44 protein-coding genes, 8 tRNA genes and 1 other RNA gene (1 of these 53 only partly in view) are annotated in these 57,283 nt (G+C 66.7%); 20 read left to right on the top strand and 33 right to left on the bottom strand.

Features of this window, described 5'->3' with window-relative positions; all coding sequences use genetic code 11:
• Positions 1-1,470, bottom strand: a 1,470-nt coding sequence (locus E1J61_RS22085) for a DNA polymerase III subunit gamma/tau (RefSeq protein WP_133096128.1), incomplete at its 3' end; no start/stop codon positions are given.
• Between the two features lie 120 nt (positions 1,471-1,590).
• Positions 1,591-4,074: an adenosylcobalamin-dependent ribonucleoside-diphosphate reductase gene (locus E1J61_RS22080; RefSeq protein ID WP_133096127.1), complete on the bottom strand. Its 2,484-nt coding sequence runs from the start codon at positions 4,072-4,074 to the stop codon at positions 1,591-1,593.
• A 218-nt stretch (positions 4,075-4,292) separates the two neighbouring features.
• Between E1J61_RS22080 and ffs the strand changes: the two genes are divergently transcribed.
• An RNA gene (ffs, locus tag E1J61_RS22075) (signal recognition particle sRNA small type) lies at positions 4,293-4,391 on the top strand.
• A gap of 213 nt (positions 4,392-4,604) precedes the next feature.
• On the opposite strand, the gene E1J61_RS22070 is transcribed toward ffs, so the two are convergent.
• The 3 genes from E1J61_RS22070 to E1J61_RS22060 form a co-directional block, all read right to left on the bottom strand.
• Entirely contained in the window at positions 4,605-8,225 is a 3,621-nt protein-coding gene (locus E1J61_RS22070; RefSeq protein ID WP_207951240.1) for an exodeoxyribonuclease V subunit beta, read from the bottom strand.
• Positions 8,225-11,128 (bottom strand): PD-(D/E)XK nuclease family protein, encoded by a 2,904-nt coding sequence (locus E1J61_RS22065; protein ID WP_133096126.1) that lies wholly within the window; start codon positions 11,126-11,128, stop codon positions 8,225-8,227. The genes E1J61_RS22070 and E1J61_RS22065 overlap by 1 nt, the downstream gene beginning before the upstream one ends.
• Before the next feature lie 174 nt (positions 11,129-11,302).
• On the bottom strand, positions 11,303-11,575 hold the full coding sequence (locus E1J61_RS22060; protein ID WP_116322035.1) for a hypothetical protein: 273 nt from the start codon (positions 11,573-11,575) through the stop codon (positions 11,303-11,305).
• A 458-nt stretch (positions 11,576-12,033) separates the two neighbouring features.
• On the opposite strand from E1J61_RS22060, the gene trxA reads away from it, so the two are divergent.
• From trxA to E1J61_RS22030, 6 genes are all read left to right on the top strand, one after another.
• Positions 12,034-12,360 (top strand): thioredoxin TrxA, encoded by a 327-nt coding sequence (gene trxA / locus E1J61_RS22055; RefSeq protein WP_029046118.1) that lies wholly within the window; start codon positions 12,034-12,036, stop codon positions 12,358-12,360.
• A 180-nt stretch (positions 12,361-12,540) separates the two neighbouring features.
• Positions 12,541-13,803, top strand: coding sequence for a transcription termination factor Rho (gene rho, locus E1J61_RS22050; protein WP_042886485.1), 1,263 nt, complete (start codon positions 12,541-12,543; stop codon positions 13,801-13,803).
• A 92-nt stretch (positions 13,804-13,895) separates the two neighbouring features.
• A complete protein-coding gene (locus E1J61_RS22045) occupies positions 13,896-14,747 on the top strand; it encodes a M90 family metallopeptidase (RefSeq protein ID WP_133096125.1) in 852 nt (283 codons plus the stop codon).
• Positions 14,748-14,951: 204 nt separating this feature from the next.
• The gene (locus tag E1J61_RS22040; RefSeq protein WP_133096124.1) at positions 14,952-15,212 is read left to right on the top strand and encodes a type B 50S ribosomal protein L31; all 261 of its coding nucleotides are present in this window, start codon (positions 14,952-14,954) and stop codon (positions 15,210-15,212) included.
• 263 nt (positions 15,213-15,475) lie between these two features.
• A complete protein-coding gene (locus tag E1J61_RS22035; RefSeq protein WP_133096123.1) occupies positions 15,476-17,263 on the top strand; it encodes a glycosyltransferase family 39 protein in 1,788 nt (595 codons plus the stop codon).
• Between the two features lie 113 nt (positions 17,264-17,376).
• Positions 17,377-18,732, top strand: a complete 1,356-nt coding sequence (locus E1J61_RS22030; protein WP_133096122.1) for an MATE family efflux transporter — start codon at positions 17,377-17,379, stop codon at positions 18,730-18,732.
• Positions 18,733-18,838: 106 nt separating this feature from the next.
• Here the strand turns inward: E1J61_RS22030 and E1J61_RS22025 are convergent.
• The 7 genes from E1J61_RS22025 to gltX form a co-directional block, all read right to left on the bottom strand.
• A tRNA-Asp gene (locus E1J61_RS22025) sits at positions 18,839-18,915 on the bottom strand.
• A 68-nt stretch (positions 18,916-18,983) separates the two neighbouring features.
• Positions 18,984-19,059 (bottom strand) — tRNA-Glu (locus E1J61_RS22020).
• Positions 19,060-19,165: 106 nt separating this feature from the next.
• A tRNA-Ala gene (locus E1J61_RS22015) sits at positions 19,166-19,241 on the bottom strand.
• Between the two features lie 186 nt (positions 19,242-19,427).
• A tRNA-Asp gene (locus E1J61_RS22010) sits at positions 19,428-19,504 on the bottom strand.
• Positions 19,505-19,572: 68 nt separating this feature from the next.
• Positions 19,573-19,648, bottom strand: a tRNA-Glu gene (locus tag E1J61_RS22005).
• 66 nt (positions 19,649-19,714) lie between these two features.
• Positions 19,715-19,790, bottom strand: a tRNA-Ala gene (locus tag E1J61_RS22000).
• 273 nt (positions 19,791-20,063) lie between these two features.
• Positions 20,064-21,470: a glutamate--tRNA ligase gene (gene gltX / locus E1J61_RS21995; protein WP_133096121.1), complete on the bottom strand. Its 1,407-nt coding sequence runs from the start codon at positions 21,468-21,470 to the stop codon at positions 20,064-20,066.
• Positions 21,471-21,715: 245 nt separating this feature from the next.
• Here gltX and E1J61_RS21990 point away from each other — a divergent pair, with 245 nt between their 5' ends.
• Positions 21,716-22,645 carry a patatin-like phospholipase family protein gene (locus E1J61_RS21990; protein WP_133096120.1) on the top strand — a complete coding sequence of 310 codons (930 nt, stop codon included), beginning with the start codon at positions 21,716-21,718 and terminating at the stop codon, positions 22,643-22,645.
• An 80-nt stretch (positions 22,646-22,725) separates the two neighbouring features.
• Here the strand turns inward: E1J61_RS21990 and E1J61_RS21985 are convergent, their stop codons facing one another.
• The 5 genes from E1J61_RS21985 to E1J61_RS21965 form a co-directional block, all read right to left on the bottom strand.
• Positions 22,726-23,406, bottom strand: a complete 681-nt coding sequence (locus E1J61_RS21985) for a C40 family peptidase (RefSeq protein ID WP_133096119.1) — start codon at positions 23,404-23,406, stop codon at positions 22,726-22,728.
• Between the two features lie 422 nt (positions 23,407-23,828).
• Positions 23,829-25,496 carry an ABC transporter ATP-binding protein gene (locus E1J61_RS21980; RefSeq protein WP_133096118.1) on the bottom strand — a complete coding sequence of 556 codons (1,668 nt, stop codon included), beginning with the start codon at positions 25,494-25,496 and terminating at the stop codon, positions 23,829-23,831.
• Entirely contained in the window at positions 25,493-26,629 is a 1,137-nt protein-coding gene (locus E1J61_RS21975; RefSeq protein ID WP_133096117.1) for an ABC transporter permease, read from the bottom strand. The genes E1J61_RS21980 and E1J61_RS21975 overlap by 4 nt, the downstream gene beginning before the upstream one ends.
• Entirely contained in the window at positions 26,626-27,675 is a 1,050-nt protein-coding gene (locus tag E1J61_RS21970) for a microcin C ABC transporter permease YejB (RefSeq protein ID WP_133096116.1), read from the bottom strand. The genes E1J61_RS21975 and E1J61_RS21970 overlap by 4 nt, the downstream gene beginning before the upstream one ends.
• Positions 27,676-27,715: 40 nt before the next feature.
• Complete coding sequence (locus tag E1J61_RS21965) at positions 27,716-29,614, bottom strand: extracellular solute-binding protein (RefSeq protein WP_133096115.1); 1,899 nt, start codon at positions 29,612-29,614, stop codon at positions 27,716-27,718.
• A gap of 211 nt (positions 29,615-29,825) precedes the next feature.
• Between E1J61_RS21965 and fabI the strand changes: the two genes are divergently transcribed.
• Positions 29,826-30,611: an enoyl-ACP reductase FabI gene (fabI, locus tag E1J61_RS21960; protein WP_133096114.1), complete on the top strand. Its 786-nt coding sequence runs from the start codon at positions 29,826-29,828 to the stop codon at positions 30,609-30,611.
• A gap of 106 nt (positions 30,612-30,717) precedes the next feature.
• Here the strand turns inward: fabI and E1J61_RS21955 are convergent, their stop codons facing one another.
• Positions 30,718-32,007, bottom strand: coding sequence for an MFS transporter (locus E1J61_RS21955; RefSeq protein ID WP_133096113.1), 1,290 nt, complete (start codon positions 32,005-32,007; stop codon positions 30,718-30,720).
• 170 nt (positions 32,008-32,177) lie between these two features.
• The gene (locus tag E1J61_RS37465; protein ID WP_165971515.1) at positions 32,178-32,339 is read right to left on the bottom strand and encodes a hypothetical protein; all 162 of its coding nucleotides are present in this window, start codon (positions 32,337-32,339) and stop codon (positions 32,178-32,180) included.
• A gap of 15 nt (positions 32,340-32,354) precedes the next feature.
• On the opposite strand from E1J61_RS37465, the gene E1J61_RS37460 reads away from it, so the two are divergent.
• Positions 32,355-32,513: a hypothetical protein gene (locus tag E1J61_RS37460; RefSeq protein ID WP_165971518.1), complete on the top strand. Its 159-nt coding sequence runs from the start codon at positions 32,355-32,357 to the stop codon at positions 32,511-32,513.
• 11 nt (positions 32,514-32,524) lie between these two features.
• Here E1J61_RS37460 and E1J61_RS21950 read toward each other — a convergent pair whose 3' ends face one another.
• Together E1J61_RS21950 and E1J61_RS21945 are read right to left on the bottom strand one after the other, a co-directional pair.
• Positions 32,525-32,992, bottom strand: coding sequence for a nucleoside deaminase (locus E1J61_RS21950; protein ID WP_195431970.1), 468 nt, complete (start codon positions 32,990-32,992; stop codon positions 32,525-32,527).
• Between the two features lie 188 nt (positions 32,993-33,180).
• Entirely contained in the window at positions 33,181-33,708 is a 528-nt protein-coding gene (locus E1J61_RS21945) for a cytochrome c (protein ID WP_133096134.1), read from the bottom strand.
• Between the two features lie 468 nt (positions 33,709-34,176).
• Between E1J61_RS21945 and E1J61_RS21940 the strand changes: the two genes are divergently transcribed.
• The 5 genes from E1J61_RS21940 to E1J61_RS21920 all read left to right on the top strand — a co-directional run bounded on the left by E1J61_RS21940 (position 34,177) and on the right by E1J61_RS21920 (position 41,016).
• On the top strand, positions 34,177-34,575 hold the full coding sequence (locus E1J61_RS21940; protein WP_133096112.1) for a copper resistance protein: 399 nt from the start codon (positions 34,177-34,179) through the stop codon (positions 34,573-34,575).
• 72 nt (positions 34,576-34,647) lie between these two features.
• A complete protein-coding gene (locus E1J61_RS21935; protein ID WP_133096111.1) occupies positions 34,648-35,964 on the top strand; it encodes a TolC family protein in 1,317 nt (438 codons plus the stop codon).
• Positions 35,961-37,511 (top strand): efflux RND transporter periplasmic adaptor subunit, encoded by a 1,551-nt coding sequence (locus tag E1J61_RS21930; RefSeq protein ID WP_133096110.1) that lies wholly within the window; start codon positions 35,961-35,963, stop codon positions 37,509-37,511. Before E1J61_RS21935 ends, E1J61_RS21930 begins: the two co-directional genes overlap by 4 nt.
• Positions 37,508-40,681, top strand: a complete 3,174-nt coding sequence (locus E1J61_RS21925) for an efflux RND transporter permease subunit (RefSeq protein ID WP_133096109.1) — start codon at positions 37,508-37,510, stop codon at positions 40,679-40,681. Before E1J61_RS21930 ends, E1J61_RS21925 begins: the two co-directional genes overlap by 4 nt.
• Positions 40,678-41,016: a copper-binding protein gene (locus E1J61_RS21920; RefSeq protein WP_133096108.1), complete on the top strand. Its 339-nt coding sequence runs from the start codon at positions 40,678-40,680 to the stop codon at positions 41,014-41,016. The genes E1J61_RS21925 and E1J61_RS21920 overlap by 4 nt, the downstream gene beginning before the upstream one ends.
• A gap of 97 nt (positions 41,017-41,113) precedes the next feature.
• Here the strand turns inward: E1J61_RS21920 and E1J61_RS21915 are convergent.
• Together E1J61_RS21915 and E1J61_RS21910 are read right to left on the bottom strand one after the other, a co-directional pair.
• Positions 41,114-41,190: transfer RNA gene (locus tag E1J61_RS21915), tRNA-Arg, on the bottom strand.
• 51 nt (positions 41,191-41,241) lie between these two features.
• Positions 41,242-42,489 carry a GGDEF domain-containing protein gene (locus tag E1J61_RS21910; protein ID WP_133096133.1) on the bottom strand — a complete coding sequence of 416 codons (1,248 nt, stop codon included), beginning with the start codon at positions 42,487-42,489 and terminating at the stop codon, positions 41,242-41,244.
• A gap of 410 nt (positions 42,490-42,899) precedes the next feature.
• On the opposite strand from E1J61_RS21910, the gene E1J61_RS21905 reads away from it, so the two are divergent.
• Positions 42,900-42,976: transfer RNA gene (locus E1J61_RS21905), tRNA-Pro, on the top strand.
• Between the two features lie 93 nt (positions 42,977-43,069).
• Here E1J61_RS21905 and E1J61_RS21900 read toward each other — a convergent pair.
• Both E1J61_RS21900 and E1J61_RS21895 read right to left on the bottom strand, forming a co-directional pair.
• Positions 43,070-43,828, bottom strand: a complete 759-nt coding sequence (locus E1J61_RS21900; protein ID WP_133096107.1) for an exonuclease domain-containing protein — start codon at positions 43,826-43,828, stop codon at positions 43,070-43,072.
• A gap of 163 nt (positions 43,829-43,991) precedes the next feature.
• Entirely contained in the window at positions 43,992-44,513 is a 522-nt protein-coding gene (locus E1J61_RS21895) for a hypothetical protein (protein ID WP_133096106.1), read from the bottom strand.
• A gap of 650 nt (positions 44,514-45,163) precedes the next feature.
• Between E1J61_RS21895 and infA the strand changes: the two genes are divergently transcribed.
• The 3 genes from infA (at position 45,164) to E1J61_RS21880 (ending at position 47,344) form a co-directional block, all read left to right on the top strand.
• Positions 45,164-45,385 carry a translation initiation factor IF-1 gene (infA, locus tag E1J61_RS21890; RefSeq protein WP_008641674.1) on the top strand — a complete coding sequence of 74 codons (222 nt, stop codon included), beginning with the start codon at positions 45,164-45,166 and terminating at the stop codon, positions 45,383-45,385.
• A 217-nt stretch (positions 45,386-45,602) separates the two neighbouring features.
• Positions 45,603-46,079, top strand: a complete 477-nt coding sequence (locus E1J61_RS21885; RefSeq protein WP_133096132.1) for a histidine phosphatase family protein — start codon at positions 45,603-45,605, stop codon at positions 46,077-46,079.
• Positions 46,080-46,504: 425 nt separating this feature from the next.
• Positions 46,505-47,344 (top strand): GNAT family N-acetyltransferase, encoded by an 840-nt coding sequence (locus tag E1J61_RS21880; protein WP_133096105.1) that lies wholly within the window; start codon positions 46,505-46,507, stop codon positions 47,342-47,344.
• A gap of 47 nt (positions 47,345-47,391) precedes the next feature.
• On the opposite strand, the gene ppx is transcribed toward E1J61_RS21880, so the two are convergent.
• Positions 47,392-48,924, bottom strand: coding sequence for an exopolyphosphatase (gene ppx, locus E1J61_RS21875; RefSeq protein WP_133096104.1), 1,533 nt, complete (start codon positions 48,922-48,924; stop codon positions 47,392-47,394).
• Between the two features lie 148 nt (positions 48,925-49,072).
• On the opposite strand from ppx, the gene ppk1 reads away from it, so the two are divergent.
• Positions 49,073-51,199: a polyphosphate kinase 1 gene (gene ppk1, locus E1J61_RS21870; protein ID WP_133096103.1), complete on the top strand. Its 2,127-nt coding sequence runs from the start codon at positions 49,073-49,075 to the stop codon at positions 51,197-51,199.
• An 83-nt stretch (positions 51,200-51,282) separates the two neighbouring features.
• Here the strand turns inward: ppk1 and phoR are convergent, their stop codons facing one another.
• From phoR to pstS, 7 genes are all read right to left on the bottom strand, one after another.
• Positions 51,283-52,647 carry a phosphate regulon sensor histidine kinase PhoR gene (phoR, locus tag E1J61_RS21865; RefSeq protein ID WP_133096102.1) on the bottom strand — a complete coding sequence of 455 codons (1,365 nt, stop codon included), beginning with the start codon at positions 52,645-52,647 and terminating at the stop codon, positions 51,283-51,285.
• 134 nt (positions 52,648-52,781) lie between these two features.
• A complete protein-coding gene (gene phoB, locus E1J61_RS21860) occupies positions 52,782-53,489 on the bottom strand; it encodes a phosphate regulon transcriptional regulator PhoB (RefSeq protein WP_133096101.1) in 708 nt (235 codons plus the stop codon).
• A 27-nt stretch (positions 53,490-53,516) separates the two neighbouring features.
• Complete coding sequence (gene phoU / locus E1J61_RS21855; protein WP_029046387.1) at positions 53,517-54,221, bottom strand: phosphate signaling complex protein PhoU; 705 nt, start codon at positions 54,219-54,221, stop codon at positions 53,517-53,519.
• A 55-nt stretch (positions 54,222-54,276) separates the two neighbouring features.
• The gene (pstB, locus tag E1J61_RS21850) at positions 54,277-55,065 is read right to left on the bottom strand and encodes a phosphate ABC transporter ATP-binding protein PstB (RefSeq protein WP_022535815.1); all 789 of its coding nucleotides are present in this window, start codon (positions 55,063-55,065) and stop codon (positions 54,277-54,279) included.
• Between the two features lie 66 nt (positions 55,066-55,131).
• Positions 55,132-56,037, bottom strand: a complete 906-nt coding sequence (gene pstA / locus E1J61_RS21845; RefSeq protein ID WP_133096100.1) for a phosphate ABC transporter permease PstA — start codon at positions 56,035-56,037, stop codon at positions 55,132-55,134.
• 5 nt (positions 56,038-56,042) lie between these two features.
• On the bottom strand, positions 56,043-57,011 hold the full coding sequence (pstC, locus tag E1J61_RS21840) for a phosphate ABC transporter permease PstC (RefSeq protein ID WP_133096099.1): 969 nt from the start codon (positions 57,009-57,011) through the stop codon (positions 56,043-56,045).
• 117 nt (positions 57,012-57,128) lie between these two features.
• Positions 57,129-57,283, bottom strand: the 3' portion of a protein-coding gene (pstS, locus tag E1J61_RS21835; protein WP_133096098.1) for a phosphate ABC transporter substrate-binding protein PstS. The gene runs 877 nt beyond the window's last position; the window shows 155 of its 1,032 coding nt (coding positions 878-1,032); its start codon lies beyond the right edge, outside the window; the stop codon is at positions 57,129-57,131.

Raw genomic sequence — 57,283 nt, 5'->3', positions numbered from 1 at the left:
GGCAGGCGGCGGGGCATTGCGCGCGCCACCGCGCGCGGATGCGGCACGGGCGGCCGCCAGCGCGGCACGGGCCGGCGACATGGCAGCATCCGGCGCTGGGCGCGCGGGTGCGGCGGGCGCAGCCGGTGCGGTGGTTGCAGCGGGCTCGGCCACCGGTTCGGATACGGGCGCCGGCGCCGCCGGCTTTGCCGCCACGGGCATCGGCGCCGCTACAGCGGAAGGTGCAGCGGAAGGTGCAGCCGGTGCTGCCGCCACGGCGGCATGCCGGGGCGTGGCCGGATCGGCCGCCAGCGCCGCACTGCGCGGCCGCGACGGCGCGGCGCCGCCGCCCTGCCCTTGCGCCACGGTCGGGGGCGTCGGCTCCGGCGACGCCGAGGGCCGGAACGCCAGCATGCGCAGCAGCGTCATGGTGAAGCCGGCGTACTCGTCCGGCGCCAGCGCCAGCTCATTGCGGCCGAGGTTGGCAATCTGGTAGAAGAGCTGCACTTCCTGCGCGTCGAACACGCCGGCGAGGCGGCGCACATCGTCCGCCTCCGGCCATTCCTCCTGCACCGAAGCCGGCACGGCCTGCGCCAGCGCCACCTTGTGCAGCAGCGAAGCCAGGTCCTGCAGCGCGCCGGCAAACGACAGGCTGCGGTCGGCCATGGCATCGGCGATGCCCAGCATGGCGGCGCCATCTTCGGCGGCGAGCGCATCGAGCAGCTGCACCAGGAAACCCTGGTCGATCGCGCCCAGCATGCCGCGCACTGCTTCCTCGGAGACCTGTCCCGCGCTGTAGGCGATGGCCTGGTCGGTCAGCGACAGCGCATCTCGCATCGAGCCGTGCGCGGCCTGCGCCAGCAGCCGCAGCGCGTTGCCGTCATGGGCAATGCCTTCCTGCGCCAGGATATGGTCCAGGTGCGAGACGATATGCCCCGGCGGCATCTGCTTGAGGTTGAACTGCAGGCAGCGCGACAGCACCGTGACCGGGATCTTCTGCGGATCGGTGGTGGCGAGGATGAACTTGACGTGCCCGGGCGGCTCTTCCAGCGTCTTCAGCATGGCGTTGAAGGCGTGGTTGGTGAGCATGTGCACTTCGTCGATCATGTAGACCTTGAAGCGCCCGGTCCCCGGCGCGTAGACCGCCTTGTCGAGCAGCTGCGCCATCTCGTCGACGCCGCGGTTGGAGGCGGCGTCCATCTCGATGTAGTCGACGAAGCGGCCGCTGTCGATCTCGGTGCAGGCCTTGCACACCCCGCATGGCTGGGCGGTGATGCCGCCGTTACCGTCAGCGCCGGTGCAATTCAGGGCCTTGGCCAGGATCCGCGAGAGCGTGGTCTTGCCGACCCCGCGCGTGCCGGTGAACAGGTAGGCGTGGTGCAGCCGCTGCTGTTCCAGCGCGTGCGTGAGCGCGCGGACCACGTGCTCCTGGCCGACCAGCGTGGTGAAATCCCTGGGGCGCCATTTGCGCGCTAGAACTTGATAACTCATGGCGGCGATTGTAGCAAATGGCGACCGCCCGCAACCCGCGGCGGGGCCGGAGTTTGCGGCCTGGAGCGCAGGCCTGCCAGCGGCGCCGCGCCGCTGGCGGGTTTCAGGCGCGGGACGGCCTCAGCCGCATTCGCCCACGTAGCCGCAATTTGCGCATTTCGCACAGCCGTCGACCTTGTGCAGGGCGTGCGCGCCACACTCCGGGCAAGGCTTGCCGGTGCCCACGCCGGGGGTGACCACGCCGGCGCCGGCCTGGACCGCGATCCCGGCCTCCGCGGCCGCCGCCCCGCCCGCCTCGCGCTGCGCCAGGCGGGCTGCCAGCGCCGCCACCGGCACCTGCCCGCCTTCCGCATCAAGGAAGCCACGCTTGATCAGGATGCGCTGCAGCGCGTAGCCGAGCGCCGCCACCTCCGAGTCATGGAAGCGCGGTACCTCGGTGCCGTCCTGCCGCACCAGCGAGCCATAGCGCACGGTGCCCTTGTCCCACACCACGTTGCGCATGTCGGCCAGCGCCTTGGCGACCGAGCCGCCCGAGCGCGCCACCATCGACAGCAGCCGCATGGTCGAGGTGATCCACTGCTGGCCCTCGCTGCGCTGCCCCGCCGGCATGAAGAACTCCACCGGCCGCTCGATGGCCACGGGCCTGCCGTCGGCGACGCCCGCCACGCGCATGAAATTGACGGTCAGGTAGACGGTCTTGTGGCCTTCGTAGGTCAGGTATTCGACCTTGGAGGTCACGCCCTCCAGGTCGCCGACCGGCCGGCTGTTGAACGGGCGCACCAGCGGGTTGTCGTCGGCCACCGCAGCAGGCGCTGCCGCCGGGGCGTCGACCGACAGCACCGCGCCAAGCACCGGATTGGGGCGATAGGTCGCCAGCCCCTTCAGCCCCGCCTGCCAGGCCTCCAGGTACAGGTGGCGGAAGGCCTCGTACGGATAGTCCTCCGGCACGTTGACGGTCTTGCTGATGCTGGTGTCGATATACGGCTGCACCGCTTCCAGCATGCGCATATGGTCCAGCGCCGACATCTGCAGCGCCGTGACAAAGCTGTCCGGCAGCTGCGCCATGTCGGCGCCCATGTGACGGTAGAGGCGCCAGGCGTGGTCCGCCACCTCGAACGAGCGGTAGCTGTTGTCCGGCATCCGCTTGCGGCGGTTGTAGGTCCAGGAGAAGGCCGGCTCGATGCCGTTGGAGGCATTGTCGGCAAAGGCAAGCGTGATCGTGCCGGTCGGCGCGATCGACAGCAGGTGCGAATTGCGCAGGCCGTTGCGCGCAATGGCATCGCGCACGGCCTGCGGCAGCCGGCTGGCGAAGCCGCTCTGCAGGTAGGCGTCGACATCCAGCAGCGGGAAGGCGCCCTTCAGCGCCGCCAGTTCGGTCGAGGCCAGGTAGGCCTCGTCGCGCATGCGCTCGGCAATGCGCGCCGCCAGTTGCCGCGCCGGCTCGGTGTCGTAGCGCAGGCCCAGCATCACCAGCGCGCTGCCCAGCCCCAGGAAACCCAGGCCGACGCGGCGCTTGGCGTGGGCCTCGGCCTGCTGCTCGGGCAACGGCCAGAAGGTCACGTCGAGCACGTTGTCGAGCATGCGCGTGGCCACGCGCACCACTTCGGCAAAGGCATCGAAGTCGAATTCAGCCTGCGGCGAGAACGGCTGGCGCACGAAACGCGTCAGGTTGATAGAACCCAGGCAGCAGCAGCCATACGGCGGCAGCGGCTGCTCGGCGCAGGGATTGGTGGCCTCGATGCGCTCGCAGTAATAGAGATTGTTGTCGGCATTGATGCGCGACAGGAACAGGATGCCAGGCTCGGCGTGGTCGTAGGTGGCCTGCATCACCTGATCCCACAGCTGCCGTGCCGGCAGGCGGCGGTACACCCACTGGTCGTCGTCGCGGCGATAGGCGCCGGCGGCGATCATGTCGGCGCCGGGCTCGGCTTCATGGATCAGCTCGACCTCGCCGTCGGCCTGCACCGCGCGCATGAATTCGTCGGTGACGCCGATCGAGATATTGAAGTTGGTGAGGTCGCCCTTGTCCTTGGCGTGGATGAAGCTCTCGATATCGGGATGGTCGCAGCGCAGCACGCCCATCTGCGCGCCGCGGCGCGCGCCGGCGGATTCCACCGTCGCGCACGAGGCATCGAATACCTTCATGAACGACACCGGCCCCGACGCGCGCGAATGCGTCGCGCGCACCAGCGCGCCCGCCGGCCGGATCGCCGAGAAGTCATAGCCGACGCCGCCGCCGCGGCGCATGGTTTCGGCCGCCTGCGCCACCGCGGCATAGATGCTGGGCCGGCCGTCGCGCGCTTCCGATACCGAGTCGCCCACCGGTTGCACGAAGCAGTTGATCAGCGTGGCCTGGATACCGGTGCCGGCGGCGGAATTGATGCGCCCGGCGGGCACGAAGCCGTTTTCCTGCGCCCACAGGAAGCGCGCGCTCCAGGCCTCGCGCTGGTCCTCCGGCTCGGCCTGGGCCAGCGCCAGCGCCACACGCTGCCTGACGTCGGCAATGCTGCCTTCTTCGCCTTTGGCGTATTTTTCGATCAGGACTTCGGTGGAGATTTCCTGCGGCGCCATGGCACCGTGAATGATCTGGTCGTTTGCGTTCATGTCTGGGCTCACCACGCTCCGAGGTTGGGTGAATCGGTGGATCCGGGACGCGCATCGCCGGCGCGCCGCGCCGCTGCAATGCGGCGGCCTGTCATGGTCGGGCCAGCGCGGCCTGCACTGCCTGCGCCAGATCAAGCCGGCGCCTTGCCGCATGCAATGACCCGTGGCGGACAAGGCAATTCGACGCGATGCCTCGGACTAGGTTACAATGCCGCTCGGACGGGCCTCCTCGCATGGTGGCGCGGTCAACCTGGTCAGGTCGGGAACGAAGCAGCCACAGCCGTTTTCCACCAGTGCCGAGGGTCAGGCTCGTCCACCTCCCCGCTATCCCTCCTGCTTCACCCTTCCACCGCTTCACCCCACGCTTACGCGAACAGCTTTCCGCATCGTTTCCGCATCGACATGCGCACGCCGCCTGCAGCGCCGTCCCTGTCACTTTAGTACAGCATGCCATCTGGCGCGCGCCGGACCCGGCGCACCCACGGGCCATTCTGCGCCGATTTGCGGAAGCTGTCCGGCGCGATCGCCACTCAGAATAGCGAACCCTGCTGCGTCAGCATCGGCGGCGCCAGCCGCTCGGCGGGAATCCACTGGCCGTCGGCAGTGGCCACGCCGGCCTCGATGCGCTTGCCCGGGAACAGCGGCGCGACCGCCGCCACGTAGCGCCCCAGCTGCGCGCGATAGGCGGCGTGCTCCTGCGGCAGCAGCCTCAGCTTGTAGTCGACGATGACGACGCGGTCGTCGAACTCGACCAGCCGGTCGATGCGCAGCAGCCGGCCGCGCGCGTCATACAGCTCGACTTCATTGCGCGCGCTGCCGGCCTCGTCCGACGACAGCAGTGGCGCCAGCGCCGGCGCGCCCAGCATCGCGCGCACCGCCGCGAGCGCTTCATCTACCTGCTCGCGCCACGCTTGCCGTGCCTCGACGGTATGCGCGCCGGTGAGCGGGAACCAGCGCAGCACCGTGTCGATGTCCGGAATGCCGGCAAAGGCTTCCGGATAGCGCGTCAGCCGCTCCAGCAGGGCGTGCACCAGTTCGCCGTGGCGGGCTGCCGCGGCGTTGAAGACGATGCCGTCGTCTGCCGACGGATCCTCCTCGGCCCGCGCGTCGTCCTCGAACGATGGCAGCGCCCCGGCGTCGCGGTAGCGCAGGCGGAAGTCGGTGAAGCGCACCGGCTCGCTCAGGCGTGCCAGTACTGGCGCCTCGCTGTCGCCCGCTTGTTCCGGTTGCCCGGGGTACGCGGGCAACATCTCGCCCACGCCCGCGCCCTGCAGCCGCACGTACCAGCTGCCGGCGATCTCCGCGTTGTTCTCACCGGCGGCGGCGCGACTGGCGCGGCCCTTCACGCCGCTAACCAGCAGGCCCTGCTGCGCCCGCGTCATGGCGACGTAGAGCAGGTTCCAGTTCTCCCGCTCGCCCAGCGCAGCCTCGGCCTCGAACATCGGCGCGCGCGCCAGGCCGCGTTCGCTGCGCTTGCCATACGCCGAGAAATGCCGCGGCACCGGCGACGACGGCGGCCAGTCGACCAGGATCCCGCCCTTGTCTGCGGCGGGATCGCTGTGGTTGGCATCGAGCAGCACCACGAACGGCGCCTCCAGGCCCTTGGCCGCATGCACGGTCAGGATGTGCACCGCGTCGAGGCCGGCAAAGGCGGCATCGTCCTCCGCCGGCTCGACGTCTTCGGCGTTGTCGCCCATGCCGCCTTCGTCGGGGCTCTCGCCCTCGTCGCCACGGCGGATCTCCTGCAGCTCGTCGATAAACTTGGGCAGGCTCGGGTAACGGCCGCCGTCCAGATCCAGCGACAGCTTCAGGAAGGCATCAAGATTGGCCAGCACCTGCTCGCGGATATCCTGCGGCGCGGCTTCGGCATAACGGCGCCTTACTTCGCCGCCGTGGAAGATCTGGTCGATCAGGTCGTGCACCGGCTGGTGCGGCGCGACGCGCAGCCACTGGCGCAGCCGCGGCACGCCTTCGCGCAATGCGTCCGAGACGTGCCCGGGCAGGCCGCTGGCTTCGATGCGCGCCCACCAGCCGCCCTCGCCTTCCAGCTGCGCCAGGGCCAGCAGGTCATCGTCGGTCGCGCCGACCAGCGGGCTCTTGAGCACATGGGCGAGATCGAGATCGGACTCCGGTGTCATCAGGAAGGCCAGCAAGGCCGACAGGTCCAGCGCTTCCAGCGTGGCCAGCAGGCCGCCGCGGCGCGGGCTCAGGCATGGGATGCCTCCCTCGCGCAGCGCGCGCTCGTAGTCGGCGAGATGGGTCTTGCGGCGCACCAGCAGGTGCATGTCGCTCCAGCGGGCGGGGCGCGTGGCGCCGTTCTCGTGGACCGGCACGGTGTCGCGCACATGGCGCAGCCACGCGGCCACACGCCGGCCTTCCTCCAGGCGCAGCGAATCGCCGGCCTGCCGGCGCGGCTGCAGCAGCGTGTCGCGGTGCATGGCGCCGTCGCCGGCCTGCGCTTCCGTCTCGCTCGCTTCGCTGTCGCCCGCCTTGCCTTCGGCTTTCTCTTCGGCCTCTACCAGCGGCAGCAGCCACACCGGACCGCCGCCTTCGGCCAGCGCCGAGGTCTGCGTCTCGTACAGCGGGTAGCGCCCTTCCGCGCGCGCCGCGTCGAACACGGCATTGACCCACTCCAGCACCTCGGCGCGATTGCGCCGGGTGCGGTTGGTGCGCAGCACCGTCGCCCCGAACGCGTCGCGCAGCATCTCGCCGGCAGCGCCGAACAGGCGCGCGTCGGCGCGGCGGAAGCGGTAGATCGACTGCTTGGGATCGCCCACAAGGAACACCGTCGGGCGCTCGCCCAGGCCTGCGTAACCAGCCAGCCAGCCTTGCAGGATGCGCCACTGCAGCGGGTTGGTGTCCTGGAATTCGTCGAGCAGCAGGTGACGGTAGCGCGCATCGAGCCGCACCTGCAGGTAGGTCGCGGTTTCTTCGTCGGACATCAGCTGCGCGGCCTGCCATTCGAGGTCGGCGAAGTCCATCGCGCGCTGTTCCTGCTTGTGCTGCTGGTAGCGCGTCAGCAGCGCGTCGCCGATGCAGAACAGCGCCTGGTTGATGGCGAGCACCGCGGCCTCGCAGCAGCGGGCGCTGATCTCGTCGAGCATCGCGCAGATGGAAGCATGCTGGTCGAGCAGCGTATCGACCATGCCCTCGCCTCCCGCGGCCTTGACGAGGGCGTTGGTCCGGCGCAGCGAGCGCGGCTCGCCCGTGGTGGTGAAGAACGCCGCGCGCAATTGTGCGAACACGCGTTCGGCGGCCTTGCCCGGCGCCGCGCCGGCTTCGCGCCAGGCAGTAATGGCCATCAGCGCGTCGGTGATGCGCGTGGCATGGGTCTGCTCGGTCTTGCCGCCGCCGCCCAGGCGCAGTGCCAGCGTCTCGCAGGCATCGCGCCAGCCTTCGTCGGCCAGCGCCTGCAGCAGCACGTCGCCCTGGGCGTCTTCACCAAGGCAGTCGGACAGCGCCTGCAGCGGGCTGCCGCCCTCCTGCATCGCCCACCATTCGCTGCGGGCGTGGAACATGGCGTCGAGCAGCGCGCGCGCCTGGAAGTCCCCCACGGTGTCGACCAGCGTTTCCCATGCGGCGCGCAGGTCTTCGTATTGCGGCGTGGCCAGCGCGCGCCAGACCGGCGCCCACGCTTCACGCTTCATGCGCAACGCATCTTCGCGCAGCGACGCGCCGGGCACGATGCCCGACGCCAGCGGCGCGCCGCGCAGCAGCGTACCGAACCAGCCGTGGAAGGTATCGATGGCCATGCGCCCGGGCGCGGCCAGCACCTGCGCGTGCAAGCGGCGCGCGCGCGGCAGCGCCTCACGGGCGGCCTCCGGGCTCAGGCCGCGCTGCACCAGCGCGGCGATGACGTCGTCGTCGGGATCGCGCGACAGTTGCGCCAGCACTTCCAGCAGGCGGTCGCGCATTTCTTCGGCGGCCTTGCGCGTGAAGGTGATCGCGAGGATCTCGTGCGGCGCGGCGCCGGCCAGCAGCAGGCGCACCAGGCGCGCCACCAGCAACCAGGTCTTGCCGCTGCCGGCGCAGGCCTCGACCACGACGGAGCGCGCAGGATCGCAGGCCGCGCGGGTGAACTCGGCCTCCGACACGGGATGGCCATCGCGCTGGTAAGGCTGGACCTGGGTATTGAGCGGATCGTGGACCATCAAGTTTTCAGCACCGGCACGGCGGTGGATTCCCAGAAGCCCTTGCGGCACAAGCCGCGGGCGGTGCAATACACGCAGGCCGAGGCATCGCCGAACGCGGGCAGCCGCGCGCCCTGGCGCAAGCGCATCACGTCATGGCGCATCTGCCGTTCGAGCCAGGTGACGGCGGCCTGGAAGTCGGGCAGCCCGACCTCGCGTTGCGCCGCCGCCGAGGTGTCGCGCGCGCTTTCCTTCGCGCCTTCAAGCGACACCCAGCTGCCGTCCACCGCATCGGCGCGCAACAGCCCGTAGAACGGCAGCTGGCAGTCTTCCTCGACCTCGGCCAGCTTGCGCTTGAGCCGCGTGGCACTCTGCGTCTTGTAGTCGAGCACCGCATGCGCGCCGTCCGGCCCCTGGTCGAGCCGGTCGATGCGTCCGGTCAGCCGCAAGGGCTGGCCGTCGGGCATGGGCAGGTCGATGCCGGCATCGAGCTCGCCGCCGCGCCAGAACCAGCCCTCGGCCTCGCGCGCCGACTGCCAGGCGACATACGACGGCAGCACCTCGCACCAGCGCCGGTAATAGGCAATGGCATTGCCGTCCTCGGCCATCAGCGCGCCGAACACATCGTCCGAAATCTCGCGCAGCCGCGCCAGGCGCTGGTCTTGCGGCAGCGTTTCGCCGCGCTCGCGGCGCGCGTGCAGGTCCTTGTGGTAGCGCAGCAGCACGCGGTGCAGGTGCTCGCCGATCTCGCGCTTTTCCAGTTCGTCGCTGACGGTCTCGAGCCCGGCGAGGCCGAGCATGCGGCCGGCGAAGAACTGGTACGGGCAGCGGCGCAGCATGTTGTAGGCCTGCGCGCTCCAGCGCTGCGGCACCAGCTCCGGCAACGCGGACGGCGCGGGCATGCCTTGCGGTTCGGCGAAGGTTTCATGGGCCTGCGGCACGGCGTTGCCGTCGATGACGACGCCGCTGCGTGCGCAGCATGCCGCCAGCCGCTCGATCCAGCCCGATACGTGATGCGGTTCGCCGCGGCCGCCGAAGCGCTGCCAGGTCATCACCACGTCGGCGTTGTTCAGCAGCACCTCCGCCAGGTCGCGCGCCTGCTGGGCGAAGCGCGCCTCGCGGTCTTCGAGGTCCAGCTCGCGGCGCATCTGGTTGGAGAAGAACATCAGCTCGGCCGCGCTCGACGGCAATTGCGCATCGTCGCAACCTACGATCACCACGCCCTCGAAACGGCGCATGCGCGCGCCGTTCAGCGGCAGGATGGTGATGCGCGCCGGGCCGCTTGCCGAAGGCTCCTTGTATGCGACCGATTCGAGCAGCGCCGACAACATGGCGCGGAACTCGCCCTGCGACAGCGTGGCGTGGCCGCCGGTTTCATCGTGCGGCAGCTCCTGCAGCCGGGCCAGTGCGTCGAGCAGCTGGCTGCCGGCATCGTCGGCTCCCAGCGCGGCGCGCATGCCAAGGCCGTCGAGCATGCCGTCGAGCCGCTCCAGCCACGTTGCCAGCGGATGCTGCGCAAGGCCGCGCGGCCAGCGTGCCGCCTCGTCGGCCAACACGGCGACCAATGCACGTGCGGCGCGACGCGGCGCCTGGGCTGCCTCGTCCGCCTGTTCGTCCTCGTAGCTGCCAGGCTCGGGCGCGCTGGTCGGTACGCTGCCGAACAATTGCCGAAGGCGCGGCCAGCCGCCGGTAATGCCCTCGCGCCGCACCTGGCGCTCCAGCAGCGCGATGGCCGCGCCGCGCTCGGCGAAATCGGGCAGGCAGAACGGGCTTTTCAACAGGTCGAGCAGCGCCGCGGTATCGCCGTCGCGCACCAGCAGGTCGAACCAGCGCATCAGCGCGGCGGCCGCGCGCGTGGTCGACAGCTTCCAGCCGGTCTCGTCGCGCACCGGTGCGCCGGCACGCGCCAGCAGCGCCCGCGCGCGCCGCGCCACCACGCGGTCATGGGCCACCAGCGCAACCTGGCGGCGGCCTTCGTTGAGCCATTGCACCAGCTGCGCCGCTGCGGCCGCGGCTTCGTCCTCGAAGCGCGCGCTGCCGATCACGCGGATGGCCGGGCGTTGTTCGGGCAGTGCCGGCATGGCGGGCGGCGCAGTGACGTCTCCATCTTCGGCAATCCGTGCTTCGGGCCACAGCGACAGCAGCGTCTGGTACCAGTCGGCGGCGTCCGCATCGGAGTCCACATCTCCCTGCCCCGCCCAGTCGTACCCGACCTGCAGTACCGGCACCAGTTCGGCGGCATCGCGCAGGAACGCGGCTTCGAGCGGCGTAGGGGGCGTCGGCGCGATCCACACCACCGGGCCGCGCAGCTGCTGCGACAGTTCGCGCAGCACGCGGCGCCGCGCCGGCAGCGGATCGTCGGGCCCCGACAGCGCCTGCCAGAACGCCAGCACGATGCGCGCCTCTTCGCCGAGGAAGCGTTCGGACAGGTGCGAGTAGGTGCGTTCCAGCGCGCCCTGCAGCAACGCGGCGCGGTCGTCGCCGTCAATGTCGTCGTCATCGCGGATGGCGGCGTCCTCGAGCCAGCGCGCATTCAGCTCGTCGCAAATCGCAAGCAGCGTTTGCGACAGGCCCCACGCCGCGGTCTCGTTCTGCGCGCCGAAGGCGCGGCGCAGCCATTCTTGCCCGCGCACGGCCTGTTGCACCGCCAACAGCCGCGCCGCATGGCTGCGTAACGGCGTGCCGTCGGGCGGCAGGTCCAGCAGCCAGTGGCCCAGCGTCAGCACGCGCGGCAACAGGCGCGGCCGTCCGGCCGCACGCGCGGCGGCATCGAGCGCCTCGCGCACGCCAGGAATCTGCGCGGCGGTCGGCACCACTACGTGTGCGCCGGCTTCGGGCGCGCCGCAGCGGTCCAGGAAAAACCAGGCAGCAGTGGCCGCCTGCTCGAGGAAATCAGGGCCAGGGCGAAAACTCAGCGACGTCATGGGCTCTTGAGCCGCAGCGCGGCGTGGCTGCGGTAACTGCATCGGTCGGGGAAGAAGTCAGGCGTCAGGGCGTCAGGGGGCAAAGAGAATACCGCACGCCGCCGGCCAGCACGGCCGGCGGCGATTCATGGAAGGGCCCCGGTGGGCGGAGCCGCTTGCGCGCGGGCGGGCCGCTCAGTGCGTGCCGCCCTCCAGCCTGGCGCGGATCTCGCGCGCGGTCTCGAGCAGGCCCTCGTAGCCGGAGCGCGCATGCTCGGGCAGGTCCGGGTCGCCCACCAGGGTACCCAGCGTCTCGATGATGCTGTAGACCAGGCCCTTGGCGGCGCCGCTGGCAATGCTGTTGGTCTCGACCGCGCTGCTGATATGGTCCAGCGCATCGCTCAGGTGGTCCACGTCCGGCGCCTGGCCGGACTCGGGCTGGGTAGGCTTGCGGGGATCGGTGTTCATATCGATGACCTTGTCGATGGCCGCCTTGTCGATGGCCTTCTGGGGAGAGCAGGGTTCGTGAGGATCGGCCGGCCGGCGCGCGGCCCGCTTTCTATTCTACGCGCACGCAACGCGGATCCGGCACTGCGCCGCGCCCCCATGTGCACGCCATGGCACCCACACCGATTGGCTGAATCTCTTGGCGCCATTGAAAATAAGCATTTCTACTAATCACCCGATTGCAGCAGAATCATTACCGTTGCCGGCGGGTTTTCAGCCCCACACCGGTGCCGGTCTTGAAAATCGGCAAACTGGTAACATATCGGCAGCAACGGGCGCGGCTACGGCCGCCAGAGCCAGCCGGCAGGCGGCAAAGGCGTCCCCGGCGGGTCCGCGCAATCTCGTGTAAGGTTACGGTTCTGCCCTACCCAGTTTCCCGGCCTTCAACATAAACAGAGCGAAACCAGAGGTTTTCCGCCATGAGCGAACAAATCAAGTATGTGAGCGACGCCTCCTTCGACGCCGACGTCCTCCAGTCCGACAAGCCCGTCCTGCTCGATTTCTGGGCCGAATGGTGCGGCCCCTGCAAGATGATCGCCCCGATCCTGGACGAAGTCGCCAAGGACTATGGCGACAAGCTGCAGGTCGCCAAGATCAATGTCGATGAAAACCAGCAGGTCCCGGCCAAGTTCGGCATCCGCGGCATCCCGACGCTGATCCTGTTCAAGAACGGCGCGGTCGCGGCCCAGAAGGTCGGCGCGCTGTCCAAGTCGCAACTGACTGCCTTCCTCGACGGCAACCTGTAAGCTGCGCACCGGAGCCAGACCAGCCGCTCCGGTTTTGTCACGATCCGACGTGCGTGCGCCACACCCTGGCGCACCGGTCGGATTGTGCTAAGATGCCACCAACAACTCCCCGAGCGTTCGCTCATTTTTCCCCCTTCTCTTTCAGTCTCGCCCGTCCGGGCAAATCTGTACCCCTCGTCTATGCACCTGACAGAACTCAAATCGCTTCACGTGTCTGCGCTTCTCGAAATGGCGGCAACGCTCGAGATCGACAACGCACAGCGGATGCGCAAACAGGAACTGATGTTTGCGATCCTGAAGAAGCGCGCCAAGATGGGCGAAACCATCTTCGGAGACGGCACGCTGGAAGTTCTGCCGGACGGCTTCGGCTTCCTGCGCTCGCCGGAGACTTCGTACCTGGCCAGCACGGACGATATCTACATCAGCCCGTCGCAGATCCGCCGCTTCAACCTGCATACCGGCGACTCGATCGAAGGTGAAGTGCGCACGCCCAAGGACGGCGAGCGCTACTTTGCGCTGGTGAAGGTGGACAAGGTCAACGGGCAGCCTCCCGAAGCGGTCAAGAACCGCATCATGTTCGAGAACCTGACGCCGCTGCATCCGAATCGGCCGCTCACGCTCGAACGCGACATCAAGGCGGAAGAGAACATCACCGGCCGCATCATCGACATGATCGCGCCGATCGGCCGCGGCCAGCGCGCGCTGCTGGTGGCCTCGCCCAAGTCCGGCAAGACCGTGATGCTGCAGCACATTGCACACGCGATCGCCAACAATCATCCGGAAGCCGACCTGTTCGTACTGCTGATCGATGAGCGTCCGGAAGAAGTGACCGAGATGCAGCGTTCGGTGCGCGGCGAAGTGGTCGCGTCCACCTTCGACGAACCGGCCATCCGCCACGTGCAGGTCGCCGAAATGGTGATCGAGAAGGCCAAGCGCCTGGTCGAGCTGAAGCGCGACGTGGTGATCCTGCTGGACTCGATCACCCGCCTGGCGCGTGCCTACAACACGGTGGTGCCGGCCTCGGGCAAGGTGCTGACCGGCGGTGTCGACGCCAACGCGCTGCAGCGTCCGAAGCGCTTCTTCGGCGCCGCGCGCAACCTGGAAGAAGGCGGTTCGCTGACCATCATCGCCACCGCGCTGATCGAAACCGGCAGCCGCATGGACGACGTGATCTATGAAGAGTTCAAGGGCACCGGCAACATGGAAGTGCACCTGGAACGCCGCCTGGCCGAAAAGCGGGTCTACCCGTCGATCAACCTGAACAAGTCCGGCACGCGCCGCGAAGAACTGCTGATCAAGCCGGAAATCCTGCAGAAGATCTGGGTGCTGCGCAAGTTCATCTCCGACATGGACGAAGTGCAGGCCATGGAATTCATCATGGACAAGATGAAGGCCACGAAGAACAACGCGGAGTTTTTCGATATGATGCGCAGAGGCGGCTAAGCCTCGGTGCGGCGTACCGCTTACGGACGCGCCGCAAGATGAACAAGAAGGCGTGCCACGGCACGCCTTTTTTGTTGCCCGATGGGTTTCCTATGCTCGGCAAACTGACTGCATTCCTGCGCACCCGCTCCAGGGCCCGCAAGCTGGAGCACTACGCGATCCCCGACGACCTGTGGGAACGCACCGTCGCCACGCTGCCGTTCGTGCAACGCTATGGAAGCGAAGATCTGGCCGCGCTGCGCGAGCTGGCCACGCTATTCATTGCGGAGAAGGAATACTCCACCGCGCACGAGCTGCCGCTGGACGACGACATGGTCGTCAGCGTCGCCGTGCAAGCGTGCGTGCCGATACTGAAGCTGGGGCTGGCGTGGTACCGCGGCTGGCATGGCATCGTGCTGTATCCCGGTGAATTCATCATCCGCCGGACCGTGCAGGACGAGATCGGCCTGGTGCACGGCGTGGTGGAGGAGGCCAGCGGCGAAGCCTGGGAGCATGGCCCCGTGATCCTGTCCTGGCCGGACGTGCATACGCCGGGCGCCGGCATCGACAGCGAACACGAGCTGCCGGCAGACACCTACAACGTGGTCATCCATGAATTTGCCCACAAGCTGGACATGCTCGACGGCGAGCCGGACGGCGTGCCGCCCTTCTCGCGCGTGCTGCATCCGGATATCGATGCGGAAGCGTGGGCGGACACTTTCCTCACCGAATACGACCGCTTTGCCGAGGCATGGGAGGCACGCAAGGAATCGGATTGGGAGCATCCCGAACGGCTGCCGCCGGCGCTGCGCGTCATCGACCCGTACGGTGGCGAGGCGCCCAGCGAATTCTTTGCAGTGACCTCCGAGGCATTTTTTGTTGAGCCGGGCGGGCTGGCTCGCCATTGGCCGGTTGTCTACCAGTCGCTCGCCTCTTTTTACCGCCAGCACCCCGCTGCGATGTGAGTAAAAAGGCATATCAAGCCTTGCAGGCAGACGGCGCGCGATATACCGGTTCCCCTTCCCCAAGTTATTGTTTTTCTGCCATAATCCCGGTTTGCCCGTTACCGGCAAGTGGTTCGTTCGTCGACGCGTCGTGTTTTCAGCGGTGAATTCAGCAGTAAAGCGCGGATCGCAACGGACTGGCTACCCAACCAGAAAGGACTCATCATGAAAGAAGGCATTCACCCGAATTACCGCGAAGTCGTGTTCCAGGACATGTCCAGCGACTTCAGCTTCATCACCCGCTCGACCATCCAGACCAAGGACACGATCGTGAAGGACGGCAAGGAATACCCGCTGGCCAAGATCGAAGTCTCGTCGGAATCGCACCCGTTCTACACCGGCACCCAGAAGATCATGGACACGGCCGGCCGCGTCGAGAAGTTCCGCCAGAAGTTCGGCAGCAAGCTGGGCAAGGTCGCGAAGTAATCGCTTTCGGCGAACCCCGCTTCGCGCGGCCTGCGGACAGATGCTCCAGGCCGGCGCGAACCAGCAAAGAGGCAGCATCGGCTGCCTCTTTTCTTTTGTGCCCGCCGTTGGCGTGCCACCGGCCGAGCGGCGCCGGCACTGTTGTATCCACCGGAATCCCTCACCCGCGTGAGGCTTCTACGGCATGTCACGGCCCTCGCGGCCGCCGCATGCGCGATACTGTGGCCTTCGCGCCATTGCGCCACGGCCCGACCTGAGCATCGATGCGTCAAGCCAATACCTCACCCGTCCAGTTGACCGCTGCCGCGACCGGCGCCCTGCCGCGCGCCCTGCTGCTGGCGATCTGCATCATCTACGGCCTGGTCGGCCTGTTCGGCCGCGATCCGTGGAAGAACGAGGACGCCGCCGGCTTCGGCGTGATGTGGCAATTGGCCACCGGCGGCCTGCATGACTGGCTGATGCCGAATATCGTCGGCCGGCCGTTTACGGAGGACGGCCCGCTGGTGTTCTGGATCGGCGCGCTGATGATCCGCGGCTTCGGCGGCTGGCTGGGACCCACCGACGCCGCGCGCCTTGCCACCGCCCTGTTCTTCTTCTCGACCTGCGCCTGCATCTGGTACAGCACTTACCTGCTGGGCCGGCGCGACGAGGTCCAGCCGTTCGCCTATGCGTTCGGCGGCCAGCCCAATGCGCGCGACTATGGCCGCACGCTGGCCGATGGCGCACTGCTGATCTTCCTGGCCTGCGTCGGCCTGGCCATGCGCGGGCACGAGACCACGCCGCAGGTCGGCCAGGTGGCCTTTATCGCGCTGGCGCTGTACGCGCTGGTGCGCAGCCTCGACAAGCCGCTGATGGGCAGCCTGGTCTATGGCGCCGCGCTTGGCGGCCTGGCGCTGGCCAGCGGCCCCATCCTGCCGCTGGCGCTGCTGTTCGGCACCGTCGTCTGCGCGCTGGTGTGCAAGCCCTTGCCGTGGCAGCGGCTCGCCGCCATCGGCATTCCGCTGGCGTTGCTGATCGTCGCGGCCTGGCTGGCTTCGACTTATTTCGGCGCGACGGACCGCACCGAGGCTGTCACCTTTATCCGCGAATGGGCACGCTACGACCGGCGCAACTATGGTTCGCCGAACATGCAGACGTTCGGCTTCAACATGCGCAACCTGTTCCTGTACACGTGGCCGGTCTGGCCGATCGCGGCATGGGCATGGGTTGCCTGGGCTGGAATGCGCCGCGCCGCCCACGTGGCCATGCCGCTGGCGGTGCTGCTGCCTGTCGTGGTGCTGCTGTTTCTGCAACGCAGCGGCGGCGACGTGCAGTTCATCCTGCTGCTGCCGCCGATGGCGGTGCTGGCAGCCTTCGCACTGCCCACGCTGGCGCGCGGCGTGATCAACGCGATCGACTGGTTCGCGCTGCTGTTCTTCACCATCTTCGGCGGCACGGTCTGGTTCATGTGGATCGCAAAGACCACCGGCTGGCCGCCGCGCGTAGCGCGCAATGTGTTCCGCCAGCTGCCCGGCTACCAGCATGAGTTCACGATCACCGCGGTGCTGATCGCGCTGGCGGCCACCATTGCCTGGGTGCTGATCGTGCGCTGGCGCCTGTCGCGCGCGCCCAAGCAGATCTGGCGCCCGGTGGTGATCTCGGCCGCCGGCACCACGCTGATGTGGGTGATGGCGATGACGCTGTGGCTGCCGTCGATCAACTACGGCAAGACCTATCGTGACGTGGCCCAGGCCGCCGCGATGGCGCTGCCGCCCGCATACCGGTGCGTGCAGCCGATCCGCATGGGCGACGCGCAGCTCGCGTCGTTCGCCTACTTCGGACATATCCGCTTTGGCGGCCCAAGCGACGGTTGCGACGTGCTGCTGCGCCACGATGCGGTGGACTATGGCGAGCCCGGCAATATCTCGCATTTCGAATGGCGGCTGATCTGGGAAGGCCGCCGCCCCGCGGACCGCGACGAGCGCTTCCGCATGTACCGGCTGGTCGATACCGCGCGCGCGGTGCACCCGCGCCCCGACCTGCCGCGCCGCCGCCTGCCGCGGCAGCCCTGACCCCACCGGCACGAGCCTCCGCAGCGCACCGCAGCGCCATCGATCCATTCCGGCCGCAGGCGGCTGCGGGCATCGTGCCCGTCAACGCCCCTGACATTGCCCCTGAGGCCTGAATGACCCTGCTCCAAGACCTTCGCCGCATCTTCAGCCTGGCGGCCCCGGTACTGGCCGGGCAGCTGGCAGTGATCGCCTTTGGTGTCATCGACACCGTGATGGCCGGCCGCGCCTCCGCCACCGACCTCGCCGCCGTCGGCCTGGGCGGTTCGATCTACGTTACCGTCTATATCAGCCTGATGGGCGTGCTGCAGGCGCTGGCGCCCGTCGCCGGCCAGCTCTATGGCGCCGGCCGCCTTGAGGCGATTGGTGCGGAGGTGCGGCAGGCCGCGTGGCTCGGCGCCGCGCTGGTGCTCCCCGGCGTGCTGCTGCTGGCCTTCCCGGCGCCGCTGCTGGCCTTTGCCAAGGCGCCGCCCGAACTGGTCGACAAGGCCACCGCCTACCTGCATTTCGCCGCGTTCGGGCTGCCCGCGGCGCTCGGCTTCCGCATCTATTCGGCGCTCAACAATGCGATGTCGCGCCCGATCATGGTCACGGTGCTGCAGGTCGGCGGCCTGGCGCTGAAGATTCCGCTCAATGCCTGGTTTATCCACGGCGGCCTGGGCGTGACCGCCATGGGCGGGCCCGGCTGCGGGCTGGCCTCGACGCTGATCAGCTGGGCATGGTGCATCGCCGCGCTGCTGATCCTGCGCTATGGCGCCGCCTACCAGCCGCTGCGGATCTTTGCGACATGGAGCTGGCCGGCAACCGCGCCGTTGCGCGCGCTGCTGCGCCTGGGCGTGCCGATGGGGCTGACCTACCTGATCGAGATCACCTCGTTCACGCTGATGTCGATCTTTATCACGCGGCTGGGCACGGTCACGCTGGCGGGGCACCAGATCATCGCCAACCTGGGCGCCGTTGCCTACATGCTGCCGCTGTCGCTGGGCATCGCCACCTCGACACTGGTCGCTCAGCATATCGGCGCACGCGATCTCGCCGGCGCAAGCCGCATTGCCTGGCGCGGCATCCGCGCAGCCGTGGCACTGGCCATGCTGACCGGCGCGCTGCTGTGGCTGCTGCGCGAACCGATCCTGCACGCCTATGCGAGCGACCCCGCCGTGGTGGCGGCCGCGCTGCCGCTGGTGCTGTTCGTGGCCTTCTACCAGGCGTTCGATGCCGTGCAGGTGCTGACGGCGTTTATCCTGCGCGCCTACAAGATCGCGGTGATTCCGACGCTGATCTATGCGGGATCGCTGTGGGGCATCGGGCTGGGTGGCGGCTATGTGCTCGGGTTCGGACTGATTGAAGGCCTGCCGGCGTTCACGCACGGGGCCAGCGGGTTCTGGCTGGCCAACAGCATAAGCCTCGCCATTGCCGGCGGATTGCTGGTGCGGTATTTCGCGCGGGTAAGCAGCGCCGACGTGAAGCACTGAGCCCGGCGCTAAGCGCCTGCGCTTGCCGCAGGCGCGCCACTCTACCGATGTGGGTGAAAATCCTGGAGCTGAAAAGAAAAACGCCCGCTTGCGCGGGCGTTTAATTTGGCGGAGTGGACGGGACTCGAACCCGCGACCCCCGGCGTGACAGGCCGGTATTCTAACCGACTGAACTACCACTCCTTAGTCGGCTGCCACCTCGAGCAAAGCTCTTGGCGACGCGCTGGGCGTTTGATTACGCCCTGCTATTTTGGCGTCCCCTAGGGGATTCGAACCCCTGTACTCACCGTGAAAGGGTGATGTCCTAGGCCTCTAGACGAAGGGGACAGAAACTTGTTTTACAACGCGTTTTCTGTCTTGCGCTGGAAAGTCCGCCATTCTAACAGACTTTTTCGCGCCTGGGAAGCATCTTTTTTGACGCCTCCCGAATCCTTGGTGGAGCTAAGCGGGATCGAACCGCTGACCTCTTGCATGCCATGCAAGCGCTCTCCCAGCTGAGCTATAGCCCCATACGGGTAACTGCCTGATACTGCTTTCGCGGCTTTCACAAACTGCTGTGTTTGCAGCGAAGTCAGGATTATATATCGATTTCCGCAATGATTGCAACATTTTTTACTGTTGCCGCGGCGATTATCAACATAATCCCTCACACTAAAAGAAAAACCCGCATGGCATTAACCATGCGGGTTTAGTTTTGGCGGAGTGGACGGGACTCGAACCCGCGACCCCCGGCGTGACAGGCCGGTATTCTAACCGACTGAACTACCACTCCTTAGTCGGCTGCCACCTCGAGCAAAGCTCTTGGCGACGCGCTGGGCGTTTGATTACGCCCTGCTATTTTGGCGTCCCCTAGGGGATTCGAACCCCTGTACTCACCGTGAAAGGGTGATGTCCTAGGCCTCTAGACGAAGGGGACAGAAACTTGTCTTTCAACACGTTCCGTCTGGCGCCACCCGATACTGACTGGATGCCACCTAAATCTTGGTGGAGCTAAGCGGGATCGAACCGCTGACCTCTTGCATGCCATGCAAGCGCTCTCCCAGCTGAGCTATAGCCCCATGGTACTGCCATTTACTGCAACTTGCGTTATTTTCGCTGGATTTAACTACCGTTTCAAGCGAAGCCAAGATTATATATCAACTAGTAATCTTTGCAAGCTCCCTATTTAACTTTTTCGCTTTTCTCCTTGCTTTCTAAAAAGCGTGGAGACCGCGTAGATCCTTGCGGATCCGTCAGCCCGCTTGGTCAGGGACCGCGCTGCAGGGAGAACGAGATTATGCGCAACTCCGGCCCGGAGCGCAAGCCCCAGGCGCGGATTTTTGCGAGATTTTTTACGCGGCGATACCGGCGCCCAGACGGCGCAGCACCGTGTCGCGGCCGAACAGTTCGAGCACCGCGTCAATGCTCGGCGTTTGCAGCTGGCCCGCCACCAGCAGGCGCACCGGCATGGCCAGCTTGGGCATCTTCAGGCCGAACTCGGCCAGCACTACCTTGAAGGTCGCGCTGATGGCCTCGCGCTTCCACTCAGGCAGCGCGCCCAGCTGGCTGGACAGCGCGGCCAGCGCGGGCTGGATCTCCGGCGTCAGGTGCTCGGCCTTGAGCGCGGCATCCGCCTGCGGCTCGCCGCGATAGAACAGCAGCGCGGCCTGTGCGACTTCCTTCAGCGTGTTGGCGCGGTCCTTCACCAGGGCCACCACGCCGACCAGGTCGGCGCCTTCCACCTTGCCGCCGAGCGCTTCAATGAACGGCTGCGTGAGCCCTGCCAGGCGCTGGTTGTCGCCGACCTTGATGTAGTGGTTGTTCAGCCAGGCCAGTTTTTCCGGGTTGTACTGCGCCGGCGATTTGCCCAGGTGCTCCAGGTCGAACCATTCGATGAACTGCTCGCGCGAGAAGATCTCGGCGTCGCCGTGGGCCCAGCCCAGGCGGGCCAGGTAGTTCAGCACGGCTTCGGGCAGATAGCCTTCGTCGCGGTAGCCGGTCACGGCCATGGCGCCGTGGCGCTTGCTCATCTTCTCGCCCTGCTCGTTCAGCACGGTCGGCAGGTGCGCGTAGACCGGCGCGGTGCCGCCGAGCGCTCGGATGATGTTGATCTGGCGCGGGGTATTGTTGACGTGGTCGTCGCCGCGGATCACGTGCGTGATCTTCATGTCGAGGTCGTCCACCACCACGCAGAAGTTGTACGTGGGCGTGCCGTCCGGGCGCGCGATCACCAGGTCATCGAGCTCGTCGTTGGAGATCTCTATGCGGCCCTTGACCGCGTCGTCCCACACCACGCTGCCGCCGATCGGGTTCCTGAAGCGGATCACCGGATCCACGCCGGCCGGCGGCTCGGGCAGGACCTTGCCCTCTTCCGGACGCCAGAAGCCGTTGTAGCGCGGCTTCTCGCCGCGCTCGCGCTGCGCTTCGCGCAGTGCGTCGAGCTCCGCGGTGCTCATGTAGCAGCGGTAGGCCAGGCCGGCGTCGACCATCTGCGCCACGACCTCCCGATAGCGGTCCATGCGCTGCATCTGGTAGAACGGGCCTTCGTCGATGTCCATGTCCAGCCAGGCCATGCTTTCCAGGATCACGTCGACCGCTTCCTGCGACGAACGCTCGACGTCGGTATCTTCGATGCGCAGGATGAAATCGCCCTTCATGCGGCGGGCGAAGGCCCAGGGATAGAGCGCGGAGCGGATATTGCCGAGGTGGATAAAGCCGGTCGGGCTCGGCGCAAAGCGGGTGCGGACGCGTTGGGTCATGGTCAGGGGCAGAAACAAGAAAGCCCGCGCGCAGCGGCGCGCGGGCTGGTGTGTGCAGGCTTTGCATTATACAAGCACGTTCCTGCCGCCCTCCGCATGGCGCCGGGCGTGCGCGGAATCATTTATGCTTGCGCCGGTCTGAGATCGTGCCGGTCGACAGGCATGCCGGCGCAAGACACATAAAGCAGCGTTGACATCACATGCCACAGCAGTCCCGGCCACCCCCGATTTACTGATCCCGCTTCATGCAACGACGTCATTTCCTCGGCCTCTCCGCGGCCGCCCTGCTGGCGGGCTGCGCCTTCGGCCCGCGCACTGCGCCGCCGGTAGCGACCACGCCCGCCGTCCCACCCACTCCGCGCCCGGTCAAGATCGGCCTGGCGCTTGGCGGCGGCGCCGCGCGCGGCTTTGCCCATATCGGAGTGATCAAGGCGCTCGAGGCGCAGGGGATCCATGCCGACCTGGTAACCGGCACCAGCGCCGGCGCGGTCGTGGCCGCGCTGTACGCGAGCGGCCTGGACGGCTTCAGGCTGAACAAGCTGGCGCTGACCATGGACGAGGCGTCGATCGCCGACTGGGCCCTGCCCTTCGGCACCCGCTTCGGCGGCTGGCTCAAGGGCGAGGCGCTGCAGAACTACGTCAACCGACAGGTGCTGAACCGGCCGATCGAGGCAATGAAGCTGCCGCTGGGCATCGTCGCCACCGACCTGAAGACCGGCGAAAAGATCCTGTTCCGCCGCGGCAATACCGGACAGGCCGTGCGTGCGTCGAGCAGCGTGCCGGGCGTATTCCAGCCGGTGTCGATCCAGGGACATGACTACGTCGACGGCGGCCTGGTCGAGCCGGTGCCGGTCGACTCGGCGCGCGCCATGGGCGCCGACTTCGTCATCGCGGTGAATATCTCCGCCGACCCGTCGGCACAGAAGAACGCCGGCCAGAGCGGCGTACTGCTGCAGACCACCGCGATCATGGGCCAGTCGATCAACAAGATGGCGCTGTCGCGCGCCGACGTGGTGATCCTCCCCGAACTGCCCGACATGAGCGGCAGCGACTTCAACGCCCGCAACCGCGCGGTGCTGGCGGGCGAACAGGCGACCGCCGCGGTGATGGCCACGCTGCGGCACAAGCTGGAGCAGGCGCGGCTACAGCCGGCCGGCACGGTGGCGGCGCAATAGCGACGCATAGCGGCGCCCGACGCGGAAAACAAAAAGGACTGCCGCGGCAGTCCCTTTCCTTTGTGGCGTTGCGTTGAAGCTCAGCCGCCGTACATGGTGGCCCGTACGGCCTTGGGATCGTAGCGCTTGAGCGTCTCGACCATGTCGCCGAGGCTTTCGCTGCGGCTGTTGCCATCGTCCTCGATACGGCGCGCGCCGTTGTAGCGCGTCACCCAGTACGCGGCGCGCATGTCGTCGACACGGATCTTGCTGCCCGTCGAGGGGGCATGCACGAACTTGTTGTCGCCGATATAGATGCCGACGTGCGAGAAGGTCTGGCGCATGGTGTTGAAGAACACCAGGTCGCCCGGACGCAGGTCGCTGGTCGCCACGTTGGTGCCGACACGGCTGATTTCGACAGAGCGGCGCGGCAGCATGAAGCCGAAGGTGTCATGGAACACGTAGCGGACAAAGCCGCTGCAGTCGAGGCCGGATTCGGGGCTGTTGCCGCCGAAGCGGTAACGCACGCCGATCAGGCCCAGCGCGTTCATGACCAGGTCGCCAGCCTTGCTGGCAACGTTGCTGGTGGAATTCACCATCGACGACAGCAAGCCACGCTTGCCTTCCGCATGCGAGTCCGCGGCCGGGGCCGGGGCATCGATACGGGCGTCGGCGTCCTTGAACACCGTGTCCGCCAGCACTCCATTCGACACAGTCGCACCGCAGGCAATGGCAATTCCGACGGCGGCGCGCGCCAGGGAATGAAGCACCGATCGCTGCATTGGTTCTCCCGTTGATCGTTTCCAAAGCAAGCCCCGGCACAAGGTCCGGGGCTGCTGGGTATCTGTGTACAGCGTGTGCACCACGCCGGTACTACGGGGAGGACGTAACGCAACATCCGCGCCAGGCAGAGATGACGCTATTGCGTCACGGCCGCGCCGAAACCGCGCCGATAAACCGCGCCGACAATCGCACCGTCAACGTGCACTGCACGATTCAATGCGTCGGACACACCACCCCCGAAAGTAGTACTCGCCGGATGGTAAAGGGTTGTCATTCACATGTCAAAGTTCGTTACAAATTCGCCGGATTTGACTTGCGAATCAACGATATAGGCCGAATTTTGCATCTTGTTTATCGGATTGCGCATATCAAAACGCCGCCAGTCCGGCGGCGCAAAAAGCGAGGCTGCGAGGCACTGCGGTCAGGCAGCACCAACCTGCGCCGCGGCCATCAGCTTGCGGGTATAGGGATGCTGCGGCGCACCGAGCACGGCCTCGGTTTCCCCGGTCTCTACCACCTCCCCCGCCTTCATCACGATGACGCGGTGCGCCATGGCCCGGATCACCGCCAGGTCGTGGCTGATAAAGAGATAGCTCAGGTTGTACTTGTGCTGCAGCTGGGACAGCAGCGCCAGCACCTGCTGCTGGATCGAGACGTCCAGCGCCGAGGTCGGCTCGTCCAGCACCAGCACCTGGGGCTTGAGGATCAGCACCCGCGCGATCGCGATGCGCTGGCGCTGGCCGCCGGAGAACTCGTGCGGATAGCGCCCCAGCGCGGTGCGGTCGAGCCCGACTTCGCGCAGGGCGTCGATCACGCGCTCGCGCGTGGCCTCGCGCGACAGGCCGGGCTGGTGCAGCGCCAGCCCTTCGCCGACGATCTGCTCGATGGTCATGCGCGGCGACAGCGAGCCGAACGGATCCTGGAACACCACCTGCATGCGCGAGCGCAGCTGGCAGCGGTCCTTGCGCGTGGCGTCGTCAAAGCTGCGGCCAAGGAAATGGATGGTGCCGGCGCCCTTGCGCTGCAGCGCCAGCACGGTATGCGCCAGTGTGGTCTTGCCCGAGCCGGATTCGCCGACGATGCCGATGGTCTCGCCTTCGCGCAACTGGAAATCGACATCCTTGACCGCCGCGAACTGGTCCTTGCCGAACCAGCCGGCCACGCCACGGCGCTTGCGCGCGTAGTTGACGCTGAGGTTGCGCGCCTCCAGCAGCACCGGCGCCAGCGGCACCAGCGGCAGCACCTCGCGCTTCGGGCGGCTGTCGATCAGCTTGCGCGTGTACGGGTGCTGGGGCGCGGCAAACACCTGGGCGGTCTCGCCGGTCTCGACCAGCACGCCCTTCTCCATCACGCCCACGCGCTGGGCAAATGAACGCACCAGGTTCAGGTCGTGGGTGATCAGCATCACTGCCATGCCGAATTCGGCCTGCAGGTCGCGCAGCAGGTCCATGATCTGCGCGCGGATGGTCACGTCCAGCGCCGTGGTGGGCTCGTCGGCCAGCAGCAGCTTGGGCCGGCACGCCAGCGCCATGGCGATCATGGCGCGCTGGCGCTGGCCGCCGGACAGCTGGTGCGGGAAGCTGTCGAAACGGTGGGCGGCGTCGGTGATGCCGGTGCGCTCCAGCAGCGCGATGGCACGCTCGCGCGCGGCGCGGCGGTCCAGGCCTTCATGCAGCGCCAGCGTTTCGACGATCTGGTTGCCGATGGTGTACAGCGGGTTCAGCGCCGTCATCGGTTCCTGGAAGATCATCGCGATCTCGGCGCCGCGGATTGCCCGCATCTCGCGGTCGGAGACGTCGAGCAGGTTCTTGCCTTCGAAGCGGATCGCGCCGTCGTAGTAGGCATCTTCAACCAGGCGCAGCATGGCCAGCGCGGTCACGGTCTTGCCCGAGCCCGATTCGCCGACCAGCGCGTAGCGCTCGCCGGCGCGCAGGTCAAAGCTGACCTCGCGCACCGCGCGGGTGGCATGTTCGCCGTGACCGAAGGTGACGGACAGCTTGTCCACGCACATCAGCGTGGAGCCAGGCGCGGGGATCCCGGCGGGGGCGAGGCCGGTGGCGGCCTGCAGCAGCGGCGACACGGCGCTCATGGCGTGACTCCCGGCGCCGGCGCCGCCGGCGCGCCGGCCGGGACCTTGGGTTCGACCCGGCCACGCAGCGCGGCCAGGCCCAGGCGGGTGTCGAAGGCATCGCGCAGCGCGTCGCCCATGAAGGTCAGCAGCATCAGCGTCACCACCAGCACGGTGAAGGTCGACAGCGAAATCCACCAGGCATCGAGGTTGCCCTTGCCCTGCGCCAGCAGCTCGCCCAGGCTGGGCGTGGTCGGCGGCACGCCAAGGCCAAGGAAATCCAGGCTGGTCAGCGCCAGGATCGCCGCGCTCATGCGGAACGGCAGGAACGTGATCACCGGGGTCAGGCTGTTGGGCAGGATATGGCGCCACATGATCTGCACGTTGGACAAGCCCAGCGCGCGCGCCGCCTTGACGTAGTCGAGCGAGCGGTTGCGGTAGAACTCGGCGCGCACGTAGTCGGACAGCCCCATCCAGCCGAACAGCGACAGCAGGATGATCAGCAGCGCCAGGCTGGGCTCGAAGATCGAGGCGAAGATGATCAGCAGGTACAGCTCGGGCATCGAGCTCCAGATCTCGATGGCACGCTGCGAGAACAGGTCGAAGCGGCCGCCGAAGAAGCCCATCAGCGCCCCGGTCAGCGTGCCGATCACCACGCCGATCACGGTCAGCGCCAGGCTGAACAGCACCGACACGCGGAAGCCGTACAGCAGCCGCGCCAGGATGTCGCGACCGCGGTCGTCGGTGCCGAGCCAGTTCTCCGCCGACGGCGGCGCCGGGTTGGGCTCCTTGGCGAAGTAGTTCAGCGAGTCGTACGAATACCGGTTCAGCGGGAAGACCGCGAAATTGCCGTCGCTGGTGATGCGGTCGCGGATAAACGGATCGAGATAGTCGGCCTGCGTCGGGAAGTCGCCGCCGAAGGTCGTCTCCGGGTAGGTCTTGACGATCGGGAAGTAGTAGTCGCCGTTGTAGCGCACCACCAGCGGGCGGTTGCTGGACAACATCTCCGCGCCCAGGCTCAGCACGAAGATGGCGACGAAGATCACCAGGCTCCAGTAGCCGCGGCGGTTGCGGCGGAAGCGCTGCCAGGCGCGCTGGCGCGGCGAGGGCGAATGCGGCAGGCCGTTGGGCACCGCGTGCGAGAACGGTTTCATCGGTGCAGGCCCTCGAAATGGATGCGGGGATCGACCAGCACGTAGCAGACGTCGGAAATCAGGCGCGTGACCAGCCCGATCAGCGTGAACAGGTAGAGCGTGCCGAGCACCACCGGGTAGTCGCGACGCAGCACGGCCTCATACGACAGCAGGCCCAGCCCGTCGAGCGAGAACAGCGTCTCGATCAGCAGCGAACCGGTGAAGAAGGCGCCGATAAAGGCCGCCGGGAAGCCGGTCACCAGCGGGATCAGCGCATTGCGGAACACATGCTTCCACAGCACGCGGCGCTCGCCCAGCCCCTTGGCGCGCGCGGTCAGCACGTACTGCTTGCGGATTTCCTCCAGGAAGGCGTTCTTGGTCAGCATGGTCACCACCGCGAAGCTGCCCACCACCGAGGCGGTGATCGGCAGCACCAGGTGCCACAGGTAGTCCATCACCTTGCCCATCAGCGACAGCTGTTCCCAGTTGTCGGAGGTCAGCCCGCGCAGCGGGAACCACTGCACGAAGGTGCCGCCGCCGAACAGCACCAGCAGCAGCACGCCCAGCACGAAGCCGGGGATCGCATAGCCGACCAGCACGACGATGCTGGTGACCACGTCGAAGCGGCTGCCCGCCCGGATCGCCTTGGAGATGCCGAGCGGCACCGATATCAGGTAGGTCAGGAAAAACGTCCACAAACCCAGGCTGACCGACACCGGCAGCTTGGACTTGACCAGCTCCCACACGCTGCGGTGCTGGAAATAGCTCTGGCCCAGGTCGAACTGGGCGAAGCGCTTGAGCATCAGGAAGTAGCGCTCCAGCGGCGGCTTGTCGAAGCCGTACAGGGCCTGGATCTCCTTGATCTTCTCCGGGTCGACGCCGCGGCGGCCGCGGTATTCGGCGCCGCCGCCGCTGGCTTCGCCAGCGCCGCCCCGCCCTTTCAGTTCCATCATCATCTGCTCGACCGGGCCGCCCGGCACGAACTGGATGACGACAAAGGTCAGCGTGATGACGCCGATCAGCGTCGGGATCATCAGCAGGATGCGCTTGAGCAGGTAGGCAAGCATCGGCCGGTCCTTGTCCTTTAGCTAATCTGCACTGAAAGCGTCAGCGCGCTTGCGGCTGGACGTCCTTGCGCCACCACTGGCTCAGGATCCAGCCTTCGGCCGTATAGAAATAGGGAAGCCGCTCCGGATAAGCCAGTTCCTTGCGGTACGAGACCCGGTGTGACGCACTGTACCAGTTGGGCACGATGTAGTAGCCGTGCATCAGCACCCGGTCGAGCGCGCGCCCGGCAGTAATCAGCTCCTGGCGGGTATGGGCATGCAGCAGGTTGTCGACCAGCTTGTCGACGACCGGCGACTTCAGCCCGAACAGGTTGTCCGAGCCGGGCGTGGTCGCGGCCTCGCTGGCAAAGCGGTCGCGCAGTTCGTTGCCCGGGCTCTGCGAGTCGGGGAAGCGGATCGACACCATGTCGAAGTCGAAGTCTTCCAGCCGCTTCTGGTACAGCGCAAAGTCGGTGGTGCGCTGGTGCACCTGGATGCCGAGCTTTTCCAGGTTGCGCACATAGGTGGTGATGACGCGGCTCATCGCGCCGCCGTCGTCCAGGAACTCGAATACCAGAGGCTCGCCCTTGGCGTTGCGCAGCGCGCCGTCGGTGTAGGTCCAGCCGGCCTGCGCCAGCAGGCGCCGGGCCAGGCGCAGGTTGTCGCGCAGCGACCGAGGCGGCGCGGTAGTGGGCTGCACCACGTCGGGGCCGAAGACCTCGGGCGGCAGCTCGGCGCGCAGCGGTTCCAGCAGCGCCATCTCGCCGGGGCCGGGCCGGCCGTCGAAGGTGGCGCTGGCGGCCAGCTCGCTGTTGGAGAACCAGCTGTCCAGCCGCTTGTACGCGCCGTAGAACAGCTGCCGGTTCAGCCATTCGAAGTCCAGCGCCAGGATCAGCGCCTGGCGCACCCGCACGTCCTGGAACACAGGCTTGCGCATGTTCATCACGAAGCCCTGCATGCCGGCGCCGTTGCGGTGCGGGAACTCGGTCTTGATCAGCTCGCCGTTGCGGAAGCGCGTGCCCTGGTAGCTCTTGGCCCAGTTCTTGGCACGGTACTCGACGATGGCATCGAACTCGCCGGCCTTGTAGGCCTCCAGCTTGGCGGTCTCGTCCTTGTACAGGCGGTAGACCACGCGCGCGAAGTTGAAGGTGCCGCGGCGCACCGCCAGATCCTTGCCCCAATAGCCGGGATCGCGCTTGAAGATGATGCCGCGGCCGGCGTCGTAGCGCTCGATCAGGTAGGGGCCACTGGTGATGGGCGGCTCGAAGGTCAGCTTCTCGAACGGCACCTTGGCGGTCCACTTCTTCGAGAACACCGGCAATGCGCCGACGATCAGCGGCAGTTCGCGGTTGCGCTGCTTGAAGTCGTAGCGCAGCGTGCGCTCGCCGGTCACCACCACCGCCTTCACATCGGTGCACATGCTGCGGTAGCCGGGGCTCGACGCCTTGCTCATCAGCATGTCATAAGAATGCTTGACGTCAGATGCCAGCACCGGGTCGCCATTGGAGAAGCGCGCCTGCGGGCGGATGCGGAAGGTGACCGACATCTCGTCCGGCGCGACCGTGACGTCCTCGGCCAGCAGGCCGTAGGCACTGGCGGTCTCGTCGGCGCTGCTGACCAGCAGCGACTCGAACATCAGCGCATTGAGCCCGGGCGCCGACGTGCCCTTCAGCGTGAACGGGTTGAACTTGTCGAAGCTGGTGCGCCGGTCCGGATTGGCGAGCGTGAGCGTGCCGCCAGCCGGTGCGTTGGGGTTGACATAGTCGAAGTGCGGAAAATTCTCGGCGTACTTCAGGTCTCCGTGCAGCGCGAACCCATGCGCCGCCATGGCCGGGGAAGAGACCAGAGAGACCAGGGAGACCCCCGCCGCCAGCATGGTCGCCAGCCCGAACCGCAGTACCGCATCCCGCCGGAAGCACTGCCATGCCGCCTGAAGCGGCCAACGTGCTTGAATAGGCATCCCGTTGGATTCCTCCACTATGACCTCTGGGGTCCCGGCGTTCTGCGGCCGGGCCAAGTATGAGACAATTTTACATGCGTCCGGGGTGGCGCCAGCCATCCGGACATTCCCTCTGCGCGGCGCAATAAAACGGCCGCAGAACAGCCAGGGCACGCGCACGGCCGCACGGCGGACGCAGGAAGCGTGCCTGATACACCACCTTGGAGAACTTATGGGATTTCTGGCAGGTAAGCGGATCCTTATCACGGGCTTGCTCTCGAACCGCTCGATCGCCTATGGCATTGCCTCCGCGTGCAAGCGCGAAGGCGCCGAACTCGCCTTCACCTATGTCGGCGAACGGTTCAAGGACCGGATCAGCGAGTTTGCCAAGGAATTCGGTACCGACATGGTGTTCGAGTGCGACGTCGGCAGCGACGAGCAGATCGCCGCGACCTTCGCCGCGCTGGGCCAGCGCTGGGAGAAGTTCGACGGGCTGGTGCACTCGATCGGCTTTGCGCCGCGCGAAGCCATCGCCGGCGATTTCCTCGAGGGCCTGTCGCGCGAAGGCTTCCGCATCGCGCATGACATTTCCGCCTACAGCTTCCCGGCGCTGGCCAAGGCCGCGCTGCCGCTGCTGTCGGACAAGGCCTCGCTGCTGACGCTGACCTACCTGGGCGCCGAGCGCGTGGTTCCCAACTACAACACCATGGGCCTGGCCAAAGCCGCGCTGGAAGCCAGCGTGCGCTACCTGGCTTCCTCGGTCGGCCCGCGCGGCATCCGCGCCAACGGCATCTCGGCCGGCCCGATCAAGACGCTGGCCGCGTCGGGGATCAAGGACTTCGGCAAGCTGCTGGGCCACTTCGAGCAGGCCGCGCCGCTGCGCCGCAACGTGACCATCGACGAAGTCGGCAACGTGGCCGCCTTCCTGCTGTCCGACCTGGCCAGCGGCGTGACCGGTGAGATCACCTACGTCGACGGCGGCTTCAATATCGTCGGCGCGAGCGTCGCGGACGCCTGAGGGCAGCACTGCCGGCCGCAGCGCCGGAATCGACAAGGGGCGCCAGCGATGGCGCCCTTTTTTCCTGGCAGGTTGCAAGCCGGCTGTCGTAGCGCCGCGAGCAAGATCAAGCCGTGGCAGTGGCGCCGCGGCGGTCCATGTCGAGCACCGACCAGGCATAGATCGCCAGGCCGCCCAGCGCCAGCAGCAGGCCGACCCAGCCGGTCGAGGTCCAGCCATAGCCGGCTGCGATGGTCACGCCGCCCAGCCACGCGCCGAGCGCATTGGCCATGTTGAACGCCGAGTGGTTGAGCGCGGCCGCCAGTGCCTGCGCATCGCCGGCCACGTCCATCAGCCGGATCTGCAGCGCCGGGCCCAGTGCCACCACGGTGCCGACCAGCAGCACATTGGCTGCGGCCAGCCACGCATGCGGCGCGGTGAAGGTGAAGGCGCCCAGCACCAGCGCGGTCCACACCAGCACGCCGCCGATGGTCGGCATCAGCGCCTTGTCGGCCAGCCGCGCGCCGGCGAGGTTGCCCACCACCATGCCGACGCCGAACAGCGCCAGCACCACGGGGATGCCCGCGGCCGGCATGTGCGCCAGTTCGAGCATGGTCGGCTTGATGTAGCTGAACACCGAGAACATGCCCCCAAACCCGATCGCGCCGATGCCCAGCGTCAGCCACACCTGCTTGCGCCTGAGCGCCGACAGCTCGCGCAGCGGGCTGGCATGCCGGTCGGCCGGCACAAACGGCACGCAGCGCCACACCAGCAGCGCGGTCAGCGCGCCGAGCGCACCCACGATCACGAACGCCGATCGCCAGCCGAGCCAGGTGCCGACCGTGGCGGCGATCGGTACGCCGACCAGCGTCGCGCTGGTCAGCCCAAGCATCACCAGTCCTACCGCCTGCGCGCGCCGCTCGCGCGGCACCAGCCCCGCGGCGACCAGCGCCGCCACGCCAAAGTAGGTGCCGTGCGGGAAGCCGGTCAGCAGCCGCGCCACCAGCATCGACAGGTAGGCCGGCGCCATCGCGCTGGCGAGATTGCCCGCCGCGAACACCGCCATCAGCGCCACCAGCAGGTTGCGCCGCGGCCAGCGCGCGCCCAGCACCGCCAGCAGCGGCGCGCCGATGACCACGCCCAGCGCATAGGCGCTGATCAGGTGGCCGGCTTCGGGGATGGAGATGGCGAGGTCGCGCGCGGCATCGGGCAGCAGACCCATGATGACAAATTCGCCGGTACCGATGGCGAAGCTGCCGACGCCAAGCGCCAGCAGTGCGAGGCGGCCGGAACTTGCCGGCCGTCTGGCCTTTGCAGGGTGGTCGGAAAGATTCGGCGTGCTCGCATCGCGCGAGGGGCCGGAAGGCGGAACGCCGCGGACGGCGTCCGCAGCGGCGTGTGCATGTGGGGCGGCCATGTACAGGATTGCAGGGGGTTCTACGAAAATGCCGCCCGCTGCCGGGCGGGTCGATGACCCCGCCTCTGGTGATCCAGCGTGCTCCTGTGCGGCGCGCAAGGCGTTATTGTGCGGCAAAACGCGGAAACGTGCCGGCACGCCGCCGCGTTCAGCCCACGCCCGGCCCGCGCTCAGGCCTGAAGCCGGCAGCGCTCCAGCCAGTGCGCGTAAGGCGCCGGCAGTACCCACGACGGCGTCGGGCGTGGAGAGCCGACGCTGACGTTGAGCAGGTCGAGGCCGCCCTCGCGCATCGCGCGCGCCAGCTCGATCGTGCGCGCAAGGCCTTCGCGCATGCGGAGGCGGTCAAGTTGGTCGACTCTGGCCCGCCGGCGGTCGATACGCTCTGGCTGGTCCATCGTGCCGAGTGGCCGCTGTCGCCGCGCGCCGCCCGGGTGCTGGAGCACCTGCGGGCAGGAAGTCGCGCGCTGCACGGCCGCGCGGACAAGGCATTGCGCGGCATCCGGTGAAGGCCTATGCCCTAGCGGTCCTGCCGTTCGCGCCACGCCTCATACAGGTCTGGGCCTTCGTCGCGCGCCGGCAGGTAGGCCAGCTTCATCTCGCGCTGTTCGACAGGCCGCGCCAGCTCGACATAGCCGCGCTCCGCGGACAGGTCGTAAGGCGCGCCGTCTTCGTTGGAATAGGCGTAGTAGACCGCCCCGACACCGGCCAGGTACATCGCCGTCAGGCACATCGGGCACGGGTAGCCGCTGGCGTAGACCGTGCAGCCGCTCAGGTCGGGCTTGCCCAGTGCACGGCTCGCGGCGCGCACTGCCTGCATTTCGGCGTGCGCGCTGGGATCGCAGGTGGCTTCCACCTCGTTGACCGCGCGCGCCAGCACCTTGCCGTCCTTGACCACCACGGCGCCGAAGGGCCAGGTGTTGCGCTCCCGCACGTTTTCCATGGCAAGGCGGATGGAATCGATCAGATAGGTTTCCGTGGTCGACACGCGTTATCTCCTGTGAGGGCTCGGCCCTGGTTGGGCCGATGAGGTGGCTGGCTGACAGACTATAGGCCAGCGTGCGTGCGCGGCGTGCGGCAAGTTGTTATACAGCGAATTTGGTTCCAGCTCGCTGCCGGTGCTGAGCCGCAACGCGGCTTGACGGCGACGCTTTCGCCGGGACCCGGTGCGGCGCGTCACCGGCGACCGGCGTACTGCTCCGTTGCCTCCCGCTGCGCGGCTGCCATTTTCTGTGGCCAGGTACTCTTGATATACGCCAGCACGGCGATGATATCTGCATCGGACAGCAACGGTGCGAACGCCGGCATGTCGCTCTCATAGCCCTCCGGCGCGGTAACGCCCGGGACCAGGCCATTCCGGGTAATGGCAAACAGCACGGCGTCGGGATGATGCCACGTGTGGCCGGAAGCATCATGCGGAGGCGCCGGCATCCGGCCGCTTGGCAGTCGCTGGCGCCACTCGGGCTGCCCCTGCAGGCTGGCGCCATGACACGACGCGCACTGCTGCGCGTAGATCTTCCGACCCTGCGCAACCAGTACCGTATCGGAGGCATCGATGCGAAGCTGCCGCGCATCGCTTGCCTTTCCGGCAGGGATGGGCGCCTCGATATATCGCTTGGCCTGCAGCGCAACGGCGGCGGCAGCCGCCGCGCCGAGTGCGATCAGTCCAGCGATGCGCCAGCGTCGCTTGCTTGAATCTTCCATGTTGGCTCGCGTCAAGTAGCAGCCCGCCTGAGCCGCAACGCATTGGTAATGACCGAGGCAGAACTCAGGCTCATCGCCAGCGCCGCAATCATCGGCGGCCGGGGACCCATCGAGGCATCCGCTTTGCCTGTTACCGTGGCGTTGCCCCTGGCTCCTTTTGGCTGCCATGGAAGAAATGCATCAGCGGGTACGGCAACACTATCGCAAAGGGCGGCCGGGAGGCAATGTGGCTCCCCAATGTGGCTCCCCCATTGGCTCCCAAACGCGGGCGCACCCGCGAATCCATCGTATGAGGCCTTCTCTCACCAGGACGTTACGCGGCCATTACATCCCGGTAAGGTGTCTGGCGAATTGGCGCTCCCATCCATGGCCGGCAGCATGCGCTTGACGTGCGACAAAGCGCCACAACCGGCATATGCTGCAAGCAGGCAAAGGCTGCTACCATTCGTGCCACACCGGCATCACAACATGCGTACTCCCCTTCATCGGCTCTTGCTTGCCGTATTCCTGCTGAGCGCTTTCCTGACAGTGCAACTGGCAGCGGCAGCGTATGCCTGCGAGGGCAGCCGGTATTCGCTTGGCTCGATGGAGGGAATGCCCGGCATGACGGAAGCCTGCCCCGACATGGCAAAGGAAGACGCCGCGCCGGGCATGCATGACGGGCTTTGCCAGGAGCACTGCCAGCTCGGCTCCAAGTCGGCCGACCATGCAACACCCCAGGTTCCCGCCTTCCATCCGGTGCTCGTCAATATTGTGGTGCCCACCCCGGTACCGGTACTGGCACATCGCGTAGCGGTTTCCCGCGACGCAATTCCGCGCGCGCCGCCACGCCCCCTCCCTATCCTCAACTGCTGTTTCCGAACGTAGCCTCCGAAGCAACGCCTGCCATCGTGCCCTGAGCCAAAGGCGTCAGGGCGGTCGTTGCTTTGCGGAGGCTTTATGCATTTGCGTTTCCCCACCATGTGCGGGCGCCGGCTGGTGCTCGCCATCACGCTGCTTGCCATTGTCCATCCGGCACGGGCGGAATCCCTGGCCGCGCTCTCCCTGCAGGAAGCGGTCGCACGCGCATCGTCGCGTTCGACGGATGCCGAGACATCGCGGTCGGCGGTCCAGTCAGCCATTGAGATGGCAGTAGCCGGCAAGCAGTTGCCGGACCCGGTGCTGAAGGTCGGCGTCAACAACGTGCCGGCGAATGGCCCTGACCGGTTCTCGCTTGGCACGGATTCGATGACCATGAGGTCGATCAGCGTCATGCAGGAATTCACGCGCGCGGCGAAGCGCCAGGCCCGCGCCGAGCGCTTCGAGGCCGAAGCGTCTTCGGCCGAGGCCCAACGCACGGTGGCGCTGGCCGCCGTGCAGCGCGGCGCCGCCACAGCATGGCTCGAGCGCTGGTATGCCGAGCGCGCATACGGCGTGCTCACCGAACAGTCGCAGTCGATCAAGCTGCTGGTGGATGCGGCACAGGCCGCCTATCGCGGCAACCGCGGTTCGCGTGCCGATATCCTGGCGGCCGAGATTGAATGGCAGCGACTGCAGGATCGCGAAGACGAAGCCCGCGCCGCGGTCGCTTCGTCCCGGGCGATGCTGCGCCGGTGGGTCGGCGACGCTGCGGAACTGCCGCTGACCGAGCGCCCCGCGCTCGATGCGCCGGCCTGGCTCGATACGCTCGATACGCTCGACGCTGCCGGCGCCACGCAACTGCCAGAGGTTGCCGCCGCGCAGGCCCAGGTCGGCGTGGCCGACGCGGAAAGCCGCTTCGCGCGCGAGAGCAAGGTTCCGGACGTCAGCGTCGAACTGATGTACAGCCAGCGCGGTCCCGCCTATTCGAACATGGTGTCGCTGAATGTTTCGCTGCCGGTGCCGTGGGACCAGAAGAATCGCCAGGATCGCGAACTGGCCTCCAGGCTCGCGCAGGCCAATGCCGCACGGGCGCAAGCCGAATCGGTACGCCGCGGCGTGATTGGACAGCTCCGCGGCAAGCAGGCCGAACTGCAACTCGGCCGCTCGCGCCTGGAGCGCTATCGAAATGCCACCTTGCCATTGGCGAAGGCGCAGACCGAGGCGGCCCTGAGCGCCTATCGCGCCGGCGCCGGCAGCCTGACAGCGGTGGCCGAGGCCAGCCGCAAGGCGCTCGACCTCTCGCTCGAGCGGCTCAAGCTGGAGGCAGCTACCGCCAGGCTCTGGGCCGAGCTCGCTTTCCTGATGCCTTTGCCGACTGCCGCACAAGCCATGTTTCCGCAAGGAGTCCAGCAATGAAAAGGACCACGATTGCACGGGCAGGAGCAACCCTCGCTGTGGTGGCGAGCGTCGCCGGTGCCTACTACCTCGGCCAGCAACAGGGACGCCAGCATACGGCCGCGTCGACGACGCCGGCGGGCGACCCTGGCGATGCGAGCCTGAAGGCCGGGGATATCGATCCCCGAAACGGCAAGCGCATCCTCTATTGGCATGACCCGATGGTGCCGGGCCAGCGCTTTGACAAGCCTGGCAAGTCGCCATTCATGGATATGGCGCTGTCACCCGTGTACGAAGACGCCGGTGGCGGCGCGGCTGTCACCATCGATAGCCGTGTCAGCCAAAGCCTCGGCATTCGAACCGCGGAAGTCAAGCTGGGTCGCCTGGCATCCGCACTGGAAGTTCCAGGGAATGTCGCGATCGACGAACGCGGCATCGAAGTGCTGCAGGCCCGTACGACCGGGTTCGTCGAGCACACCTATGCCAGGACGACGCTGGACCCGGTCCGTAAAGGCCAGCCACTGGCGCAGATCTACTCGCCTGACTGGGTCGCCGCGCAAGAGGAGTACCTGGCCGTGGCCCGCATGAGCGGTAACCTGCAGGGCGATTTGCGCGAAGCCGCCATTGCCCGCATGCGGCAGGCCGGCATGGCCGACAGCCACATCCGCCTGGTGCAGGACACCGGCAAGCTGCAGCCGCGGCTCACCGTTGCAAGTCCGGCAGACGGCATCGTCACCGAGATCGGCGCGCGCGAGGGCATGACGGTGTCCCCCGGCACGACGCTCTTTCGCATTGCCAGCCTGGCCACGGTATGGGTGCTGGCCGAAGTGCCGGAGAGCCAGGCCGCGCAGCTACGGCCCGGACAAGCCGTGTCGGCAATCGCGGCAGCGCTGCCCGGACAAGCGCTGACTGGCAAGGTCGACGCCATCCTTCCGGACATCAACCCAGGCACCCGGACGATCAAGGTACGGATCGAGTTGCAGAACAGGGATCGTCAGTTGCTGCCTGGCATGTTCGTGACTGCCCGCTTTGGTGCCCCGCCCGGACCGGACCGGCTGCTTGTCCCGACCGAGTCGCTGATCCGCACCGGGACGCGCACGCTTGCCATGGTGGAAACCGGCCAGGGTGGCTTCAGTCCCGTCGAGGTCAAGACAGGTGCCGAGGCTGGCGGACAGACCGAAGTGATCGAGGGCCTCAAGGCCGGACAGAAGGTCGTGGTATCCGGCCAGTTCCTGATCGACTCCGAAGCCAGCCTGCGCGGTACCGCGCAGCGCATGACGGCAGCGCCAGCCGCTTCGGCACCCGCCGCCGCGGCCGCAGGGCCGGAGCACGAAGGCGTCGGGCGTGTGGAGGCGGTGAGCGCTGAAGGCATGACGATTTCCCACGGCCCGATCCAGTCGATACAGTGGGGCGCCATGACCATGGACTTTGCCGCACCGCCGACAGGCATGGCGAAGGGCTTCAAGCCAGGTGACCGCATCCGCTTCCGCTTCCGCGTGAACAACGAAGGCGCGGCGATCCTGTCGTCGGTGGAGCCCGCCAGCTCTGCACACGGAGCCAGGCCATGATTGCGCGGCTCATCCTTGCTTCCATCCGGAATCGCTTCCTGGTCCTGCTGGCCACCGCCATGCTCACCGCCTGGGGCTTGTGGGCCGTGCGCAGTACGCCGCTCGACGCATTGCCGGACCTGTCCGACGTACAGGTGATCATCCGTACGCCGCTCCCCGGCCAGGCACCACAGATCGTGGAGAACCAGGTCACCTATCCGCTGACCACGACGATGCTGTCCGTGCCCGGCGCCAGGACCGTACGCGGCTATTCGTTCTTCGGCGATTCCTTCGTCTACGTGCTGTTCGAGGATGGGACGGACCTCTACTGGGCGCGCTCGCGCGTGCTGGAATACCTGAACCAGGTGCAATCCCGGCTCCCCGCCGCCGCCAGGCCGGCGCTTGGGCCCGACGCGACCGGCGTGGGCTGGATCTACGAGTACGCCCTCATCGACAAGACCGGGCAGCACGACCTCAGCCAGTTGCGCGCCATGCAGGACTGGTTCCTGCGCTTCGAGCTCAAGTCGCTGCCCAATGTGGCCGAGGTCGCGTCGCTGGGCGGGATGGTCAGGCAGTACCAGATCGTGCTGATGCCAGACCGGCTGCGTGCCTATGGCCTATCGCAGGCCAGGGTGCTGGCGGCGCTCAAGGGTGCGAACCAGGAAACCGGAGGGTCCGTGCTGGAGCTGGGAGAAGCCGAGTACATGGTGCGGGCCAGTGGCTACCTGAAGACGCTCGATGACTTCCGCCAGATCCCGCTGGTAACCAGCGAGGCCGGCATCCCGGTACGGCTCGGCGACGTGGCCACCGTTCAGTTCGGCCCCGAGATGCGGCGCGGCATTGCCGAGCTCGATGGCCAGGGCGAAGTCGCGGGCGGCGTCATCGTGATGCGATCCGGCAAGAATGCACTGGAGACCATCGACGCGGTCAAGGCCAGGCTTGCCGCCCTGCAGACGAGCCTGCCAAAGGGCGTGGAGATCGTGACCACCTACGATCGCTCGGCGCTTATCCATCGCGCCGTGGATAACCTGACGGCCAAGCTCATCGAGGAATTCATCGTGGTGGCGCTGGTCTGCCTGGTGTTCCTGTTTCACCTGCGCTCGGCCCTGGTCGCCATTGTCTCGCTGCCGCTCGGCGTGCTGGCTGCGTTCCTGGTCATGCGCTATCAGGGCGTGAACGCCAACATCATGTCCCTTGGCGGCATCGCCATCGCCATTGGCGCGATGGTCGATGCGGCGGTGGTGATGATCGAGAATGCGCACAAGCACCTGGAGCACTGGCACGCCGACAACCCGGGAGGGGAACTGTCCGCACGGGAGCGATGGCGCATCGTCGGCGATTCCGCTGCGGAAGTCGGTCCGGCCCTGTTCTTCTCGCTACTGATCATCACGCTCTCGTTTATCCCGGTATTCACGCTTGAAGCGCAAGAGGGGCGGCTCTTCTCGCCGCTGGCGTTTACAAAGACCTACTCGATGGCCGCCGCCGCGGGCTTGTCGATCACGCTGGTGCCGGTGCTGATGGGTTACATGATCCGCGGCAAGATTCCACTGGAACAGGCCAATCCGCTCAACCGGTGGCTGATCCGTGGCTACCAGCCATTGCTCGCCAGGGTGCTCTCGCATCCGAAGATCACACTGGCAATCGCGGCGCTGCTGCTGGTAGCGAGCGCCTGGCCGATCATGCGCATCGGTGGCGAGTTCATGCCGCCTCTCGATGAAGGAGACCTGCTGTACATGCCTTCGGCGTTGCCCGGGCTCTCCGCCGGCAAGGCGGCGCAGCTGCTGCAACAGACCGACCGCCTGATCAAGACCGTGCCCGAGGTTGCGACCGTGTTCGGCAAGGCCGGCCGCGCCGATACCGCCACCGATCCGGCTCCCATCGAGATGTTCGAGACCACCATCCAGTTCAAGCCACGCGATCAGTGGCGTGCGGGCATGACCACCGACAAGCTGGTGGAGGAACTGGATCGCGTGGTGAAGGTGCCGGGCTTGTCGAACATCTGGGTGCCGCCGATTCGCAACCGGATCGACATGCTCGCCACGGGGATCAAGAGCCCGGTCGGCATCAAGGTGGCCGGCACGGACCTGATGGAGATCGACCGGCTGGCCACCCGCATCGAGGAAGCCGTCAAGAACGTCCCGGGCGTCACCTCCGCGCTGGCCGAACGCCTTACCGGCGGCCGCTATATCGACGTCGATATCGACCGCAGGGCCGCGGGCCGGTATGGCCTCAATATCGAGGACGTGCAAGGCATCGTGTCATCCGCGATCGGTGGCGAGAATGTCGGCGAAGTGGTCGACGGACTGGCGCGCTTTCCGATCAACGTCCGGTATCCGCGCGACTACCGCGATTCCATCGAGCAATTGCGAAGCCTCCCCATCGTGACCGACAAGGGGTTGCAGATCATGCTGTCCGACGTGGCCCGCGTTGAAGTCGTGCAGGGCCCGCCGATGCTGCGCAGCGAGAATGCGCGCCTGTCCGGCTGGATCTATGTCGACATTCGCGGACGCGACCTGCGTTCCGCCGTGCACGACATGCAGGCCGCGGTAGCAAAGGCGGTGCCGATGCCCGCGGGCTACTCGCTGAGCTGGTCGGGCCAGTTCGAGTACCTGGAGCGCGCCACCGGCAGGCTGAAGGTCGTGGTACCGTTCACGCTGCTGATCATCTTCGTGCTGCTCTACCTGGTATTCGGCCGCCTGGATGAGGCGATCCTCATCATGGGCACCCTGCCGCTCGCCCTGATTGGTGGATTCTGGCTGCTTTATCTGCTCGGCTACAACCTGTCCGTGGCCGGCATTGTCGGGTTTATCGCGCTGGCTGGCGTCGCGGCGGAGTTCGGCGTGATCATGCTGCTCTACCTGAAGCAGGCATGGGCCGAGCGCATCAAGAACGGAGAGACCGGCGTCACGGATTTGCTGGATGCGATCCAGGAAGGCGCAGTCCTGCGCGTTCGCCCCAAGGCGATGACCGTCGCCGTCATCCTGGCTGGCCTGGTTCCCATCATGTGGTCGCACGGCACCGGCTCCGAGGTCATGCAGCGTATTGCGGCCCCCATGGTCGGCGGCATGGTGACCGCCCCGCTGCTATCGATGTTCGTGGTACCGGCCGTCTACTTGTTACTGCGCCGCCGTCACGCGAAGGCGGCTTCTTCTCTTTCCCCCGATCCCTCACTTCAGGAGGACCCGAAATGAACCACGTCAAGACGTTCGCTGCCGCCCTGGCCCTTGCTGCCACGCCGGTCGCATTTGCTGCCGGCTCGATGGACAGCATGGACATGAAGACGCCTGCCGCAACCCGGCAAGCCCCACGCGCCGTTGCGGCCGAAATCAAAAAGATTGATGCGCGGACCGGGAAGGTCACGCTCAAGCATGGGCCGATCGAGAACCTCGGGATGCAGGCAATGACCATGGCGTTCCCGGTCAAGGACCCTGCTTCGTTGAAGAACTTCAAGGAAGGCGAGTCGGTTTCCGCTATCTTCGACACGATCGAAGGGAAGCCGACAGTGATTGACCTACGGCACAAGTAAGGCAAGGCGCGGTGGCACACGGCAAATGGCCGGAACGGCATTTCCCGGGGCCACGCCGGTGACCGGAGCATGCAGGCGATCGCCCGCAAAACGTGCTTGGCGCGTCCTAGAGGATTCGAACCTCTGACCGCTCGCTTAGAAGGCGAGTGCTCTATCCAACTGAGCTAAGGACGCGAAGGCGTGCATTCTACCGCAGCGCCGGCCCGCAGTGCGGATCGGAGGCGTTCAGGAAGCCAGGCGCTCGTTCGCGCGGGTGACGTAGCGGCCCGCCGCCGACGCATGGTTGCCGGCAACCGGGTGCATCGATACGCCGTTGCGGCCTTTGAGCTTGGCGTCATACAAGGCGCGGTCGGCGCGGCGCATCAGCGCGTCGGCGCCCTCCCCGGGGTTGCGCGTGGCAAGGCCGATGCTGACGGTGTAAGCGATTGCATCCGGCTCGGAAGGACAAGGGCTCGCGCGCACGGCGGTCGCCAGCCGCATGCAGGCCAGCCGGCCATTTTCCATCACGGTATCGGGCATGACGATGGCAAACTCTTCGCCGCCGAGTCGCCCGAGCACGTCGTGCGGGCCGCTGGTACGCCGCAGCAGCCCGGCGAAGTGGCGCAGCACGCTGTCGCCGGCCAGGTGGCCGTAGACATCGTTGATCGCCTTGAAGTGGTCCAGGTCCACAAAGGCCACGGTCAACGGCTTGCGCTGGCGCTCGGCCTGCAGGCAGGCTTGCTCCAGCGCTTCCCAGAAGGCGCCGCGCAGCAGCACGTCGGTCAGGTCGTCATGCCGCGCGCGCCGCTCCAGCATGCGCCGCAACCGGTCATGCGCCATCAGCGCAAAGCTGACCGAGAGGCCAACCAGCGCAAAGACGTTGAGCATGGCCAGTTCGCCGTCCCACGGCAATGGCCGCGGCCAGGCGCCGCCCTGCACCAGCGCGGCAACCGGCAAGGCCATGGTCCATGCATTGGTCGCGGCCACGGCAAGGGCAATCAGCACCAGCGAAGCGGCAGCCAGGCGCCCGACGCCGCGGGAAGTCCGCACCGATGGGCCGATGCTGCGGGTCACGTCGAGCAGCAAGCCGATATGGCATGCCGTCAGCAGCGGCGCCATCTGCAGCCCTGCCAGCGGCGCATCGGGGATGCCGGCTGCCACCAACTGCCATGCCACGCCGACAGCGGCAGCCAGGCAGGTTCCCAGTAGGAGCCCGGTCTTGCCGGAGCGACCAGCAAAATGACGCGCCCCGATCGCCATCAAGGCGAACGCAGCCAGCAACGCGAGATCGGTTGCGTCCGGCACCAGCCACGCGGGGCGCGCGTCCTGCACCGCAGCCAGCACCGAGCCGATCGCCGCGGCGGCATTGCCCAGTGCCCATGACGTCAGGCCACTGCGGCCCATGCCCGCGGATCGACGCAATACGACGCAAACCACCGCCATCTGCACGGCAAACAGCCCTGCGATGAGCACCACAATATGCGACTGAAACATCTTCATTCCCGTCCAAGGCGACCAACGGCGCCCCGCCAGGCGCCGCCTTTCCCCTTTTTATGCCGGTCCTGTGCCGGACCGTTGTCATCGATTGCCGCATATCCTGTGTCGGGCCGCCGTGGCGTTGCCAGCGGCAAAGCCAACGCGCCGAGGCGCTCGCCAGGACAGGGAGCGCCGTTCTTGTTATGGTGATCAGGCCAGTCCGGAAGGAATCTGCAAACCGGCATTCCCGACATCACGCCGGTCGGACTAAGAGCGGTGTGCGGATTATCGCAGCGCGCAAACCCAAGTCAAGCCAAAGTGTCCCCCGCCAAAAGGGGGAGCGCGCCCGCGGAACGGCTCGCGCACCGCGATGTGCCGGATACGCCAGATTGACCGGCCCTGCCGGCGCGCGCTACAATGCTCGGCTTCGGGGCGTAGCGCAGCCTGGTAGCGCATCTGATTTGGGATCAGAGGGTCGCATGTTCGAATCATGTCGCCCCGACCAGTTTTAAGTTTGGCTTCAAGGAACACGGCCTGGACAGCAATGTCCAGGCCGTTTTTCTTTCTGCCCGCCCCAGCGCGACTGCGTCGGACCCGCTCACCACCGCGGCATCATGTCGGGCCAGAGCAGTGCGGCCGCGATCAGCAGCAGCACCACTGCCGCCAGCACAAGGCCGCGGCTGGCACTGTCGTGTTGCTTGTCGACCTGAGGCTGCCAGCCCGGGCCGCCGTCCCGTTGTGGCGATACGGGCGCTGTCGGCGCCGCATTGGCCGGGGAGGCCGCCGCGCCGTGCACGACAGTCCGCGGCACATAGTCCGGCTGCGCCAGCAGGAAGCCCATCGGCGTGGCCTGCCCTACCGCTCCCATCTGCTGGAAGAGGAGCTTGGACAGCGCCAGGCAGTCGTCCAGCGCGATTTGCGGTCGCGGCCGGAAGATGCGCAGGTGTTCGCACAGCGTATCGAGCTTGTGGTTGGGAGCATGGAAATACTGGGACCAGCGCACCTGGCGCACCGAGCAGCGCCAATGCTTGCGCTGTACCTCGGGCAGCACCTTTTCCAGCATGCGCACATTGAATTCGGCCCCATGGGCGACCAGCACGTCAGCATCCTCGACGATGGCACGGATCGCACCGACATCGAAGCGCTGCCCGCGCAGCATTTCGGCGGTCAGGCCGTGCATGCCGGTAGCGGCCTCGCTGATCGGCACGGTGGGCTCCTGCGAACCGTAGTAGTCAGTGATTTCGCGCACGAGACTGCCCGCCCTCGGCGCTACTTCGACAAGCAGCAGGCCGATGCTGACAGGCTCGTCCACTGGCGTGAGCCCGGTTGTCTCGGTACTGACGATTGCGACCCGCATGGGCACTCCGGTGTAGCCGTCCGCAAGGCACGTTGGCGGCGGCCGCTATGGTCGTTTGCCTCTAGCGTAGTGCGGGGGTGCCAAACGTCATATCAACCAGATGGGCTAGCCGGAGGCGCCATCGGTTGGAGATGGCCGGCGCCTCGGCACCAGGCCGGCCATCTCAGGCCTGCTGCGGGTCGGTGGAATCGCCGCGGCGCCGCTCGAGATTCACGTACACATCCGCCGCGACCAGCCCGAACAGTGCGTGGGCGAACAGGCTTTCCCACCCGCGCGCCTCGTCGAACCAGTTGAAATAGCTGCCGAACACATAAAAATTGACCAGGTAGACCACCACGCCGAACACGATGCCGACCAGCGACGCCAACCCCATGCTGGAATCGAGACGGAATGAGGACAGGATCATCGCCAGCACTGCCGAAAGTATGATCGACAGCGCAAAATGAACCGTGCCGGCCGACAGCACCACGGTCCAGTTGAAGGCATCGGCGGAAAGCGCTTCGCGGCCGAGGATAATGGCCGCCACCATCTTCACCGTGCCCCAGGCGCCCTGGTACAGCAGGAAGCGCGCCGTCAGCAGCTCAAGCACCATATACACTGCACCGGCGATCAGCCCGGCCACCACGGCGGCCCGCCAGTCCGGAGTGCAGCGGACGAAGCGGTGCGAGTCCAGATGGAGTTCCATGGCAGTCTCCTTGCGAGATTCCGGCCCCGCTGACTCCCGGCGGCCGTACGAGTTAGTTCTAGCTCATACGAGGCAAATACCAAGGCATGCCGGATACGCGAAGCGCTTCTTACATCACCTGACATGGCATGGACCATGCGCTGCACAATGCGCAGTTGTCCCACGGCTTCCCCATGTTCGCAGGGGCAATGCTGCAACTGCGTACGTGATACAATATGCGAGCAAGTAGCCCCGGGGTGTCCGTGCATCCCTGTAACCGGGCGTTCTCACCAGCGCGCTCTCGCGAGCGCTCAGCAGCAGCCGGCGCGGCCATCCGCGGCGACACCAGAACTGGCGAACCACCGGGTACACCTGCCCGCCCTGCTCCGCGTAGCGAACGGCCACCCAGGCCGTCACCGGCAGTGTCCACGCCAGGCAATCCGTGCCCGCCTGGCCGGGGCGCGACCGGCATGGATCGAGTATCTGGCGCCACGCGTGGCGCCGCGCGGCATCGTCCGCGTGCGCCTGCCCCGAACGACTTCATTGGCGCGGTTCGCCAGCCTGGCGAATGTGCGCCGGTTCGCGCCGTGCCCTCGGGCCGGACGAACCGGACCGGAATTTTTGATAACGCAACCATGCAGCCTTCGCGGGCTGCCGAAAAGGAAAGCAGATTGGCTAAGGAAGAACTCATTGAATTTGGCGGCGTGGTGTCGGAAGCCCTGCCCGACAACCGCTATCGTGTCACGCTGGAAAACGGCGTGGAAATCTGGGCATACGCTTCGGGCAAGATGCAGAAGCACCGCATCCGCATCCTGGCCGGCGACCGCGTCACCCTGGAAATGTCGCCCTACGACCTGACCAAGGGCCGCATCAACTTCCGCCACAAGTCCTGAGTCTTCGCACGGCCGGAGCCCGCCGCTCCTGCCGCACAAGTGAATTCCGGGGCGTTGCCGACGCGCTGTCATGGAGCTGACACCGCGCCCGGACACACTTGCGGGCTGCCCGACGGGCGGCCCGACTTCGTTTACGGCAATTCGTGGCACCAGCCATCCGCTTGCGCTGGTCGGGCAGCTTCACCATACTCGAAGCATCACCCTCGCCACACCCGACATGAACCTGATCCTCTGGCGCCACGCCGAAGCCGAAGACCTCCCCGACGCCCTCAGCCTGAGCCGCCATGCCGACATGCAGCGGCCCCTGACGCGCCGCGGCCGCAAGCAGGCGGAGGCGTCCGCCAAATGGCTGCGTGCGCACCTGCCATCGGACACGCGCGTGCTGTGCAGCCCCTCCGTACGCACCCGCGAAACCGCGGCGGCGTTGACGGGCAACGCGCAGATCGTCGAGGAGCTGGCCCCCGGCGCCGACGTCAGCGCGGTGCTGGCCGCGGTGCAATGGCCCGAACGCACCGAGCACGTGGTGGTCGTCGGGCACCAGCCATGGATCGGCCGCGTCGCCAGCCTGCTTCTGGCCGGCAACGAGATGGACTGGAGCGTGCGCAAGGCAGGCATCTGGTGGCTGACTGGACGGACCCGCGAAAGCGAGGCACAGACCGTGCTGCGCGCGGTTATCAATCCCGAATTTCTCTGACGCGGCCCAGATATTTCCGACTTCGCCATTGCAGCCGGCACGCATGAGCCGGCTGCAGCTTCTGGCATGGCCGGCATGGTCGCGCCCGGCAAAAATCCGAAATAGCTGATGGCAGCCGCATTCTCCGCTCCCTAGAGTCGCTACGGCGCAGCCCTCTGGCCGCGCCGCCCTCGCCATGCCAGGCATGGGCTTCGACCACAGGTGTCACGGAGATTTCCATGGATTGCCCGTCGGACCCCCATCTTCCCCGCCAACCCGCCGGCGCGCCGGCAGAACCATCCCCCGAAGCTGGCCGGTCGCGCAACGGCGCCACCGGCACCAGCACCTCGCCGGACGTCACGGAAGCGTCATCGCCAGGTCACGGCAATGTCACCGCGGCTCACTACATTGCATCGCAACAGTTTCGTCACCAAAAGGACATACTGATGCGAGACCTCCCCACGCCGACCCAGCCGCTTTTTGACTCTTTGCCCAATGGCCTTGCCGGCCAGACGGCGCGGAGCCGTCTTCATCGCCAATCGGATAAGGCAAGTGAGTCGCCTGCTCTCAGCGTGGCGTGGGCGCGCCACCAGGACGAAGTAGTCGAGGCGCAGCGCCTGCGCTACAAGGTGTTCGCCGAGGAGATGGGCGCACGCCTGACGTCTTCGGTGCCGGAGCTGGACATCGACATGTTCGATGGCTACTGCGACCACCTGATCGTGCGCGACATGGCCACGCTGCGCGTGGTCGGCACCTATCGCGTGCTGCCGCCGCACCAGGCCAAGCGCCTGGGCTGCCTCTACGCGGAATCGGAATTCGACCTGGTGCGCCTGTCCCACCTGCGCCCCAAGATGCTGGAACTGGGCCGCTCCTGCGTGCACCGCGACTATCGCTCGGGCAGCGTCATCATGGCGCTGTGGGGCGGGCTGGGCGAGTACCTGCAGCGCTGGGGCATCGAGTCGATGCTGGGCTGCGCCAGCGTGCCGATGAGCGACGGCGGCCACTATGCGGCCAGCCTGCACCGGTTGTTCAGCGAGCGCTACCTGGCACCGATCGAATACCATGCCTTCCCGCGCCTGCCGCTGCCGGTCGAGGACCTGAACCAGCAGCTCGAGGTCGAGCCGCCCGCGCTGATCAAGGGCTACCTGCGCCTCGGGGCAAAGATCTGCGGCCAGCCGGCCTGGGATCCGGATTTCAACGTGGCCGACTTCCTGACGCTGCTGCGCGTGAACGACATGAACCCGCGCTACGCCCGCCACTTCCTCGGCCTGAACCAGGCCGTATGATCGGGGCCGCCCGAGCGGCGGCCCCTTCTTCCGCGCTCAGCCGTTGGTCAGTCGTAGACGACCTTGTAGCGCTTGCCGATCCGCTGCCATTCGTCGGCCTCCTGCGCGAGGCTGTATTCGATCAGTGGATTGGCCTCGATCCACATCTTGGGCAGGCGCACCTCGAAGCCCTCGTCGAGCGCCTCGGCGAGCTGGCTGACGCGGATATCGGGCGAGCCGACGTCCGAACGGCGCCGGCACAGCACGAAGGCCAGGCGCAGGCTGAACAGCATGCGCCAGTCGACGAACTTGCCGCTGCCCGACAGCTTGCCAAGCTTGCCCGCATGCCCCAGCAGCAGCGTGGCCAGCCGCGCCTGGTCGGTCTTGGAAAAGCCCGGCATGTCCGCATGCGTGGCGATATACGCCGAATGCTTGTGGTAGCCGCTGTGCGAGATCGACATGCCGATCTCATGCAGACTCGCAGCCCAGCCCAGCAGCGCCAGGTTGTCATCGCGCCGTTCGTTGGCGGGATCCGGGAACTGGGACAGCAGCGCCTGCGAGGTACCGCGCACGCGCCCCGCCTGGGCACGGTCGACGCCGTAGCGGCGCATGAACTGGTCGACCGTGACGGTGCGCATGTCCTCATGGTGGCTGCGCCCCAGCAGGTCGTAGAGCACGCCCAGGCGCAACGCGCCGTCGGTGACGTCCATGCGGTCGATGTCGAGCTCGGCGAACACGCCCAGCATGATCGACAACCCGCCCGGCAGCACCGGGATGCGGTCCGCCTTCAGCCCGGTAAGCTTGACGCGGTTGGTGTTCTCGGCCTTGATCAGCGCGCGCTTGAGCCGCTCCAGCCCTTCGCGCGTGATGCCGTGGTCGGCCGGGTTGTCGTTCATGCCGTTGAGCTCGATCAGCTCGGCCAGCGCGCGCGCCGTACCGGACGAACCGACCGCCTGCTGCCAGCCGGCGGCGCGGTACTGGCGCACCAGCACCTGGATCTCGCGGCGCGCGGCCAGCTCGGCCTGCTTCATCGCGTATTCGTCGACGTTGCCGCTGGGGAAGAACTGCCGGCTATGCGATACGCAGCCGATGTACAGGCTTTCCATCAGCTTGGACTGGTAGCCGCTGCCAATGATGAATTCGGTCGAGCCGCCGCCGATGTCCACCACCAGCCGGTTGCCCTGGCAGGCCGGCGCATCGTGCGAGGCGCCCAGGTAGATCAGCCGCGCTTCTTCGCGCCCGGCGATGACTTCGATCGGGAAGCCGAGCGCGTTCTCGGCCTCGATCAGGAACTCGGATGCATTCTTGGCGACGCGCAGCGTATTGGTGGCGACCGCACGCACCTGGTCGGGCGCAAAGTCGCGCAGGCGGTCGCCGAAGCGCCGCAGCGCATCGATGCCGCGCCGGCGCGCGGGCTGGTCCAGGTACTTGTCGGGCGTCAGGCCAGCCGCCAGCCGCACAGGCTCACGCAGGGCGTCGACCTGGAAGATCTGGCTCGCGGTGCCATTGGCCGTGGTGGTCTCGTCCACCCGCCCGATCATCAGGCGGAAACTGTTCGAGCCCATGTCGACGGCGGCGAGCAGGCGTGGAGTGTTGTTCATCGTGTGCTAGAGAGCTGGTTCGCGTTCGTGTTGCGTGGCCCGGTCCAGGCTAGGTGTCCCGCCGCCGGCGCACGCGCCCCGCAAAAATATGTCCGTGTCATGTCCGCCTCATGACAAAATCAAACTGTCATAAAAGTGACACGATTTTATGAAAAAGTCGCCACATTACCAAAAGAAGGTCATGACCATGTCGACGACGCCGTCCAGCACGCTGCTCAACCGCGAGCTGGGCATCCTGGAATTCAATGCCCGCGTGTTGGCGCAAGCCGCGGACCCCAAGGTACCGCTGCTGGAGAGGTTGAAGTTTATCTGCATCGTGTCCAGCAATCTGGACGAGTTCTTTGAAATCCGCATGGCGGGCCTGAAGGAACAGATGCGCGACAACGCTTCGGGGCTGACGCCGGACGGTTTGTCCTTCCAGCAGACTTACCAGCTTGTCACCGAGCGCACGCAGCGGCTTGTGGCTTCGCAGTATGACATGCTGCAGAACACCATTTTTCCACTACTTGAAAAAGAAGGTGTCTTTTTCCACCTGACCACGACCTGGACCGACGCGCAGCGCGAATGGGCGCGCGAGTTCTTCCAGCGCGAGCTGGCGCCGGTGCTGACGCCGATCGCGCTGGACCCCGCCCACCCCTTCCCGCGCGTGCTCAACAAGAGCCTGAACTTCGTGGTCGAGCTGTCCGGCAAGGATGCCTTCGGCCGCGAGGCCGACCTTGCCATCGTGCAGGCGCCGCGCGCGCTGCCGCGCGTGGTGAAGATGCCGGAGAAGCTGTCGGGCTACCCGTTCGGCTTCGTGATGCTGTCGTCGTTCATGCAGGGCTTTGTGCATGAGTTGTTCCCGGCGATCGCGGTGCACGGCTGCTACCAGTTCCGCGTCACGCGCAATTCCGATCTGTTCGTTTCCGAGGACGAGATCACCGACCTGCGCGAAGCGCTGCAGGGCGAACTGCCGACGCGTCATTTCGGCGACACGGTGCGGCTGGAGGTGTCCTCCGATACGCCGACGCCGCTGGCGCGCCGGCTGTTGCTGGAATCGGGCCTGAGCGAGCAGGACCTGTACCGTGTCTCCGGCCCGGTGAACCTGGCGCGGCTGATGCAGATCCCCGACATGGTCGATCGCCCCGCCCTCAAGTACCCGCCCTATGTGCCGGCGCCGGTGAAGGCGTTTGCCACGGGGGCCTCGATGTTCGACGTGATGCGCCAGCAGGACGTGCTGCTGCACCACCCGTACGAGAGCTTCAGCTCGGTGCTCGACCTGCTGCAGCTGGCCGCCGCCGATCCCAACGTGGTCGCGATCAAGCAGACCGTGTACCGCACCGGCAACGAGTCGCTGGTGATGGAAGCGCTGATGACCGCCGCGCGCAACGGCAAGGAAGTCACCGTGGTGGTGGAGCTGCTCGCGCGCTTCGACGAAGAGACCAATATCAACTGGGCCGAGCGGCTGGAATCGGCCGGCGCGCACGTGATCTATGGCGTGGTCGGCCACAAGTGCCACGCCAAGATGCTGCTGATCGTGCGCCGCGAGCCAACCGGTCCCAAGGCCAAGCAGGTCAAGCTGCGCCGCTACGCGCACCTGGGCACGGGCAACTACCATCCGCGCACCGCACGCCTCTATACCGACTTCGGGCTGCTGACCGCCGACGAGGCGATCTGCGAAGACGTGCACCACGTGTTCCAGCTGCTGACCGGCACCGCCGGCACGATCCGGCTGAACCACCTGTGGCAATCTCCGTTCACCATGCAGACCAACCTGGTCGAGCATATCCGCGCCGAGGCCCGCAACGCGCGCGCCGGCAAGCCGGCCCGGATCATCGCCAAGATGAATGCGCTGCTGGAGGCGTCGATCATCGACGAGCTGTACAAGGCCTCGCGCGCGGGCGTGAAGATCGACCTGATCGTGCGCGGCGTCTGCGCGCTGATGCCAGGCGTGCCGGGCATGTCCGAGAACATCTCGGTGCGGTCGATCGTCGGGCGGTTCCTGGAACACCATCGCGTCTATTATTTCCGCGCGGGCGGCGAAGAGGTGCTGTACCTGTCCAGCGCCGACTGGATGGATCGCAACCTGTTCCGCCGCGTCGAGGTAGCCTTCCCAGTGCTGGACAAGGCGCTGAAGGCGCGCGTGATCAAGGAAAGCCTGCAGGTGCACCTGCGCGACAATGCTTCCGCGTGGATCATGCAGCCGGACGGCAACTACGTGCGCAAGCAGACGCGCTCCAGGCATCCGCGCGTCAGCCAGAACGACATGCTGGCGATGTTCGGCGGCAATCCGTGAATGCTGCCTGAAAAGCAACAAGCCCCGTCATGGCGGCCGCCAGGCGGGGCTTGTTGCTTTGGTGGACCGGCGAGGCAGTCCGCTCAGGCGGCCCGGCGCGAAGAATCCGGCGCCTGCGGCGATGCCGGCACGGCGGCGGCCGCGTCGCTCAGGCTGCGCACGCTGCGCTCCAGCGGGAAGATGATGCGGAACACGCTGCCGCGCCCTTCCTCGCTGGTCACGCGCAGGTCGGCATGGTGGCGCGACAGCACATGCTTGACGATGGCCAGGCCCAGCCCGGTGCCGCCGGTATCGCGCGAACGGCTGCGGTCGACGCGGTAGAAGCGCTCGGTCAGCCGCGGGATATGCTCGGCGGCGATGCCAAGCCCGGTGTCGGCCACGGAGAACACGGCATGGCCCTCTTCCCAGCCCAGCCGCAACGAGATGCGCCCGCCGTCCGGCGTGTAGCGCACTGCGTTGGACACCAGGTTGCCCAGCGCCGACAACAGCTCGGTCTCCGCGCCGCGGAATCCCACCGTGGGGTCGATCTCGGCCGTAATCCTGTGCCGGCCTTGCGACAGCGCTTCGGCATCATGCATCAGGTGCGCAACCATTGCCTGCACGGCGACCATGTCGTTACCCGGCGGCTGCGCATCGCTTTCAAGTTTTGCCAGCGCCAGCAGGTCTTCGACGATGCTCTGCATGCGCATCGACTGCACCAGCATCATGTCGACATAGCGGCGGCGATCGTCGTCCGACACCGGCAGGTCGCGCACGGTTTCCAGGAAACCGGTTAGCACCGTCAGCGGCGTCTTGAGTTCATGCGAAACGTTGGCAACGAAGTCGCGGCGCATCGCCTCGGTGTTTTCCAGCTTGGTGATGTCCTGCGTGATCACCAACTTGCGGTTGTCGCCGTAGGGCAGGATCTGGACCGCGATCACGCTGTGCTTGTGTGTGCCCATGTCGCGCATCACCAGCGGATCGTCGAAGCGCTGCCGCGTCAGGTAGCCGACGAATTCGGGCCGGCGGATCAGGTGCGTGATGCGCTGGCGCACGTCGCGGCGCGCGTTCAGGCCGAAGTGCTGCTCGGCCACGTCGTTGCACCATTCGATCTGGTCGGCATCGTCCAGCATCAGCACGCCGTTGGGCGAGGCCTGGATCGCCTGGATAAAGCGGGTGTGCTGCTGCTCGACCTGCAGTACCTGCGTGCGCCAGCGCTTGACCAGACGGTGCAGCCGGTAATACACCTCGCCCCACAGGCCCACGGCGCTCGGGATCTCGCCGTAGACGGGCGCGTCGAGCACTTTCCACAGGCGGTTGATCTGGTACAGGTAGAAGCAAAGCAGCCCGAACAGCACCGCACAGGCCAGTGCCAGCGCGGCGAGCGGACCGAGGGCCAGGTAAACGCCGGCGGCTACCACCACCAGGCTGATCAGGATGGCCGCGGAACGGGCCCAGATGACGTTCATGCGCAGGGTTCAGGCTAGCGGCCGGCATCGGCCGCATGGGTTGCGACGGAGTGTGCCACGATTTCGCCGCGCCCTGCCAGCAGCGTGGGGAGTAGCACGGGGCGAATGGCGTCGCCCCGTGCCAGCCCGGCCTGTCAGGCGCCGGGGGCGCGCGCGAGGCGGTAGCCGCTGCCGCGCACGGTTTCGATCATATTGCTGTAGCCGCCCGGGGTCAGCGCTGCGCGCAGGCGCTTGATGTGCACGTCGACGGTGCGCTCTTCGACAAAGACATGGTCGCCCCAGACCTGGTCGAGCAGCTGCGAACGGCTGTGCACGCGCTCCGGATGGGTCATCAGGAAGTGCAGCAGGCGAAACTCGGTCGGGCCCAGGTCCAGCTTGATCGGGCCGCTGTCGTCCTCGCCGGTGACACGATGCGTGGCCGGGTCCAGCCGCAGGCCATTGATCGCCACCACGTCATCGGTCAGCTGCGGCGCGCGGCGGCGCAGCACGGCCTTGATGCGGGCCAGCAACTCCTTGGGCGAAAACGGCTTGGTGACGTAGTCGTCGGCACCGGCTTCCAGGCCCATCACCTTGTCCTGCTCCTCGCCGCGGGCGGTCAGCATGATGATCGGGATCTGGCGGGTACGGTCGTTGGCCCGCAACTCCTTGGCGAAGGTTGCACCCGACTTGCCCGGGAGCATCCAGTCCAGCAGCACCAGGTCGGGCAGCACGTCGCTCATCAGCGACAGCGCCTGCTCGGCGTTATAGGCCCGGATCGGATAGTGCCCCGCGTGCTGCAGGTTGACAGCGATCAGTTCTGCGATCGCCGGTTCGTCTTCGACAACGAGAATACTGCTCGGCATGTGTATCGTTCTCCGCAATCAGGCGGGTCAGCTCAGGGCTTCGCGCTCCATGTCCTCGCGCGAGACATGGCGGACGTCCGTCCCCTTGACAATGTAAATGATAAATTCCGCGATATTTTTGGCGTGGTCGCCGATGCGCTCCACCGCCTTGGCGATAAAGAGGAAATCCAGCGCGACCGAGATCGTGCGCGGGTCTTCCATCATGTACGTGATGAGCTTGCGCACGAAGCCGCGGAATTCCTCGTCGATCGCCTTGTCGTCCTTGACGATGCGCGCGGCCGCCACGGTATCCAGGCGGGCAAAGGCATCCAGCGCCTGGCGCAGCAGCGAGATCGCCATCTCGCCCGACAGCTTCACCTCGGCGTAGTTGATGCTGTGCGCCGACGCGTCTTCCATGATGTGCTTGGTGCGCTTGGCGATCTTCTCCGCCTCGTCGCCGGCACGCTCCAGGTTGGTGATGGTCTTGGAAATGGCCATCACCAGGCGCAGGTCGCGCGCGGTCGGCTGGCGCCGGGCGATGATATTGCCGCAATCGGCATCGATCTCGACTTCCAGCGCGTTGAGCTGCTGCTCGCGTGCAATGACCTGGTCGGCCAGGTCGGCGTCGAAGTCGGCCAGCGCGCGCATGGCAACTTCGATCTGCGACTCGACCAGCCCGCCCATCTGCAGCAGCTTGGTATTGATCGCGTTGAGGTCGGCGTCGAACTGGGTCGAAAGGTGCTTGTCTGGCATGGGTTTCTCCTGGCCGCTGTTGGTATGCTACGCCCTGCGGTGACGATCGGGCTAATCAACCGAAGCGGCCGGTAATGTAGTCTTCCGTTTCCTTGCGGTGCGGCTTGATGAAGATCTTCTCGGTCTCGCCGAACTCGATCAGCTCGCCCAGGTACATGTAGGCGGTGTAGTCGGAGCAGCGCGCGGCCTGCTGCATGTTGTGGGTCACGATCACCACCGTGTACTCGTCCTTCAGCTCGGCGATCAGCTCTTCGATGCGGCCGGTGGAGATCGGGTCCAGTGCCGAGCACGGCTCGTCGAGCAGCAGCACTTCGGGGCGGATGGCGATGCCGCGCGCGATGCACAGGCGCTGCTGCTGGCCGCCGGACAGGCCGTAGCCCGACTGGTTCAGCTTGTCCTTGGCTTCGTTCCACAGCGCGGCCTTGGTCAGCGCCCATTCCACGCGGTCATCCATCTCCGAGCGCGACAGCTTCTCGAACAGGCGCACGCCGAAGGCGATGTTGTCGTAGATCGACATCGGGAACGGCGTCGGCTTCTGGAACACCATGCCGACCTTGGCGCGCAGCAGGGCGATGTCCTGCCTGGCGGTCAGCAGGTTGTCGCCGTCCATGTTGATCTCGCCCTCGGCACGCTGCTCGGGATAAAGCGCATACATCTTGTTGAAGGTGCGCAGCAGCGTCGACTTGCCGCAGCCCGAGGGGCCGATGAAAGCCGTGACCTTGCGGTCGGGGATCGACATGTTGATGTTCTTCAGCGCATGGAACTGGCCGTAGTAGAAGTTCAGGTTGCGCACGTCGATCTTGGCGCGTACCGAATCAGGAATGTCGATGACGGTGGAGGTCATTGCGTTCTCTCGCTTGCAGTCAGCTTGCAGTCTTCAGGGCGAAACGTGGGATGGTCGTCCCGCCGCTTATTTCTTCTGGAACAGGATGCGCGCCAGGATGTTCAGGGCCAGCACGCCGATCGTAATCAGGAACACACCCGCCCAGGCCAGTTGCTGCCATTCGGTGAACGGGCTCATGGCGAAGCGGAAGATGGTCACCGGCAGGTTGGCCATCGGCTTGTTCAGGTCGGAGGTCCAGAACTGGTTGGACAGCGCGGTGAACAGCAGCGGCGCGGTTTCACCGGCAATACGAGCCACCGCCAGCAATACGCCCGTCACAATGCCGGCGTACGATGACTTCACCGTGATCGACAGCACCATCTTCCACTTGGGCGTGCCCAGGGCGAAGGCGGCCTCGCGCAGTGCGTTGGGCACCAGGTTCAGCATGTTCTCGGTGGTGCGCACCACGATCGGTACCTGCAGCAGCGCCAGCGCGCAGATGCCGGCCCAACCCGAGAAGTGGCCCATGCGGGTCACCACCAGCGCGTAGACAAAGAGGCCGATCACGATCGACGGCGCCGACAGCAAGATGTCGTTGATGAACCGGATAATGCTGGCGAGCGGCGAGCGCTGGCCATACTCGGCCAGGTAGATGCCGGCCAGAATGCCGAGCGGCGTGCCGAACAGTGTGGCCACGCCCACCATCACGAAGCTGCCGAAGATGGCGTTGGCCAGGCCGCCGCCGGCGGTGTTGGGTGCCGGCGTCATCTGCGTGAACAGGTCCAGCGACAGGCCGCCCACGCCCAGCGTGACGGTGGTCCACAGGATCCACGCCAGCCAGAACAGCCCGAAGCCCATCGCCACCAGCGAAGCGGTCAGCGCATACAGGTTGACGCGGCGGCGGCGGGCCTGCAGGCGCGCGCGCACGGCATCGGCATCGGGACGGACGGCGGGGATCGATACGGAAGACACAGCCTGGCTCGCTTGGGTCATTTGGCTCATTTGGCGCCCTCATTCTTGGCGAGTCGCAGCAGCAGCAGCTTTGACAACGCCAGCACCACGAAGGTAATGAAGAACAGGATCAGGCCCAGCTCCATCAGCGCGGCCGTATGCAGGCCGGCGCCGGCTTCGGCGAACTCGTTGGCGAGCGCCGAGGTGATGCTGTTGCCCGGCGAGAACAGCGAGGCGCTGTCCAGCAGGTTGGTATTGCCGATCACGAAGGTGACAGCCATGGTCTCGCCCAGCGCGCGGCCCAGGCCCAGCATCACGCCGCCGATGACGCCGGCGCGGGTGTAGGGCAGCACCACGTTCCACATCACTTCCCAGGTGGTGCAGCCCACGCCGTAGGCGGATTCCTTGAGCAGCACGGGGGTGACTTCGAACACGTCGCGCATCACCGAGGCGATGTACGGGATGATCATGATCGCCAGGATCACGCCCGCGCACAGCAGGCCGATACCCAGCGGCGCGCCCTGGAACAGCTTGCCGATCACCGGCAGCTGGCCCACAGTGGCCGCCAGGGGCTTCTGGAAATACTCGCCGAAGATCGGCGCGAACACGAGCAGGCCCCACATGCCGTACACGATCGACGGCACCGCGGCGAGCAGCTCGATGGCGGTGCCGAGCGGACGGCGCAGCCAGGCGGGCGACAGCTCGGTCAGGAACAGGGCGATGCCGAAGCTAACCGGCACCGCGATGATCAGCGCGATCAGCGAGGTCACGATGGTGCCGTAGATGGGCACCAGCGCGCCGTAGACATCGGCAGGAGGATTCCACTCCGCGGACCACAGGAAGCGCGCGCCGAAGGCCTCGATCGAGGGCCAGGCGCTGATCGCCAGCGAGACGATGATGCCGCCCAGCAGCAGCAGCGTCACGATGGCGGCGCCGCGGGTCAGGCCGCCGAACAGGATGTCGCCGAGCCGGCTCGGAGGCTGGACGCCGCGGGTGTCGGAGGGGATAGTCGCCATGTCGGAGAATTCAGGGTGGATCGCCGCTCCCGCCTGGGCGGGAGCGCGGTGTCGGGGCGGGAGTCAGGCTGCCCGACACCGGCCCCGCGCGAGCGCGGGGCCGGCGATACCGTCAGATCAGTACAGCGCCTTGCCCGAGGCGTCCTTCACGCTGGTCTTCCAGGTCGAGCGGATCTGGTTGACCACGCTCTCCGGCAGCGGCACGTAGTCCAGGTCGGCGGCCATGTTGGCGCCGCTCTTGTAGGCCCAGTCGAAGAACTTCAGCACTTCCG

The sequence above is a fragment of the Cupriavidus sp. L7L genome (assembly GCF_004353535.1).
Lineage (GTDB): Bacteria > Pseudomonadota > Gammaproteobacteria > Burkholderiales > Burkholderiaceae > Cupriavidus > Cupriavidus oxalaticus_A.
The sequence above is the reverse complement of the archived record's forward strand: the minus strand, read 5'-3'. Positions and strand labels throughout refer to the sequence as shown.

Excerpts from the sequence above, each read along its gene's own strand:
- E1J61_RS22080 (WP_133096127.1), bottom strand. The coding sequence starts at position 4,074 with ATGAACGCAAACGACCAGATCATTCACGGTGCCATGGCGCCGCAGGAA.
- E1J61_RS22070 (WP_207951240.1), bottom strand. The coding sequence starts at position 8,225 with ATGGTCCACGATCCGCTCAATACCCAGGTCCAGCCTTACCAGCGCGAT.
- E1J61_RS22065 (WP_133096126.1), bottom strand. The coding sequence starts at position 11,128 with ATGACGTCGCTGAGTTTTCGCCCTGGCCCTGATTTCCTCGAGCAGGCG.
- E1J61_RS22060 (WP_116322035.1), bottom strand. The coding sequence starts at position 11,575 with ATGAACACCGATCCCCGCAAGCCTACCCAGCCCGAGTCCGGCCAGGCG.
- trxA (WP_029046118.1), top strand. The coding sequence starts at position 12,034 with ATGAGCGAACAAATCAAGTATGTGAGCGACGCCTCCTTCGACGCCGAC.
- rho (WP_042886485.1), top strand. The coding sequence starts at position 12,541 with ATGCACCTGACAGAACTCAAATCGCTTCACGTGTCTGCGCTTCTCGAA.
- E1J61_RS22045 (WP_133096125.1), top strand. The coding sequence starts at position 13,896 with ATGCTCGGCAAACTGACTGCATTCCTGCGCACCCGCTCCAGGGCCCGC.
- E1J61_RS22040 (WP_133096124.1), top strand. The coding sequence starts at position 14,952 with ATGAAAGAAGGCATTCACCCGAATTACCGCGAAGTCGTGTTCCAGGAC.
- E1J61_RS22035 (WP_133096123.1), top strand. The coding sequence starts at position 15,476 with ATGCGTCAAGCCAATACCTCACCCGTCCAGTTGACCGCTGCCGCGACC.
- E1J61_RS22030 (WP_133096122.1), top strand. The coding sequence starts at position 17,377 with ATGACCCTGCTCCAAGACCTTCGCCGCATCTTCAGCCTGGCGGCCCCG.
- gltX (WP_133096121.1), bottom strand. The coding sequence starts at position 21,470 with ATGACCCAACGCGTCCGCACCCGCTTTGCGCCGAGCCCGACCGGCTTT.
- E1J61_RS21990 (WP_133096120.1), top strand. The coding sequence starts at position 21,716 with ATGCAACGACGTCATTTCCTCGGCCTCTCCGCGGCCGCCCTGCTGGCG.
- E1J61_RS21985 (WP_133096119.1), bottom strand. The coding sequence starts at position 23,406 with ATGCAGCGATCGGTGCTTCATTCCCTGGCGCGCGCCGCCGTCGGAATT.
- E1J61_RS21980 (WP_133096118.1), bottom strand. The coding sequence starts at position 25,496 with ATGAGCGCCGTGTCGCCGCTGCTGCAGGCCGCCACCGGCCTCGCCCCC.
- E1J61_RS21975 (WP_133096117.1), bottom strand. The coding sequence starts at position 26,629 with ATGAAACCGTTCTCGCACGCGGTGCCCAACGGCCTGCCGCATTCGCCC.
- E1J61_RS21970 (WP_133096116.1), bottom strand. The coding sequence starts at position 27,675 with ATGCTTGCCTACCTGCTCAAGCGCATCCTGCTGATGATCCCGACGCTG.
- E1J61_RS21965 (WP_133096115.1), bottom strand. The coding sequence starts at position 29,614 with ATGCCTATTCAAGCACGTTGGCCGCTTCAGGCGGCATGGCAGTGCTTC.
- fabI (WP_133096114.1), top strand. The coding sequence starts at position 29,826 with ATGGGATTTCTGGCAGGTAAGCGGATCCTTATCACGGGCTTGCTCTCG.
- E1J61_RS21955 (WP_133096113.1), bottom strand. The coding sequence starts at position 32,007 with ATGGCCGCCCCACATGCACACGCCGCTGCGGACGCCGTCCGCGGCGTT.
- E1J61_RS37465 (WP_165971515.1), bottom strand. The coding sequence starts at position 32,339 with ATGCGCGAAGGCCTTGCGCGCACGATCGAGCTGGCGCGCGCGATGCGC.
- E1J61_RS21945 (WP_133096134.1), bottom strand. The coding sequence starts at position 33,708 with ATGGAAGATTCAAGCAAGCGACGCTGGCGCATCGCTGGACTGATCGCA.
- E1J61_RS21940 (WP_133096112.1), top strand. The coding sequence starts at position 34,177 with ATGCGTACTCCCCTTCATCGGCTCTTGCTTGCCGTATTCCTGCTGAGC.
- E1J61_RS21935 (WP_133096111.1), top strand. The coding sequence starts at position 34,648 with ATGCATTTGCGTTTCCCCACCATGTGCGGGCGCCGGCTGGTGCTCGCC.
- E1J61_RS21930 (WP_133096110.1), top strand. The coding sequence starts at position 35,961 with ATGAAAAGGACCACGATTGCACGGGCAGGAGCAACCCTCGCTGTGGTG.
- E1J61_RS21925 (WP_133096109.1), top strand. The coding sequence starts at position 37,508 with ATGATTGCGCGGCTCATCCTTGCTTCCATCCGGAATCGCTTCCTGGTC.
- E1J61_RS21920 (WP_133096108.1), top strand. The coding sequence starts at position 40,678 with ATGAACCACGTCAAGACGTTCGCTGCCGCCCTGGCCCTTGCTGCCACG.
- E1J61_RS21910 (WP_133096133.1), bottom strand. The coding sequence starts at position 42,489 with ATGTTTCAGTCGCATATTGTGGTGCTCATCGCAGGGCTGTTTGCCGTG.
- E1J61_RS21900 (WP_133096107.1), bottom strand. The coding sequence starts at position 43,828 with ATGCGGGTCGCAATCGTCAGTACCGAGACAACCGGGCTCACGCCAGTG.
- E1J61_RS21895 (WP_133096106.1), bottom strand. The coding sequence starts at position 44,513 with ATGGAACTCCATCTGGACTCGCACCGCTTCGTCCGCTGCACTCCGGAC.
- E1J61_RS21885 (WP_133096132.1), top strand. The coding sequence starts at position 45,603 with ATGAACCTGATCCTCTGGCGCCACGCCGAAGCCGAAGACCTCCCCGAC.
- E1J61_RS21880 (WP_133096105.1), top strand. The coding sequence starts at position 46,505 with ATGCGAGACCTCCCCACGCCGACCCAGCCGCTTTTTGACTCTTTGCCC.
- ppx (WP_133096104.1), bottom strand. The coding sequence starts at position 48,924 with ATGAACAACACTCCACGCCTGCTCGCCGCCGTCGACATGGGCTCGAAC.
- ppk1 (WP_133096103.1), top strand. The coding sequence starts at position 49,073 with ATGAAAAAGTCGCCACATTACCAAAAGAAGGTCATGACCATGTCGACG.
- phoR (WP_133096102.1), bottom strand. The coding sequence starts at position 52,647 with ATGAACGTCATCTGGGCCCGTTCCGCGGCCATCCTGATCAGCCTGGTG.
- phoB (WP_133096101.1), bottom strand. The coding sequence starts at position 53,489 with ATGCCGAGCAGTATTCTCGTTGTCGAAGACGAACCGGCGATCGCAGAA.
- phoU (WP_029046387.1), bottom strand. The coding sequence starts at position 54,221 with ATGCCAGACAAGCACCTTTCGACCCAGTTCGACGCCGACCTCAACGCG.
- pstB (WP_022535815.1), bottom strand. The coding sequence starts at position 55,065 with ATGACCTCCACCGTCATCGACATTCCTGATTCGGTACGCGCCAAGATC.
- pstA (WP_133096100.1), bottom strand. The coding sequence starts at position 56,037 with ATGACCCAAGCGAGCCAGGCTGTGTCTTCCGTATCGATCCCCGCCGTC.
- pstC (WP_133096099.1), bottom strand. The coding sequence starts at position 57,011 with ATGGCGACTATCCCCTCCGACACCCGCGGCGTCCAGCCTCCGAGCCGG.